The 57671-nt window shown below is 39.2% G+C and carries 48 protein-coding genes (1 of these 48 running past the window's edge); 43 read left to right on the top strand and 5 right to left on the bottom strand.

The window, feature by feature from the left end; genetic code table 11:
* From bsdcttw_RS17205 to bsdcttw_RS17195, 3 genes are all read left to right on the top strand, one after another.
* Nucleotides 1–543, top strand: partial view of a 2-oxoacid:acceptor oxidoreductase subunit alpha gene (locus bsdcttw_RS17205; protein WP_185256060.1) — the end only. It extends 1116 nt beyond the left edge of the window; the window shows 543 of its 1659 coding nt (coding positions 1117–1659); its start codon lies off the left edge, out of view; it ends in the stop codon at nt 541–543.
* A 4-nt stretch (nt 544–547) separates the two neighbouring features.
* The gene (locus bsdcttw_RS17200) at nt 548–1390 is read left to right on the top strand and encodes a 2-oxoacid:ferredoxin oxidoreductase subunit beta (protein ID WP_185256059.1); all 843 of its coding nucleotides are present in this window, start codon (nt 548–550) and stop codon (nt 1388–1390) included.
* A gap of 107 nt (nt 1391–1497) precedes the next feature.
* Entirely contained in the window at nt 1498–2052 is a 555-nt protein-coding gene (locus bsdcttw_RS17195; protein WP_185256058.1) for a rubrerythrin family protein, read from the top strand.
* A gap of 102 nt (nt 2053–2154) precedes the next feature.
* Here bsdcttw_RS17195 and bsdcttw_RS17190 read toward each other — a convergent pair whose 3' ends face one another.
* The gene (locus tag bsdcttw_RS17190) at nt 2155–3111 is read right to left on the bottom strand and encodes a S8 family peptidase (RefSeq protein ID WP_185259855.1); all 957 of its coding nucleotides are present in this window, start codon (nt 3109–3111) and stop codon (nt 2155–2157) included.
* Nucleotides 3112–3507: 396 nt separating this feature from the next.
* Here bsdcttw_RS17190 and mltG point away from each other — a divergent pair, with 396 nt between their 5' ends.
* From mltG to bsdcttw_RS17095, 19 genes are all read left to right on the top strand, one after another.
* On the top strand, nt 3508–4866 hold the full coding sequence (gene mltG / locus bsdcttw_RS17185; protein ID WP_185256057.1) for an endolytic transglycosylase MltG: 1359 nt from the start codon (nt 3508–3510) through the stop codon (nt 4864–4866).
* 57 nt (nt 4867–4923) lie between these two features.
* Nucleotides 4924–5103 carry a hypothetical protein gene (locus tag bsdcttw_RS17180; RefSeq protein WP_185256056.1) on the top strand — a complete coding sequence of 60 codons (180 nt, stop codon included), beginning with the start codon at nt 4924–4926 and terminating at the stop codon, nt 5101–5103.
* Nucleotides 5104–5279: 176 nt separating this feature from the next.
* A complete protein-coding gene (locus bsdcttw_RS17175; RefSeq protein ID WP_225903691.1) occupies nt 5280–5693 on the top strand; it encodes an Hsp20/alpha crystallin family protein in 414 nt (137 codons plus the stop codon).
* Nucleotides 5694–5866: 173 nt separating this feature from the next.
* A complete protein-coding gene (locus bsdcttw_RS17170; protein WP_185256055.1) occupies nt 5867–7633 on the top strand; it encodes a methyl-accepting chemotaxis protein in 1767 nt (588 codons plus the stop codon).
* 139 nt (nt 7634–7772) lie between these two features.
* Nucleotides 7773–9992 carry a collagen-like protein gene (locus bsdcttw_RS25080; RefSeq protein ID WP_185259853.1) on the top strand — a complete coding sequence of 740 codons (2220 nt, stop codon included), beginning with the start codon at nt 7773–7775 and terminating at the stop codon, nt 9990–9992.
* Nucleotides 9993–10398: 406 nt separating this feature from the next.
* A complete protein-coding gene (locus tag bsdcttw_RS17160; RefSeq protein ID WP_330602235.1) occupies nt 10399–11598 on the top strand; it encodes an exosporium glycoprotein BclB-related protein in 1200 nt (399 codons plus the stop codon).
* 240 nt (nt 11599–11838) lie between these two features.
* The gene (gene uxuA / locus bsdcttw_RS17155) at nt 11839–12906 is read left to right on the top strand and encodes a mannonate dehydratase (protein WP_185256053.1); all 1068 of its coding nucleotides are present in this window, start codon (nt 11839–11841) and stop codon (nt 12904–12906) included.
* Between the two features lie 30 nt (nt 12907–12936).
* Nucleotides 12937–14544 (top strand): mannitol dehydrogenase family protein, encoded by a 1608-nt coding sequence (locus bsdcttw_RS17150; protein WP_185256052.1) that lies wholly within the window; start codon nt 12937–12939, stop codon nt 14542–14544.
* An 8-nt stretch (nt 14545–14552) separates the two neighbouring features.
* A complete protein-coding gene (locus tag bsdcttw_RS17145) occupies nt 14553–15245 on the top strand; it encodes a GntR family transcriptional regulator (RefSeq protein ID WP_185256051.1) in 693 nt (230 codons plus the stop codon).
* Between the two features lie 45 nt (nt 15246–15290).
* Nucleotides 15291–15809 carry a peptide-methionine (S)-S-oxide reductase MsrA gene (msrA, locus tag bsdcttw_RS17140; RefSeq protein WP_185256050.1) on the top strand — a complete coding sequence of 173 codons (519 nt, stop codon included), beginning with the start codon at nt 15291–15293 and terminating at the stop codon, nt 15807–15809.
* Nucleotides 15810–15965: 156 nt separating this feature from the next.
* Nucleotides 15966–16604: a DUF3793 family protein gene (locus bsdcttw_RS17135; RefSeq protein ID WP_185256049.1), complete on the top strand. Its 639-nt coding sequence runs from the start codon at nt 15966–15968 to the stop codon at nt 16602–16604.
* 84 nt (nt 16605–16688) lie between these two features.
* The gene (locus bsdcttw_RS17130; protein ID WP_185256048.1) at nt 16689–17447 is read left to right on the top strand and encodes a tRNA threonylcarbamoyladenosine dehydratase; all 759 of its coding nucleotides are present in this window, start codon (nt 16689–16691) and stop codon (nt 17445–17447) included.
* A 193-nt stretch (nt 17448–17640) separates the two neighbouring features.
* Entirely contained in the window at nt 17641–20574 is a 2934-nt protein-coding gene (locus bsdcttw_RS17125; protein ID WP_185256047.1) for an EAL domain-containing protein, read from the top strand.
* 168 nt (nt 20575–20742) lie between these two features.
* Complete coding sequence (locus tag bsdcttw_RS17120) at nt 20743–20937, top strand: CDIF630_02480 family spore surface protein (RefSeq protein WP_185256046.1); 195 nt, start codon at nt 20743–20745, stop codon at nt 20935–20937.
* Nucleotides 20938–20958: 21 nt separating this feature from the next.
* Nucleotides 20959–24501, top strand: a complete 3543-nt coding sequence (nifJ, locus tag bsdcttw_RS17115; protein ID WP_185256045.1) for a pyruvate:ferredoxin (flavodoxin) oxidoreductase — start codon at nt 20959–20961, stop codon at nt 24499–24501.
* A 329-nt stretch (nt 24502–24830) separates the two neighbouring features.
* Complete coding sequence (locus bsdcttw_RS17110) at nt 24831–25646, top strand: methionine ABC transporter ATP-binding protein (RefSeq protein ID WP_185256044.1); 816 nt, start codon at nt 24831–24833, stop codon at nt 25644–25646.
* Between the two features lie 68 nt (nt 25647–25714).
* On the top strand, nt 25715–26362 hold the full coding sequence (locus tag bsdcttw_RS17105) for a methionine ABC transporter permease (protein ID WP_185259852.1): 648 nt from the start codon (nt 25715–25717) through the stop codon (nt 26360–26362).
* A 1-nt stretch (nt 26363) separates the two neighbouring features.
* Entirely contained in the window at nt 26364–27278 is a 915-nt protein-coding gene (locus bsdcttw_RS17100) for a MetQ/NlpA family ABC transporter substrate-binding protein (RefSeq protein WP_185256043.1), read from the top strand.
* A gap of 190 nt (nt 27279–27468) precedes the next feature.
* A complete protein-coding gene (locus bsdcttw_RS17095) occupies nt 27469–29166 on the top strand; it encodes a methyl-accepting chemotaxis protein (RefSeq protein ID WP_185256042.1) in 1698 nt (565 codons plus the stop codon).
* Between the two features lie 116 nt (nt 29167–29282).
* On the opposite strand, the gene asnB is transcribed toward bsdcttw_RS17095, so the two are convergent.
* Nucleotides 29283–31136, bottom strand: a complete 1854-nt coding sequence (gene asnB / locus bsdcttw_RS17090; protein WP_185256041.1) for an asparagine synthase (glutamine-hydrolyzing) — start codon at nt 31134–31136, stop codon at nt 29283–29285.
* Between the two features lie 171 nt (nt 31137–31307).
* Between asnB and bsdcttw_RS17085 the strand changes: the two genes are divergently transcribed.
* Nucleotides 31308–33101 (top strand): methyl-accepting chemotaxis protein, encoded by a 1794-nt coding sequence (locus tag bsdcttw_RS17085; RefSeq protein WP_185256040.1) that lies wholly within the window; start codon nt 31308–31310, stop codon nt 33099–33101.
* Between the two features lie 179 nt (nt 33102–33280).
* Here the strand turns inward: bsdcttw_RS17085 and arcC are convergent, their stop codons facing one another.
* Nucleotides 33281–34213 (bottom strand): carbamate kinase, encoded by a 933-nt coding sequence (gene arcC, locus bsdcttw_RS17080; protein WP_185256039.1) that lies wholly within the window; start codon nt 34211–34213, stop codon nt 33281–33283.
* 416 nt (nt 34214–34629) lie between these two features.
* Here arcC and bsdcttw_RS17075 point away from each other — a divergent pair, with 416 nt between their 5' ends.
* From bsdcttw_RS17075 to bsdcttw_RS17020, 12 genes are all read left to right on the top strand, one after another.
* On the top strand, nt 34630–36006 hold the full coding sequence (locus bsdcttw_RS17075) for a beta/alpha barrel domain-containing protein (RefSeq protein ID WP_185256038.1): 1377 nt from the start codon (nt 34630–34632) through the stop codon (nt 36004–36006).
* A 186-nt stretch (nt 36007–36192) separates the two neighbouring features.
* Nucleotides 36193–37353: an isocitrate/isopropylmalate family dehydrogenase gene (locus tag bsdcttw_RS17070; RefSeq protein WP_185256037.1), complete on the top strand. Its 1161-nt coding sequence runs from the start codon at nt 36193–36195 to the stop codon at nt 37351–37353.
* Between the two features lie 10 nt (nt 37354–37363).
* On the top strand, nt 37364–38032 hold the full coding sequence (locus bsdcttw_RS17065) for a GntR family transcriptional regulator (protein WP_185256036.1): 669 nt from the start codon (nt 37364–37366) through the stop codon (nt 38030–38032).
* A 230-nt stretch (nt 38033–38262) separates the two neighbouring features.
* Nucleotides 38263–39459: a substrate-binding domain-containing protein gene (locus tag bsdcttw_RS17060; RefSeq protein WP_185256035.1), complete on the top strand. Its 1197-nt coding sequence runs from the start codon at nt 38263–38265 to the stop codon at nt 39457–39459.
* 93 nt (nt 39460–39552) lie between these two features.
* Nucleotides 39553–41109, top strand: coding sequence for a multiple monosaccharide ABC transporter ATP-binding protein (gene mmsA, locus bsdcttw_RS17055; RefSeq protein ID WP_185256034.1), 1557 nt, complete (start codon nt 39553–39555; stop codon nt 41107–41109).
* On the top strand, nt 41106–42275 hold the full coding sequence (locus tag bsdcttw_RS17050; protein WP_185256033.1) for a sugar ABC transporter permease: 1170 nt from the start codon (nt 41106–41108) through the stop codon (nt 42273–42275). The genes mmsA and bsdcttw_RS17050 overlap by 4 nt, the downstream gene beginning before the upstream one ends.
* A 20-nt stretch (nt 42276–42295) precedes the next feature.
* Nucleotides 42296–42550, top strand: a complete 255-nt coding sequence (locus bsdcttw_RS17045) for a hypothetical protein (RefSeq protein ID WP_185256032.1) — start codon at nt 42296–42298, stop codon at nt 42548–42550.
* A 176-nt stretch (nt 42551–42726) separates the two neighbouring features.
* Nucleotides 42727–43716 (top strand): sugar ABC transporter substrate-binding protein, encoded by a 990-nt coding sequence (locus tag bsdcttw_RS17040; protein WP_185256031.1) that lies wholly within the window; start codon nt 42727–42729, stop codon nt 43714–43716.
* Nucleotides 43717–43743: 27 nt separating this feature from the next.
* Entirely contained in the window at nt 43744–45273 is a 1530-nt protein-coding gene (locus tag bsdcttw_RS17035; RefSeq protein ID WP_185256030.1) for a sensor histidine kinase, read from the top strand.
* Nucleotides 45248–46915: a response regulator gene (locus bsdcttw_RS17030; RefSeq protein ID WP_185256029.1), complete on the top strand. Its 1668-nt coding sequence runs from the start codon at nt 45248–45250 to the stop codon at nt 46913–46915. Before bsdcttw_RS17035 ends, bsdcttw_RS17030 begins: the two co-directional genes overlap by 26 nt.
* On the top strand, nt 46845–47909 hold the full coding sequence (locus tag bsdcttw_RS17025; protein ID WP_185256028.1) for a sugar ABC transporter substrate-binding protein: 1065 nt from the start codon (nt 46845–46847) through the stop codon (nt 47907–47909). The genes bsdcttw_RS17030 and bsdcttw_RS17025 overlap by 71 nt, the downstream gene beginning before the upstream one ends.
* A 99-nt stretch (nt 47910–48008) precedes the next feature.
* Nucleotides 48009–48608, top strand: a complete 600-nt coding sequence (locus tag bsdcttw_RS17020; RefSeq protein WP_185256027.1) for a hypothetical protein — start codon at nt 48009–48011, stop codon at nt 48606–48608.
* A 246-nt stretch (nt 48609–48854) separates the two neighbouring features.
* Here the strand turns inward: bsdcttw_RS17020 and bsdcttw_RS17015 are convergent, their stop codons facing one another.
* Complete coding sequence (locus tag bsdcttw_RS17015) at nt 48855–50780, bottom strand: ABC-F family ATP-binding cassette domain-containing protein (RefSeq protein WP_185256026.1); 1926 nt, start codon at nt 50778–50780, stop codon at nt 48855–48857.
* A gap of 290 nt (nt 50781–51070) precedes the next feature.
* Here bsdcttw_RS17015 and bsdcttw_RS17010 point away from each other — a divergent pair, with 290 nt between their 5' ends.
* The 6 genes from bsdcttw_RS17010 to bsdcttw_RS16985 all read left to right on the top strand — a co-directional run bounded on the left by bsdcttw_RS17010 (nt 51071) and on the right by bsdcttw_RS16985 (nt 56321).
* Entirely contained in the window at nt 51071–51766 is a 696-nt protein-coding gene (locus bsdcttw_RS17010) for a redox-sensing transcriptional repressor Rex (protein ID WP_185256025.1), read from the top strand.
* 39 nt (nt 51767–51805) lie between these two features.
* Nucleotides 51806–52420, top strand: coding sequence for a hypothetical protein (locus tag bsdcttw_RS17005; protein WP_185256024.1), 615 nt, complete (start codon nt 51806–51808; stop codon nt 52418–52420).
* A gap of 16 nt (nt 52421–52436) precedes the next feature.
* A complete protein-coding gene (gene acpS / locus bsdcttw_RS17000) occupies nt 52437–52802 on the top strand; it encodes a holo-ACP synthase (RefSeq protein ID WP_185256023.1) in 366 nt (121 codons plus the stop codon).
* Between the two features lie 38 nt (nt 52803–52840).
* A complete protein-coding gene (locus tag bsdcttw_RS16995) occupies nt 52841–54538 on the top strand; it encodes an NAD(P)H-hydrate epimerase (RefSeq protein ID WP_185256022.1) in 1698 nt (565 codons plus the stop codon).
* Nucleotides 54539–54650: 112 nt separating this feature from the next.
* On the top strand, nt 54651–55847 hold the full coding sequence (alr, locus tag bsdcttw_RS16990; protein WP_185256021.1) for an alanine racemase: 1197 nt from the start codon (nt 54651–54653) through the stop codon (nt 55845–55847).
* Between the two features lie 111 nt (nt 55848–55958).
* Nucleotides 55959–56321, top strand: a complete 363-nt coding sequence (locus tag bsdcttw_RS16985) for a type II toxin-antitoxin system PemK/MazF family toxin (protein WP_185259851.1) — start codon at nt 55959–55961, stop codon at nt 56319–56321.
* A 101-nt stretch (nt 56322–56422) separates the two neighbouring features.
* On the opposite strand, the gene bsdcttw_RS16980 is transcribed toward bsdcttw_RS16985, so the two are convergent.
* Nucleotides 56423–56812 (bottom strand): SHOCT domain-containing protein, encoded by a 390-nt coding sequence (locus bsdcttw_RS16980; protein ID WP_185256020.1) that lies wholly within the window; start codon nt 56810–56812, stop codon nt 56423–56425.
* Between the two features lie 270 nt (nt 56813–57082).
* Here bsdcttw_RS16980 and bsdcttw_RS16975 point away from each other — a divergent pair, with 270 nt between their 5' ends.
* Together bsdcttw_RS16975 and bsdcttw_RS16970 are read left to right on the top strand one after the other, a co-directional pair.
* A complete protein-coding gene (locus tag bsdcttw_RS16975; RefSeq protein WP_185256019.1) occupies nt 57083–57220 on the top strand; it encodes a hypothetical protein in 138 nt (45 codons plus the stop codon).
* A 24-nt stretch (nt 57221–57244) separates the two neighbouring features.
* Nucleotides 57245–57547 carry a hypothetical protein gene (locus bsdcttw_RS16970; RefSeq protein ID WP_207726425.1) on the top strand — a complete coding sequence of 101 codons (303 nt, stop codon included), beginning with the start codon at nt 57245–57247 and terminating at the stop codon, nt 57545–57547.
* Nucleotides 57548–57671: the final 124 nt, after the last annotated feature.

Here is a 57671-nt window from a genome sequence, read left to right as displayed (position 1 = left end):
GCTGAGGGAGAGTATTTAAGATATAGAATAACGGAGGATGGAATTTCTCCAAGATTAATTCCCGGTATATCAGACCATCTGGTTGCGGCAGACAGTGATGAGCATGATGAGAGAGGCTTTATCACAGAATCTGCTGAAGTTCGTAATGCCATGATGGATAAGAGAATGAGAAAACTTGTAAGATTAAAGGAAGAATTACAGGAACCGGAATTTATAGGTGAAGAAGATTGTAAAGTCCTGTTATTAGGCTGGGGCTCCGTCTACGGTCCTATAAAAGATGCAATCGTTTCTTTAAATAAATTGGGTAACGGCAGTTTTGGTGCATTAGTCTTTGGAGATATCTATCCCTTGCCTACAAAGAAGCTGAAAGAGTATGCAAAGGGCAGAACCCTCATAAACGTAGAACAGAATGCGACCGGTCAGCTTGCTTCTTTAATAAGAGAAGAGGCTTGCATTGATTGTGACAGGAGTATATTAAAATATGATGGCAGGCAGATTTCCGGTGAAGAGATAGTAAAACAGGTTTTGGAAGGAGGTTTTTAACTGTATGGGTAAATTTGAAACTTATGAGACGGCATGGTGCCCCGGCTGTGGCAACTTTGCCATATTGAACAGTTTAAAAACAGCCCTGGAAGAGCTTGGGAAAGAACCCAAAGATGTATTAATGGTAGCCGGAATCGGTCAGGCTGCAAAGACACCTCAGTATATCAGTGCTAATAGTTTTTGCGGATTGCATGGAAGAGCACTGCCTGCTGCTGTGGCAGCCAAGATAGCTAATGATAAACTGACGGTAATTGTAGACTCCGGGGACGGTGATTCCTATGGTGAGGGCGGAAACCATTTTATTCATAATATCAGAAGAAATGTGAACATTACACATTTTGTCCATGATAATCAAATATATGGCTTAACAAAAGGTCAGGCATCTCCCACCAGTAAGGAGGGGCATGTTACTCCCGTTCAGACCAGCGGCAATATCAATGTTCCCCTAAATCCTATGCTAATGGCAATTGCTGCCGGAGCAGGTTTTGTTGCAAGAGGTTTTAGTGGTGATGCAAAACAGCTGGTGACATTAATGAAGGAAGCCATTATGTATCCCGGCTATGCATTTGTAGATATTATGCAGCCTTGTATCAGCTTTAATAAGATTAATACCTTTTCCTATTACAAGAATGCTGTCAGACCTGTAGGTGATGATTATGACCCGACAGATAAGAAAGCAGCCATGATGATGGCGATGGAAGAGGATTGGATTCCCACAGGAATACTTTATAAGGAAGATAAGCTGGATTTCCATAGAAGGCATAAATTATTAAAAGAAGGCAAAACTCTAATTGGGCAGGATCAAAATAAGATTGCTCTTGAAAATTTGATTGAAAGTTTTATTTGAGAACCATATTAAATAACAAGTAAGCTTTGGAGATTACCAGATAATTCGTGCGAATAATCTGGTAACCTCCGGCTGAATATAAAATCATATCTTATAGGAGGTTAGAGATGGCTGTTAAAAATGCAATGACAAGTGATTTTCTACATTCTGCTTACGGCGGAGAGAGCATGGCTCATATGAGGTATCTCACATGGGGAACCATGGCTGAAAAGGAAGGATTTCCAAACATAGCGAAATTATTTGAAGCAATCGCCTATGCGGAAAGGGTACATGCCGGTAACCATTTCAAAGAAATCGGCGGGGACACTGCTGATGCTACCGTAGTAGCGGGAGCAGTATTTGGAACAGGTAAGACCGTTGATAATCTTCAGGGGGCTATAAACGGAGAACTTCATGAAGTTGAACAAATGTATCCGGTTTATCTGAATGCTGCAGAATTCCAGGACGAAAAAGGAGCACAGAGATCTTTCCATTTTGCACTGGAAGCAGAAAAAATCCATGCAGAACTGTTTAAACAGGCACAGGATGCTGCAAAGGGTAAGCAGGACATAAAACTGGAAGCAGTATATGTCTGTCCTATCTGCGGACATACTATTTTAGATGGTGCGCCGGATAACTGTCCTGTATGTGGTGCTAAAAAAGAAATGTACAAGAAATTCTAAAGACATTCAAAGAAGCTTTGGTGCTGTGGCATCAAAGCTTCTTTTTTGGTAGACAAAGTCTACAAGACTTCTTTTCATTGCAGAAAGTCTACAAGACTTCTTTCATTGCAGAAGTCTTGGGATGTTAAGGAGTCCCCAGCCTTGTTTGGACCAGGGATAGCCAAGATCTATAGCACAGTCACGTAACTTTAACTTTACATCTTTGTTACTTAGAGAAGGATAGAGGGATAGTAGTAGAGCAATCGCTCCGGTAACAATAGGTGTAGCCATAGAAGTACCGCTCTTTACTGCATACATGAGATTGGTATAATCATTTTTGGGATTATTTAAAACATTATAGCGGTACCTTTGATAGTTTTTCATAGTTCCGCAGGAAACAATATTAGATCCCGGGGCTACGATATCCGGCTTCTTAACACAGGAAGCGGTAGGCCCTCTGCCGGAATAGTCCATGGTTTTATTTCCAAAGAGCTCCACCGTTATCCTATCATCAGAAGAACCGACGGTTATAACCTTTCTGCTAATTCCGGGAGTTGATATGGACATTGGACTCGGACCGTTATTACCCGCTGCTACCACAACCACGATTCCCGCATCCCATACAGCATTAACACCTTTGACAAGAAGAGAATTTTCATCGGTATTATCCTTGGTGGTTGTGCCTACTGATATGTTAACCACACGAATATTGTATTTGTTCTTATTATCAATAATCCATTGAAGGCCGGCCAGAACATCGGATATGTTTCCATCACCCTTTTGGTCTAGGACCTTGATGCCAATAAGGTCACATTTAGGTGCCACACCGCAGTATCTGCCATTGGAAAGAAAGCCGTTACCACCTATAATTCCGGATACATGGCTTCCATGCCCATTGTCATCATATGGCTCAATTCTTCCGTGAATCAGGTCATGAAAAGATTTTATACGATTCTTTCCTTCCGTAAAATCCTTATGCATGCAAATTCCCGTATCTACTACGGCAACCCCAATATTTTCTCCCATAATGTTTCTATCATGAGCCCATTTCAGTTCTATAATATCTGAAACACGATTCATTTGCGCTGTTATATGAGTATCCAATTCGTAGCTCCATAACTGATTATCTGACTGAATACTTTCTAATTTATCCGGCTCCACCTCTATAACATAGGAGTCGATCATTGGCAATTTATATTTCAGCTTTCCCATAGAAGCAACTTCGTTGTAGTTATTTTCGTAGTCACTGCAGCGGACAATAATTTGTACCTTTTCTTTTTGATTCATATGGCAGCATTTCTTTCCTTCTCAGTCATACTAATTTTATGAGGGCTCTTCTTGTCTTTATGCGAAATATCAATGAAAAACATTGCATTTTCCGGAAAAGGGTATAAAATATAAGTTGGTTTGGTGAAAACAGGAAATACACTGATGCAAGGAAGAAATGTGTCTACAAGGAAGAAATGAGGTAATAAAATGAAAGAGGTAAAAAAACTAATTGGATTACTTGTCTTAACCGCGGTGTTTATTACCGGGGTTGCAGGTGGGATACCGGTGAGAGGAGATTCCCTTGATACTGCATTGACTAATCAAACACAAGGTGATACATCAACGGCATCTGATGCAGCTGATAATTCAACTGCTGTTGTAAGCAAGCCGGTAAAGCAATATGGTATTCTTGTAACAGATAAAGCCGGAAAAGTTACCTTAAAGGATTTTAGTGGTGATACGGACGGAAGAGTGGAGGCTACCGATACAGGGAATATTATGATACCCCTAAAAAAGGTAACTGCACTGATGCCTGATTTAAAATATGTGTTTGACACAAAAACCAAAAAAGTATCGGTAAGAAGCTTTACAACAAAAAAGAAGTTGGTATTTACTATTGGCAGCAGTACTTACTTTTACTATTCCAGTGCAAGTGCAAAGGGAGTAAAGAAACTGATGCCTTATTCTGCATATGTATCGAAAGACAGTAAGTCAGTAATGGTACATATGTCGGTTCTTAAATGGCTGTTTTCATCATCTGATGGAGTGAAATATTATACGGCAGCTACTATGCAGGCAAAAGGCTATGACACCACCGTATTCAGTGGAATAATTGTATATAATCCTTATCAAAATATAAGTAATCTGATGCTTGCTTCCCAGGTATCTAACATAGGAAGAACAGTTAAAGTAACAATTCCGGAAGGGTATTCACTTCCGCAGACATTTGCTCTTCTAGTGAAAAAAGGAGTCTGCGTCTCCCAAGATCTACTGTATAAAGCTATGAATGAATATGATTTTACGGTTAACTATCCGTTAGTCAGTGCTATTGAACCAAATCCCAACCGCTGCTACCTCCTGGAAGGTTATTTGTATCCTGATACTTACGAATTTAACAGGCTCAGTAAGGGAGAAGATGCTATCGGTAAGTTTCTGCGCAACGGAAAAGTTAGAATAACAGATGCTGACAAACAAAAAGCGGCAGCTTTGGGATATTCCATAGATCAGATTCTCACCATTGCTTCCATCATTGAAAAAGAGGGAAATAAGCAGGACATCATGAATAATATATCCTCTGTAATTTATAACAGATTAAACAAGAATATGAAATTACAGATGGATTCCACCATTAACTATGTTGAATGGTATGTAAAACCTTTTATTGACGGAGATATTAACCGCTATAACAGTTACTACAATACCTATAAATGTGCGGCACTTCCTGCCGGCCCAATCTGTAATCCCGGAAGGAAGGCAATTGATGCAGCGCTAAATCCTCCGCAGACTGAATATCTTTATTTCCATAGTGATAAAGGTAATTACTTTTTTAGCAGTACTCTGAATTGATCATAAACAAATCGGAACTTACTGAGTTAGTAGTTCAATAGAATTAATGGAGAATAAATGAATAAAAAAAATTTAATTAGAAATGGTGTTTCAGCAGTTACTTTTGGAGCTTGTTATGCTTTGATTTCATATCTATTTGATAAAACAGTAGATGTTGCTGAAATCGTTGTATCTACTGTCGTATATTTTGTAATTATGAGTCTTCTATATCTCATTACACCTAAGCTAAGAAAATAATTGGTCATTTATCAACTATTTGTTGTAACATTCTATTTAATAAATTTTTTATGAATTGTTCATGCTTTGTTTATTGATTATTTGTTATATACGATGTATAACAAATAATGTAGATAGAACAAATAAACAAAGGACCGACATAAGGAAAGGCCCTGATTTTAAAAGGAGTGATTTTTATGTTAAGACCTATGTTATATGAACAAATCAAACCAGCTTTATTCAGCAGTCAGTTTAACAATTTCTTTGATGATGTTTTCCGTCGTTTTGACAGAGGCAGTACAGATGTATTGGATAAGGGAGATCATTATCTTTTACAGGCGGAGCTTCCGGGCTTTCAAAAAGAAGATATTAGTGTTAATCTTGAAAATGATACATTGATTATAAAAGCCAATCATCAGGAAGAAGTGAACGAAGAGGAAGGAAATTATATTAGAAGAGAAAGAAATACCAGTTCCTTTCAAAGAGTTTTTTCAGTAGCAGGTGTTGATAAAGATAATATAAGTGCTATATATAATAATGGTATTCTGGAGGTAACCCTTCCGAAAACTGATGCTGCAAAAGAGAGTTGCCGATCAATAGAAATAAAGTAATAGCTTAAATAAATATCAGTAATAAAAGGAACGGTCTGATTTTCTTCAGAGAATTGCTTGAAGAAAATCAGACCGTTCCTTTTTACATTAACTTTACAAAACAGCAACATAAGATTTACAACCTATTGTTAGATTAAATTTGAATAACAAAAAGGGGCTAAGATGGAGGCTGTATGAAGAAGATAGCAAAAGAGAAGAAGCAGAAGAGAGCTATTAAGCAAATAAGCAGAATTATAAGTATAAAGGATAGAATTGATAAGATCTATGAATTGCCCATTGGTAAAAGGTTTCGAATTACTTTTGGTTATATTGGCATAGTAGTTTTAATTATGGTTACAGTCTCACTGATAAATATAATATCATTAAGAAATAAAATAAATGAATTTCATTTTCAAATATATACAACAGAAGAAAAGGTTATAAAAGCGCAAATATCCATGAAAAACATTGAAAATAATATTTACCGAAGTTATATAACCAAAAACAAAGACTTATGCAGTAAGTATATTGAAGAGTCAGAGCAGGAATATGATTTACTGAATTCTTATATCAAGGATTTATCATCCATTCCTGTTTTACAGAAAGGAAAGAATAAAGAAACGATTAAGACCTTACAACTAGAAATGGATAAAGCAAGCCGTTACAGAAAAGTAATACTACAGAGCTCACAAGAATTCAAACAGGATGAAATATATAGTACCTATAAAAATGATTATGTGCCAATACATAGCCATATGTTACAGGAGTTTGAGGAATTAGAGAAGTTTACTACATCTTATGGTCTGCAGTTTATGAAGAATACTAATGTTAAAGTTGCAGTGAGCATTAGTTTATTTGTGCTGTTGTTTATAGCTGGAATGTTTAGCTGCATTCAGATTCTGAAAAGAACAATAAAGAGTATCGTTTCTCCGGTTGATAGTATTATGACAGTTATGAAAGAAATTGCGGTTGGCAATCTAGATGTTGAACTTCAGATGAATTCAAAGGATGAGATGGGGGTTTTATGTCAAGGAATTATGATAACAATTGACAAATTAAATAACTACATAAATAACATAACCTACGTCGTAAAAGAACTTGAGGAAAAGAATCTGACTGTTCAAGTAGATCTGGAATATGAAGGTGATTTTAAACCTATTAGAATATCCCTTGAGAATACTATACAGTCCTTAAAGCAAGTTATCGAAACTATATCAGTGACAGCAAAAGAGATAACAATCGGTTCTGCACAGATTGCTATGACGGCAAAAACAGTAGCAGACGGCAGTATAGATCAAAATAATAAAATTAATCGAATAATGACAGAGATAGACAGAATTGTTGATATGATCAATGTAAATACGGATCAAACCAGACAAGTAAAGGAATTAACAGAATATGCAGTAAAAGCAGCTAAGGAAGGGGATAACAGCATGATGGAGGTATTGGAAGCAATGGGAAATATTAACTCTCATGCAGAAGAAATCTCACAAATAATTGCAGTTATTGAGCAAATTGCGGAACAGACTAATCTTTTAGCGCTTAATGCTGCCATAGAAGCTGCAAGAGCAGGAGAAAATGGAAAAGGATTTGGTGTAGTTGCATCCGAGATTGGAAAATTAGCCGCAAAATGCAGTCAGGCGGTTCAATCCACCTCTGGATTAATTAATAGTACTGTAAATGCAATCGGATTAGGAATTAAGCAAGCGGATAATACAGCCGGAAATTTTATTAAGATTGTAAAGTTAGCGGAGGAAACGAATAAGGTAATGGAAAATTTGTCATCTAATACCGGTATTATTCAAGAGGAATTAGAAAATACACATTTATTTTTAAGAGATATTACACCGATTATAGAAAAAAATTCTGCAGCCGCGCAAGAAAGTGCTGCGATGAGTGAAGAATTCATAATTCAGGCAGATAAGCTTGAAAAGTATTTAAATGAGTATTCTATCGCATAAATTTTTATTCTAAATTAAAAAAGAAATTACATACACAAAACAGCGTAACTATCATATTTATATGATAGGAAGCAAAAAGAGCTTCCCTTATATTATTGTGCAGGTATTATATCCTGAATTCATGAAAGGAGCTTTTTGCATGAACGCTGGTTTTAATTCATCAGACTCTGGAAAAGCAGGTAAACATCAAAAAGATGATAAATCTACCGTTTCAGCAACCAGTTATAACGGTGGATGGAATACAGGCCGTCCTGGTGATTTCGGTGGATCAAATTCCCCTTGTCCGCCTAATCCTGGCCCGCCGCCCTGCCCACCGCCCTGCCCACCTGGCCCTCCCGGACCTCCCGGCCCTCCTGGACCTCCTGGACAACAAGGACAACAAGGACCACAAGGTCCGATAGGCCCGATGGGTCCTAGAGGTCCTGCAGGTCCAGCAGGCCCTCCCGGACTGCAAGGTCCCGCAGGAGCAACCGGAGCAACCGGATCAACTGGTCCCGCAGGAGCACCCGGTGAAATTGGCCCTACTGGTCCGCAAGGAGAGCAAGGACCAATAGGTTTAACAGGAGCTACAGGAGCTACTGGAGCAATAGGTCCACAAGGATTGCAGGGAGACCCAGGTCCTGCAGGTCCGCAAGGAGAGCCGGGTCCGGCAGGAGTGCAAGGTCCTGCAGGAGCAACAGGACCTCAGGGACCGCAAGGAGAACAAGGTCCTGCAGGTCCGCAAGGAGAAACAGGAGCCACTGGCCCGCAAGGTCCAGCAGGAGCCACAGGTCCCGCAGGCCCGCAAGGAGAACAGGGGCCAGCTGGATTACAAGGAGAAACCGGAGCCACAGGTCCTCAAGGTCCAATTGGTCCGCAAGGTCCGGTAGGTCCTACAGGAAATACAGGAGCCACAGGCCCACAAGGTCCGGCAGGAGCCACAGGCCCCGCAGGTCCCCAGGGAGAGCAGGGTCCGACAGGTTTACAGGGTGAAACAGGGGCTACAGGCCCACAGGGTCCGGCAGGTCCACAAGGTCCACAAGGTCCCGCAGGCCCCACAGGAAACACAGGAGCCACAGGCCCGCAAGGTCCGGCAGGTCCGCAAGGAGAACAGGGTCCGGCAGGTCCGCAAGGCGTTGCAGGAGCAACCGGAGCCACAGGTCCACAAGGTGTTGCAGGTCCACAAGGCCCAGCAGGAGCTCAGGGTGAACCAGGCCCAGCAGGTCCACAGGGTGAACCAGGTCCGGCAGGCCCACAAGGTGTTGCAGGAGCCACAGGCCCGGCAGGTCCGCAAGGAGAACAAGGTCCGGCAGGCCCGCAAGGTGAAACCGGAGCCACAGGTCCACAAGGTGTTGCAGGAGCCACAGGCCCGGCAGGTCCGCAAGGAGAACAAGGTCCGGCAGGCCCGCAAGGTGAAACAGGAGCCACAGGACCGCAAGGACCAGCAGGAGCCACAGGCCCGGCAGGTCCGCAAGGAGAACAAGGTCCGGCAGGCCCGCAAGGTGAAACCGGAGCCACAGGACCGCAAGGTCCGGCAGGAGCCACAGGCCCGGCAGGTCCGCAAGGAGAACAAGGTCCGGCAGGCCCGCAAGGTGAAACCGGAGCCACAGGTCCGCAAGGCGTTGCAGGAGCCACAGGCCCGACAGGTCCGCAAGGAGAACAAGGTCCGGCAGGCCCACAAGGTGAAACCGGAGCCACAGGTCCTCAAGGTCCGGCAGGAGCCACAGGTCCACAAGGAGCTACAGGAGCTACAGGAGCTACGGGAGCAACTGGAGCCACAGGCCCACAAGGAGCCACAGGAGCCACAGGAGCAACAGGAGCCACAGGTCCACAAGGACCAGCAGGAGCTACAGGGGCAACAGGTCCACAAGGACCAGTAGGAGACACAGGAGCAACAGGAGCAACTGGAGCCACAGGAGCCACAGGACCACAAGGACCAGCAGGAGCTACCGGAGCCACAGGTCCAGCTGGAGTCAATTCTTATATTTTCCGTTATAGCACAAATTCTGACAGAACGATAGCTGGTGGTGCTGAATTTGTATTTGATACAGGTAATGTACCAAGTTCACCCAATGGAATTTTATTACCGAATGATACAGATACCGTACTGACTGAGGCAGGCGCCTATCTAATAATGTTCGAAGCAAACGTGTTGGGAACTCTCACATCTGTATCCATTAATCTGAATGGAACTCCCGTTCCGGGAGGAACAACAGGTGATACAGCTACTACAATTAGAGTAGAAATTACTGCTATCGTAGAGGTAACAACCGTACCAGCTACTATCACAGTTACCAACGACTCTTTTATTTCCATCACTTTCCCTGATCTTGCACCAGGCAGCGTAGTAGCAGCCCTTACTATTTTAAAATTATCATAATTAAATGAAAATAAGGCGCCCGGTTAAGGACGCCTTATTTTATGCTAAATTAAATCTTTGTATATTACATATATGAGAGCGCAAATAATGTAGATTTATAGTAACACATCAGTGTATTTGTCATATATTTAAAGTAGGATTTCAAAATCCTATTTCAATGGAGAGGAGTTTTTGCATGAATAGTAGAGATTCGTCAAAAAGCAAATCCTTAACTGATAGCCAAGACAACATGATTGTTAGTGCTGCAAATCTATATGGATGGAATCCCGGAAGGCCTAATGGCTGTAATCCGGATCCATGCAGGCCGCCGTGCCCGCCGCCATGCCCGCCGCCATGCCCGCCGCCGTGCCCGCCCGGACCTCCTGGACCTCCTGGACCTCCTGGCCCTCCTGGACCTAGAGGACCTATGGGACCGCAAGGACCTCAAGGGCCGATTGGACCGCAGGGACCAATTGGAGCTACAGGTCCACAAGGACCAGCAGGAGCCACAGGAGCAACTGGAGCAACTGGACCTAGAGGAGCCACCGGAGCAACAGGAGCAACCGGACCGCAAGGACCAGCAGGAGCCACAGGAGCAACCGGAGCCACAGGAGCTAGAGGAGCCACAGGAGCAACCGGAGCCACAGGACCGCAAGGACCAACAGGACCGACAGGACCAACAGGACCAGCAGGGCCAACCGGAGCCACAGGAGCAACTGGAGCCACCGGAGCCACCGGAGCAACCGGAGCCACAGGAGCTAGAGGAGCCACAGGAGCCACCGGAGCCACTGGTCCCCAAGGACCCACAGGGCCAACCGGAGCAACAGGACCAGCAGGGCCAACCGGAGCAACTGGAGCCACCGGAGCCACAGGAGCAACAGGACCTCAAGGGCCGGCAGGAGCCACCGGAGCAACCGGAGCCACTGGAGCAACAGGACCTCAAGGGCCGGCAGGAGCAACCGGAGCCACAGGAGCCACAGGTCCTCAGGGACCGGCAGGAGCAACCGGAGCCACAGGTCCTCAGGGACCGGCAGGAGCAACTGGAGCAACCGGAGCAACTGGAGCAACCGGAGCAACTGGAGCCACCGGAGCCACCGGGCCAGCAGGAGCACCTGGATCTACAACTATTATACCTTATGCATCTGGTAATATTGTAACGTTAACAACAATACTGGGTGGTTTGGTTGGTACCACGGCAGCAGTTGGTTTTGGTAGTTCAGCTACAGGTATTCAGATCATTGGCGGAATAATAGATACTACCAATATTAATAACTTTGCATTTTCAATGCCAAGAGATGGCATAATAAGATCTTTGGCAGCATACTTTAGCGTGGATGCAGGTATCAGTCTTATTGGTACCACTGTTCAGATTACTGCACAGTTATACAGCGCCTCTTCTTTCAATAATCAGTTCACAGCCATACCTGGTGCGGTAGTAGATTTGACTCCAGCCCTTACCGGTGTGATCTCGATTGGCGACAGAGTCAGCGGAATTACTACAGGTCTTGCTATCCCTGTAGCAGCTGAAACCAGATTGTTATTGATATTCTCAGTAGCTGTAATAACCGGTGCCGGAATTGCTACCACTCTTGTTGGTTATGCAAGTGCCGGACTTGGTATTGAATAAAGATTAACCGAGTATTAATGCTAATCACAATAAGCGATTGCTTAATATTTCTTAAGTAACCGTGAATTAATAATAATTTTATAGCCTCCTAATTAATGTTGAAGGGATATCTTGTTGCAGAGATATCCCTTTTGCTATTTGTATTCTTAGGTCAGAAATATTTTGATGTTCTAGGAATTGACAAGAAGTTCAAAGTAAAATATACTAGTATACAAGTTAAAAATATAGGAGGTAATTATTATGGATATGACTTTACGTTGGTTTGGCAGTAGATATGATTCTGTTACCTTGGAGCAGATCAGGCAGATTCCAGGGGTGGAAGGTGTTATCACTACATTATATGATATTCCTGCCGGAGAAGTCTGGCCGAAAGAACGGATTCAAAAGCTTCAAAAGGAAATTAGTGAATGGGGATTGGGTATAAAAGGAATTGAGAGTGTAAATATTCATGATGCTATAAAGATAGGTAATAAAGAAAGGGATTATTATATTAATAATTACATACAGACATTAAGAAACCTTGGAGAGAGCGGCATAACTATGATATGTTATAATTTTATGCCTGTATTTGATTGGACCCGCTCCGATCTAGCTAAAAAAAGAGAGGATGGTTCAACGGTATTATCCTATGATCAGGAACTGATTGATACAATTGAACCAGTAAAAATGTTTGCAGCAATTGATAAGAAAAGCAATGGTTTTATACTTCCGGGCTGGGAGCCGGAGAGGCTTGAAAAAGTAAAAGATTTATTTGAACAGTATAAAGATGTTGACAGTGAGAAACTTTTTCATAATTTGGTTTATTTTTTACAAGCAATACAACCGGTATGCGAAAAGTATGGAATTAAAATGGCTATACATCCTGATGATCCTGCCTGGCCTGTATTTCAATTGCCTCGGATTGTAACAGGCAAGGAATCTATCCTTCGTATTCTTAAAGCAGTTGACAGTGAATTTAATGGTCTGACTTTATGCACCGGTTCTCTTGGCTCCAACAGGAATAATGATATCTGTGAGATAATTAATGCGACACGCGGTAGAATACATTTTGCTCATTTAAGAAACATAAAGCATCTTGCACCAGGTAAATTTGATGAGGCAGCTCATTTATCAAGAGATGGTTCTCTTGATATGTATGCTATTGTAAAAGCATTAAATGAAGCCGGGTTTCATGGTCCGGTACGCCCTGACCATGGAAGAAGTATCTGGGGCGAGGTTTCTATGCCGGGGTATGGTTTATATGACAGAGCACTAGGGGCCTGTTATTTGAACGGATTAATTGAGGCTGTTCAGAAACAGGGAGTATAGGATAGACATCGGATAGGAGGAGATAAAGAAATGAAACTTTCTCTGGAAGGGCTAAAAGACGAGAAAAAATGGGTAACAGAAGGCTACGAACTGCCGCATTTTAATATTGATAGGATGCGTCAGGAAACATTGGAAACACCGGAATGGATTCACTTTGGCGGTGGAAATATATTTAGAGCCTTTCCGGCATATATTTGTCAAAAATTATTAAATGATGGAATACAAAAGACAGGTATTATCGTGGCGGAAGGCTTTGATTATGAAATTATTGAAAAAATATATGATAGGTATAATAATTTAAGTATATTAGCTACATTGCAGCCTGATGGCAACATTGAAAAAGCAATTATATCCAGTGTGGCAGAAGCTCTTTGTATGGATACGGGGAATACGCAACACTGGTCTAGATTAATAAATATATTTCAGGCTCCAAGTCTGAAGATAGCATCTTTTACAATAACAGAAAAAGGATATAGCCTTACTGACCAGGAACAACAATATACAAAAGAAGTACTTCATGATTTCGAGCAAGGGCCTGACCAGGTTAGAAGTTATATGGGTAAGCTGACTGCTCTTTGTTATGAAAGATTTAAAACAGGTGAATTGCCGCTTACGCTTATCAGTATGGATAACTGCTCTCACAATGGAACGAAATTAAAGGCAGCAGTACTTCTGATTGCAGAAAAGTGGGTGGAGAGCGGCAGAGTTGATTTCAGGTTTTTAGAGTATGTCAAGCATAAGATAACCTATCCCTGGACTATGATCGACAAGATTACACCTCGACCGGCTAAGGAAGTGGAGGAGCATTTGCTTGCTACAGGTCTTGAGGATATAGGTGTCTGTACTACAAGCAGAAATACTTACTGTGCACCCTTTGTCAATGCAGAGGAACCTCAGTATCTTGTAATAGAAGATGATTTTGCTGCTGAAAGACCCAAACTTGAAAAGGAAGGTGTTATATTTACAACAAAGGAAACTGTAGATCAAGTAGAAAAAATGAAGGTTTGCACATGTCTAAATCCGCTCCACACAGCACTTGCAATATTCGGCTGCCTATTAGGTTATGAGAAAATAAGTGATGAAATGCAGGATCAGGAGCTGAAAAAGCTTGTTTATAAGCTGGGATATGAAGAAGGCTTGCCAGTGGTACATAATCCTGGTATTATTAAGCCGGAGCATTTCCTGGAGGAAGTACTGACAAAACGATTACCGAACCCTTTTATTCCGGATACACCGCAAAGGATAGCCTGTGATACTTCGTTAAAGTTAAGTATACGTTTTGGGGAAACGATAAAGGCTTACTTAAGGAAAGAAAGCAAACCATCGCTTACAATTATTCCTTTAGTGCTTGCTGGCTGGTGCCGGTACTTAATGGGTATAGACGACAGCGGAAATCCCTTTGCTTTAAGTCCTGATCCCGCATTGGCTTCACTTACTCCGATGTTTAGAGATATCAAGCTTGGAATGGAAAGTGATGTCCATAGCAGATTGCAGCAGTTATTAAGCAGAGAGGATATTTTCGGTCTAAATCTTTATGAAGCAGGCCTTGGGGAGCAGGTAGAAGGTTATTTTATTGAAATGACAAAAGGAACTCATGCCGTTTACAATACCTTAGTAAAATATCTTGGACAGGAATGAAATAACGTATGGAAATACTGAAAAGATTAACAAAAGAAACTGCCAGTGAGTACGCACTCAGAGTTATACAGCATAATATTATTTCCCTGGAGTTGCTTCCGGGAAGCCTGGTTAGTGAAAATGAACTGGCAAAAGAACTTGGAATTAGCAGAACGCCGGTAAGAGAAGCACTTATTGCATTAAATAAGATAAAATTAGTTGAGATATACCCCCAAAGAGGAAGTTATATTTCACTGATTAATCATGAGCTGGTAGAAGAAGCGAGATGTATACGCCTGATATTAGAGACCGCTATTGTAGAAGAAGCCTGTGACCGTGCAGGTGAAAAAGAGATAATGGAATTAGAAGAAAACTTAAAGCTGCAGGAAGTGTATCAGGATAGTGCCAATGAAAATAAACTGCTTACACTGGATAATGAGTTTCATGAGATTTTCTTTAAGATATGCAGGAAAGAATTCACCTATCATTTGCTAAATGGTATGATGACACATTTTGACAGAGTAAGAAGACTTAGCTTGACAGTCGTAAAGGATTCTAAGATTCTCTCAGATCACAGAGCTTTAGCTGAAGCGATTAAGTCACATGACAAACAGGCTGCAAGGGCAGTTATCACAAAGCATCTTTCACGTTATGAACTGGATGAAGAAGCATTAAGAAAGAATTATGGTGAATATTTTAAAAAGGAATCTACTGTGATATAATAATTAGATAATATACTAAATTGATAATAAGGATGGTAATTAGTAATGTCTAATATATCTGAAAAAGAAATTTACCTTGCCGGCGGATGTTTTTGGGGAACTGAAAAATATATATCTGGTATTCAGGGAGTACGGAGCACCAGTGTAGGCTACGCCAACGGAAATACAGAGAATCCCACTTACCAGGAGGTATGCCATAATAATACCGGACATGCTGAAACGGTGCATGTGGTTTATGATCCGGAAAAAATTGATTTAGCATTTATTTTAGAATTATATTATGATGTCATTAATCCTGTTTCTGTCAATAAGCAGGGTGAAGATGAAGGCAGCCAGTATCGTACTGGTATATATTATATAGCGGAAGAGGATTTACCTGTGATAAAGGGTTCTATCGAACAATTACAAAAAAAATACGACAAGCCCATAGCTATTGAAGTACTGCCTTTGAAAAACTACTATCTGGCAGAAGAATATCATCAGAAATATCTTGATAAGAACCCAACCGGATACTGTCATATCAGACCGGATAAATTCGAGAAGGCTAAAATGGCAGTGAAATAAGCTCATAAAATTCACAAAATTACAGATTCTATCCTAAAAATATGTTGAAAGGCATGTATTGATAATTGTTCTCAAAAAGCTTGTTGACCCAGACAGCTGTTGCAGAATACAATTATATGAGAACGATTATCAGATGCTGGCCTGTGGGAGAACTGTATGAGTGAAGATATTTTTTTAATAGGAGAGAACAAAACCTCTTCTTATGTTGCATTTACACTGGCTAACAGTTGTATGCCTACTCTTGTGAAACAAAAACCATCCAGTCTTGTCGGTTTCCGTAAACGGTATATTGACAGCAGAGATAATTTCTTTAAAGTACTTATGGACGAATGTGAGGATTTTGACTGTTGTTTTCGGGTACTTTGTGAGGCAAATGATGAACTATTTGTTATAATCTATAATCAGGGCCTGCTCAACGACATCATATACCAAAATAGAGAGAATCCATTACTTTTTGAACATGGGTATTTGTCAGATAACAGCAGCCTGGATGCTGCAATTGAACTTCTGGAAGGCAGATACAGTCGCTATCAGCAGAATAAGAATCTTGGCCTTGAGAATGGATTTCCCCATGAAATAGGAATCTTTCTTGGATATCCTGCAGGTGATGTGAAGGAGTATATCAGAAATAACGGTAAGAACTATATTCTCTGCGGTTATTGGAAGGTTTATCATAACCCGGAAGAGGCCAGGAGAACTTTTGAGTTATACACTTTTATCAGAAAAACAGCGGTGAGTCTGTTTTTCGCAGGAAGGCCATTAACAGAGATTTATATTACTCTGCAGAGGGTTTGAAAGGCAATTGACAGCTAAGGGGTTTAATGTTATCATAATCCAGGTCGTAGGAAAGTATAAGTGATTTGCAGAACGGAGCAGAAAATGTTAAACCAATTTTCAAGAACAGAACTTCTATTTAGTCATGATGGGATGGATAAGCTAAATAACGCCAGAGTTGCGATTTTTGGAATCGGCGGTGTGGGCGGCTATACGGCAGAAGCACTTGCCAGAAGCGGTGTAGGCACCTTTGACTTATTTGATGATGATAAAGTATGCCTGACCAATATTAACCGCCAGATTATCGCTACCAGGAAAACAGTGGGAAAATATAAGGTTGAGGTAATGAAAGAAAGAATACTGGATATTAATCCAAATGCAGTGGTTCATACTCATCAGACCTTTTATACTCCTGAGGTTGCGGATCAGTATGATTTTAGCGAATATACTTATGTTGTTGATGCAATCGATACCGTAACCGGTAAGATTGAGCTTGTATTAAGAGCCGGGAAGAGTAATGTACCCATAATAAGCTGTATGGGAGCCGGTAATAAACTGGATCCAACCATGTTTGAAGTAACTGATATTTATAAAACCAGTGTTTGTCCTTTAGCGAAGGTTATGAGAAAAGAACTGAAGGTTCGTGGAGTCAAAAAACTTAAGGTAGTATATTCCAAAGAACCTGCCAGAAAACCTCTGGAGGATATGGGAATAAGCTGCAGAACCAATTGTATCTGTCCTCCGGGTGCTCAGAGAAAATGTACGGAGAGAAGGCAGATTCCGGGAAGCAATGCTTTTGTTCCATCTGTTGCAGGGCTTATTATTGCAGGAGAAGTAATTAAGGATATAACAGGAGTACGATGAAAATATAACTACAGCAGGCGGATAGCTTACTGTAGTTTTTTTACATATAAATTGTGTATATTTTATATAATAATTGTTCAATTGTAACAAAAGAAGTTGCTCCAGAAGAAAATTACTGTAAACTATAGCAGAATTTGTCTATATGTGTTATAATCAGGTCATTACAGTATATGGAATAGATAGAGGGGAATTTATGCATAAGAGAAAGAGAAGGGTAGGAGTTCTAACCTGTATACTGACATTGTTTGTCATTTATCTTGTATACAGCAGTGTAACGGCATATTCTGCTTCCGATGATAAGGGGAAAAACATATTATTTATAAGTTCTTACAATGAAAATTTTCCAAGCGTTCCTGAGGAGATAAAAGGAATCCGTACTGCACTGCCGGAAGAAGAGTATAACGTAGATTATGAGTATATGGATTCAAAGCGCTTTGTTACAGAACAGAGCCGGAAATTATTTCATGATCTTCTAGAGTATAAGATGAAGCATATACCTGCCTATGACGGTATCATTGTAGGCGACGATTATGCGCTGCAGTTTGTTATGGACTACCAAAAGGAAATGTTTAACGGTATTCCAATCGTATTTCTGGGTGTTAATGATCCAAATCGTGTAAAAGCAGCAGAAGAAAAGGATAACATAACCGGTATTGTGGAAGAACTTTCACTTTCTGACAATATCAAATTAGGTCTTAAGCTTAATAAAAAGGCCAAAAAGGTAGTTGCCATTGTGGATGGCACGCTGACAGGTGTTGGAGACGAAAAACAGTTTTATGCCCTAAAAGAGGATTTTCCTGATTTAGTATTTGATGATATTAATTTATCAAAATGCACCTTTGAGCAGGCTGGGGAGCAGGTCAGCAAGTTGGGCAAGGATACTATTCTCATATATCTAAGTATGTATACGGATAAAGACGGTTCTATTATGTCTATACCGGAAGCTTCTGTATTGTTAAGCAGTAAAGCTAAGATTCCAATTCTTCGTTCAGAAGTCGGAGGAATCGGAAATGGAATACTTGGCGGTAAAATGTTATCATATTATAATTCCAGTTTAAAAGCAGCCGAGCTTCTAAAGGAAACTTTTGAGGGCACCAGTGCGGATGCTATCCCGATTATCTACGAAAGTCCCAATTATTATGTCTTTGATTATAATGTCTTAAAGAAATTCAATATATCCATACATAGCTTGCCGTCAGGGTCTAAGATAGAAGGGCGCAAGATTACCTTTATAGAAGAGCACCCATTGCTGACCGCCAATTTTATTCTGATTGTTTCCCTATCTGCTATTATTATCGTGTTACTAAGCATGGATAACATAAGAAGAAGAAAAATGGACAGGGCACTCCAGGAAAGTCATGAAGAGCTGGTTCAAACTTATGAAGAACTGACAGCGTCAGAAGAAGAGCTGAGAGTACAATATGAACTTTCCCAGCAATATACGGAAGAAATGGAGATTCTAAACCAAAAGTACAGTATTGCTGTAGAAAGCACAGAGAGTGCTGTGTGGGAATATGATGTTACGTTAAGGACTCTTACAATTTCTGAGGGCTTTTTAAACACCATCAATCCATCGATTTCAGAAATGAAAAATATTGATACCCTTCTTGAGATGTTATTATGTGAGGAGCAAAGAGATACGGTTTTGACGGAATATAATCGGTATCTAAAAGGGGAGATTGATAAGATTTACGTGGAGCTTTCACTTTATAACTATAATAATAAAAAACAATGGGTAATGCTCAGCGGAAAAGGAGTTCATGATTTAAAAGGTACGGTAATGTCATTAAACGGTTTAATTATTGATATTACAAGGCTAAAGGAGCAGGATGAATATATTAAATATCTGGCTGCCAATGATTATCTGACGAACCTTCCTAATCGCATGAGCTTTATGGATAAAATGACTGCAGAGCTGGCTGCTGGTTCCTGTGGTGCGATACTTCTTCTGGATATTGATAACTTTAAGATTATCAATGATACAATGGGACATTTGTACGGGGATAAGCTGCTTATGGTGATTGCTGAGAAATTAAGTGCTTTGAAGGATGAGAGAGTATCAGTTTACCGATTTGGCGGTGATGAGTTCTTAATTGTTATAACCGGTGCTCAAGAGGAAGAATCGGTGGGGCATTATGTTACGAAGATAAGAGAACTTTTTTCAGAACCTGTAAGACTTATGGGGAAAGAGAATTTAATAAAATTCAGTATCGGTATTACAGTTTACCCCAAGGATAGCAATGAAGATGAAAGGCTTCTTATTAACGCTGACACAGCTATGTACTATGTGAAAGCCAACGGTAAAGACAATCATATGTTTTATAGTGACGGAATATTAGAAGATATCAGAAGCAAAGCTGAGATTGAAGATATTCTAAGAGATGCACTTGCCCATGATGGATTAAGGCTGGTATATCAACCCCAGGTAAATGTCTTTACAGGAAAAATTGATGAATTTGAAGCACTGCTGCGCCTAAAGGATAGAAACTTATCTCCGGCCAAGTTCATTGAAGTAGCAGAGATGAGCGGTTTGATTATTGACATCGGCAGATGGGTCACAAGGGAGGCTATCCGGCAGATGGCAGAGTGGCGGGATAAGGGATATCCTCTAAAGACAGTGGCAATTAATTTTTCCGGTAAACAATTAAGTGATACAGAGTATGTTAATTTTTTAAGTAATACCATAAAAGAATATAACATAGACCCTAAGTATGTGGAAATCGAGATTACAGAAAGCATACTGGTAGAAGAGACAATCAATACACAGACATTCTTAAACAGCCTAAAAGAACTGGGACTTCGAATAGCTATGGATGATTTTGGTACAGGTTATTCCTCCATTAATTATCTGACTTTTATACCAGTTAATAAAATTAAGCTGGATAAGTCCCTATGTGAGAAATTTATTAACCTGGATAACAGCAGTGTCATGAGCAGTCTGATTGGGTTGATGCATAGCCTGAACCTTATTATAACAGCTGAGGGCATTGAAGAGACTTACCAATATCAGCGGTTAAGAGAAGGCGGCTGTGACCTCATCCAAGGCTATCTCTTTAGCAAACCTCTTTCCGGAACGGAAATTGAAAATGTTTACAATCATAATTTTATCAAAGACAAGAATATTTAGTTCTAATTAAAAAACGAGAAAGAATGGAGCTGCCACGAGTTTTTGTGGCAGCTTTTGCTGTATAGGGATACAGAAGGATTCTTATTAAGAATAATTGGTTATCTTTGTATATTTTAATCCCTTTTGGTTAATTTATAATTGTAACAAAATATGTACAAGGAGAACGATATGCAGCAGAAGAAAGAAAATGCCTTAGACTCATACCATAATAAACGACTTGATAAAGTGGATGCAACAAACAACGAGAAAACGGCAGCCTGGGCTAATGAGGAAAAGTGTGAAGATGACAGTAAAGTGTCCATACCTTCCGCCTATGAAGTAGAAAAAGCAAAGAACTGGGTAGATAACGGAAGCCAGTTATAAAGATACCAGAAAGGAGATAAAATGTCTAAAATATCAATGACACTGGATGGTAATACTGCAGCGGCTTATGCAGCGTATGCTTTTACCGATGTAGCAGCAATTTATCCCATAACCCCATCTTCTAATATGGCAGAGGTTACCGATGACTGGGCAGCTAAGGGAAGAAAGAATATTTTTGGTCAGAATGTAAATGTAGTAGAAATGCAATCAGAAGCCGGAGCCGCCGGAGCCTTCCACGGTTCTTTGCAAGCCGGAGCCCTGACTACCACCTTTACAGCATCACAAGGGCTATTACTTATGATACCCAATATGTATAAAACAGCTGGTGAATTATTACCGGGTGTTTTTCATGTCAGCGCAAGAGCAATTGCAGCCCATGCACTGAGTATTTTCGGCGACCATCAGGATGTTATGGCTGTCAGACAGACAGGCTGTGCGATGTTAGCAAGCGGCTCTGTTCAGGAAGTAATTGATCTGGCACCTGTGGCACATCTTTCAGCACTAAAGGGAAGATTGCCCTTTGTTCATTTTTTTGATGGATTTCGAACATCACATGAGATACAAAAAGTAGAAGCATTGGAATATGAAGATTACGCTTCACTTTTGGACTGGGAAGCCCTGAAGGAATTCAGAAACAGAGCATTATCCCCTAATCATCCTGTAACCAGAGGTACGGCTCAGAATCCGGATATTTACTTCCAGGGAAGGGAATCCAGTAACAGTTTTTATGACAGGCTGATTCCTGTAGTAGAAGAGTACCTGCAAAAAACGGGAGAGCTAACGGGCCGCAAATACGGGTTATTTGATTACTATGGTGCGGAAGATGCCAAATATATTATCATAGCTATGGGTTCTGTAACGCAGACAATAGAAGAAACCATTGATTATCACAACAAGAACGGTGAAAAGTACGGACTTGTAAAGGTACATCTTTATAGACCTTTTAGTATGAAACACCTGCTTGACTGTATTCCAAAGTCCGTTGAAAAGATTGCGGTGCTGGACAGAACCAAGGAACCAGGTGCACTCTACGAACCACTTTATATGGATGTATGTGCTAGTTACTCTGATATGAAGGAAAAACCTCTTATTGTCGGCGGACGATTTGGTTTAGGTTCTAAAGATACCGGACCGGCCGATATTACAGCCGTCTATGAGAACCTGAAACAGCAAAATCCAAAAGATCATTTTACCATTGGTATAACAGATGATGTTACTGAAACTTCACTTGGCTTTGTCAAGAAGTTTTATGCGGAACCAGAGGGAAGAAAATCCTGTAAATTCTGGGGGCTTGGCTCAGATGGTACGGTAGGTGCTAATAAGCAGGCTATTATGATTATCGGAAATTCTACCGATTATAATGTACAGGCTTACTTTGATTATGACTCCAAGAAGTCCGGTGGCATAACCATGTCCCATTTAAGATTTGGTAAACTGCCCATAAAGTCTACTTATCTGGTAGACCATGCGGATTATGTGGCATGTCATAATCAGTCCTATATTAATAAATATGATATGTTAGCGGATTTAAAACCCGGTGGCATCTTTGTCTTAAACTGCCGCTGGTCAGAAAAAGAGCTGGAAGAAATGCTGCCTGCCAGAGTGAAGAAGGAATTGGCTGAAAAGCAGGTGCGCTTCTATACCATTGACGCAGTAAGTATTGCTTCGGAAATTGGACTTGGTAACCGTATTAATATGATAATGCAGGGAGCTTTCTTTAAACTTGTAGATATTATTCCGGAAGAAGTGTTCGTAAAGAAGTTAAAAGACGCAGCTGCCTACTCTTACAGTAAAAAAGGTGAGCAGGTTGTAGCAATGAATCATGCCGCAATTGATAAAGGCGTACAGGGTATACACGAGATAAAGGTTCCGGAGAATTGGAAGAATGCATCGGAGGAAAGTGAGGAGTCCGAGAAAGAACCGGTATTTGTTCAGAAAATCATGAGACCCATGCAGGAACTAAAGGGAAATGCCTTACCCGTCAGTGCATTTAATGGAAGAGAGGATGGTACTTTTCCCAATGGTTCCACTGCCTTTGAAAAGCGTGGGATTGCGGTTAATGTACCCCAATGGATTGATGAAAACTGTATCCAATGTAATCAATGTTCCTTAATCTGCCCACATTCGGTCATAAGACCATTTCTGATGACCGAAGAGGAGATGGCAGGTGCTCCGAAAGAGTATACTGCTATTAAAGCCGCTGGTAAGGGCTTTGAAAATTATAAATTCCGTATTCAGATAAGTCCTATGGACTGCACCGGCTGCGGGAACTGTGCAGATATTTGTCCTGCCAAGGAGAAAGCGCTGGTCATGAAACCCATAGATACGCAGGTTGAAGATCAAGTGCCCAATTGGATATATGCATTTTATAAAGTAGGTCACAAAAATGATCTTCCCTTAGGAAACAGTGTAAAAGATAGCCAGTTTAAGCAGCCTTTGATTGAATTTTCAGGAGCATGTGCAGGCTGCGGCGAAACACCTTATATAAAACTAATAACACAGCTCTTTGGAGACAGAATGATGATTGCCAATGCAACCGGCTGTTCTTCTATCTGGGGAGCCTCAGCTCCAAGTACTGCCTACACAGCGAATAAGGAAGGAAGAGGACCGGCTTGGGCGAATTCACTCTTTGAGGATAATGCGGAATATGGCTTTGGTATGTATCTGGGTAATAAACAGATTCGAAATAAACTAGAGTGCCTGATGAAAGAATTGATAGAGGCTGGTTTAGAAGATACTCTAAAAGAACTGTTAAGTGACTGGATTCACTACAAAGAAGATGGTGAACTCAGCAGGACCGTCAGCGAAAAACTGGTAAAAGCCTTGTCTGAATACAAGACTGCTGATAAGGAAAATGAAAAGCTGATAAATGAAATCCTGGAGAAAAAGGATTATCTTGTAAAGCGCTCCCATTGGATTCTGGGTGGCGACGGCTGGGCATACGATATTGATTATGGTGGTCTGGATCAGGTAATGTCTTCCGGAGAAGATATCAACGTTCTGGTATTTGATACAGAAGTTTATTCCAATACCGGAGGACAGGCATCAAAATCTACCCCAATAGCCGCAGTGGCTAAATTTGCAGCTTCCGGTAAAAGGTCCGGTAAGAAAGACTTGGGAAGAATGATGATGACTTACGGAAATGTATATGTTGCCCAGGTAGGTATTCATGCGGATAACAACCAGCTGATCAAAGCCATCAGAGAAGCGGAGAGTTATAAAGGACCTTCTATTATAATTGCTTATTCCCCTTGTATCAGTCATGGCTTAAAAGTGGGTATGGGTAAAAGCATGGAAACTATCAAAGAAGCGGTAAAAGCAGGCTATTGGCATCTGTACCGTTACAATCCGGAGCTTAAGAAAGAGGGAAAAAATCCGTTTATACTGGATTCCAAGGCACCGACCGGTAATTTTAAAGATTTCCTGATGGGTCAAGTGCGTTATAGTTCTCTAGCCAATGCTTATCCAAAAGCAGCAGAAGAATTATTTGAAAAAGCGGAAGAACATGCAAAAGAGCGTTATCAGACCTACCGTACCCTTGCCGATCTGAATGTTAATTCCTAGTAAGTTATAGTAGTATTGTTGTTAAACCGCATAATTTGTCCTAATATACTTGATTAAATGGAGCTCTGTCACTTCCAGCATGTAAAGGATTGGAGGTACAGAGCTTTTTTTACAAGGATATTTTAATCAAATTGCTTGTATAAAAATCACAGTAAAACTTGACAGAGTATGCGCTCATATAGTATAACTGCTTATGTTATTGCATATTGATACAAAAAATTTGATAGATGAAAATAAAGTGGTTGACAAATCATTAGAAAGGTAGTATAAATTATTCATACAAATCATATCAAAAAAGTATGAAATAAAATTATGACATAGGTGAAGGTATGATTGAGGTAAAGCAATTAACAAAGGAATTTCGGATTGCCGGGGATAAGAACCTTACAGTACTTAAAGATATTAACCTGGTAATAGAACAAGGGGATATCTTTGGTATCATCGGAATGAGCGGAGCTGGAAAAAGTACATTTATAAGGTGCTTGAATCTGCTTGAAAGACCGACCGGGGGAAGTATCCTGATTGACGGAGTTGATATTACCATGAAAAAAGGAAGGGATTTACTTGCTCTTCGAAAAAGTATTGGTATGATATTCCAGAACTTTAACCTGTTAATGCAGAAAAACGTAAGCAGAAACATTGCCTTTGGACTTGAAATAACAAAGGTAGCTGATTTTGTAATCCCAGGTATTGATAAGGAAGATTACAAAGAGTTAGGATTTTTTCAAAAGAGAAAGCTTAAGAAAAAAGAAATCCAAAGACGTGTAGATGAACTGTTAAGGCTGGTTGATCTTGAGGATAAGAAATACGAATATCCTTCTAAGTTAAGCGGCGGGCAGCGTCAGAGAGTGGCCATTGCAAGGGCCTTGGCTACGAGTCCTTCCATCCTCTTATGTGATGAAGCAACTTCTGCTCTAGACAGCAGAACGACGGATTCCATACTAAAACTGTTAAAAAAGATTAATGAAGAGACCGGTGTTACTATTGTTATGATTACCCACGAAATGAATGTGGTGCAAAAAATCTGTAACAAAGTAGCTGTTCTAGACAAATCAGAGATTGTAGCTTCCGGCTATACAGAAGATGTCTTTGGTGATACTTCATCTGAAATCGTTGCACAGTTATTAGGGGGAGGAGAAGTATAATGTACACACATATTATTTTAACAGGACTGACAGCTACACTGAAAAGCTTATATTCTGATTACGGAACTATGATCGGACAGGGAATTCTAGAAACACTCTATATGACCTTTGCCTCTGTTGCCGCAGCCTACATAATGGGTATTCCCATAGGAATCCTGGCTGAAGTAACCAGAAAGGGCGGTATACGTCCCGTTCCTGCACTGAATGGAGTTCTTGGCTTTATTATTAATATAGGCAGGTCCATTCCTTTTATAATATTATTGGTAGCGGTTATGCCGATTACCAGAGCAGTTGCCGGAACTACCATAGGTCCTAAAGCAGCAACAGTACCTCTTATCATCGCTGCAACCCCCTTTGTTGCCAGAATGGTTGAGAGTTCTCTAAGAGAGGTAGATGCCGGTGTTATTGAAGCAGCCAGGGCGATGGGAGCCAATACACTTCAGATAATTTATAAGGTACTGCTTCCGGAAGCGCTTCCTTCCCTTATAATGGGAGCCTCCCTTACTACTATAACTTTAGTTGGCTATACAGCCATGGCAGGTGCAGTAGGAGGCAGAGGATTAGGAGATATTGCATTAAGATTTGGTTACTACAGATATGAAGCAGATGTAATGATAGTAACAATTATCCTGCTTGTTATTATGGTTCAGATTATTCAAAGCTTGGGCCATTTTATATCAAAGAAAATTGATAAAAGAGGAAAAGGAGAGAATTAGTATGAAAAAAGTGAAAAGACTTGCAGCATCCGTGTTAAGCTTATTATTGGTGGGGACTTTATTTACAGGATGCGGTACCAAGAATTCTACAGGATCTTCTGAGAATCAGGCAGCAGAGCCTACTACAGAAGCAACAACAGAACCTACAAAAGATGCTTCCTCTACGGATCAAAAGGAATTAACAGAAATTGTGGTTGGAGCTACTGTTGAACCCCATGCAACGATTCTGAATTCCGATGCTGTTAAGAATTCCTTGGCAGAACAGGGCTATTCTATCAAAGTAGTAGAATATACCGACTATATCCAGCCCAATGTAGCTACAGAAGACGGAAGTCTGGATGCGAACTTCTTCCAGCATGTTCCTTATCTGGATGATTACAATTCCAAGAATGGAACAAATTTAAAGGCAGTTGCAAATGTTCACTTTGAACCCCTTGGAATCTATCCGGGAAAGACAAAGACTCTGGATGCATTGGCAGACGGAGCACAGATTGCTGTACCCAATGATACCACCAATGAAGCAAGAGCTTTGTTATTATTAGAAAAAGCCGGTCTTATCAAATTAAAAGAGAATGTCGGACTGGATGCAACCATTAAAGATATTACCGAGAATCCCAAGAAACTTAAAATTGTTGAAATTGAAGCAGCTCAGACTGCTAAAGTATTACAGGATGTGGATCTTGCAGTAATCAATGGAAATTATGCTTTAACTGAAGGTCTTTCTGCTTCAAAAGATGGTCTACTAGTTGAAGATGCAACTTCTGATGCTGCCAAGACTTATGCAAATGTAATTGTTGTTAAAGACGGCAATGAAAATTCTGACAAAACAAAAGCTTTAATCAAAGCAGTTACTTCTGAAGAAACAAAGAAATTTATTGAAGAAAAATGGCAGGGTGCTGTAGTACCGGTATTTTAATAAAATAAAAACACAAGTATAATTATTATCGAATTTACCAGAATAATGCAAAATGCAGCTGAACCAAATCGGATTCAGCTGCATTTTGTATTTTATTGATTGCGTTGCTCTGAGTGCAATAGTATAATGGAGAAGACTTAATTAAAAAGTGATGAAAGGAAAAGCGTTAATACAAAAACGCAGACAATGTATGAAAATTAAGCATAAAATTTCATTTGTAGCAGCGGCAATTTTAATTATATTTATCGCAATAGTTGGTATATTTTTTCGGTTTACAGTTGAAAGTGTAGTTCTGGATGAAATTCATGAAAGACTTGTGAATAATTCGGCTACCGGGCTGCTTCTTCTGGATAGTGAGGTACCGGGACAATGGCATTTAGACGGAGATAAACTATATAAAGGTGATATTTTAATGAATGATAACACGGAGGTATTAGATAAGCTATCTGAAGATACCGGTGTAATGTTTACTTTATTTGCAGGAGATACCAGAGCAGCAACCACGATCAAGGACAGCAGTGGGAAGAGAATATCCGGAACAAAAGCTTCCGATAAAGTAATACAGACAGTAATCCAGAACAATAAAATTTATTCCGGTAAAGCGGTTGTATTAAAGAAGAAGGCGTACACTTATTATACCCCTATATTGGATGAGAATAATAAGGTTATCGGCATGTGGTTTAGCGGTCTTTATATGCAGAATATCGACAAAGAACTGGTTCATAGCTCATACTATATTATTGGTATCTTAGGAATAATGCTATTGGCAGGATTTGTCGTTTCATATATTTTAGGGCATATCATTGCAAAAGGTTTTATAAAGATCAGAGAGAGCATGACTAAAATTGCAGGAGGAGACCTGACTGGTATCTTTTCTGATAAGCAGATGCTGCGTAAGGATGAGTCCGGTGATATTAACCGTTCCTTTACCATGATGCAGCAGAACATATTAAAGATAATTGAGGACATAAATACTGAGAGCGGAAAAATCAAGGACTCCATTGATAATATGGTGCACAGCTCCAATGATGTTTATGATGATATTGAAAATATCTCAGCTACAACGGAAGAGCTCTCTGCCGGTATGGAAGAAACCGCTGCATCGGTGCAGGAAATCAGCAATACCACAGTGGATGTAGAAGGAGAGATTATTACCATTGCGAAGAAGTTGGAACATGGTCTTGTCGTTTCGGAGCAGATTAAGGGAAGAGCAGACGGCTTAAAACAATCAGCTCTTGGTTCTCAGCAGACAGCAGTTACTGCATACGATGCTGCTAACAAAAAACTTCGAAGTTCCATAGAAAAGACAAAGGCAATTGAAGAGATAAAATCCTTATCTCAGACCATCCTCTCCATTACCTCTCAGACCAACCTTCTGGCTCTTAATGCTTCCATAGAATCCGCCAGAGCCGGTGAAGCCGGTAAGGGGTTTGCTGTTGTTGCGGAACAGATCCGTATATTAGCAGAAGACTCCAAGTCAGCTGTATCAAAGATTGAATCCATTACCTCCTTAGTGGCAGAAGCAGTGGAAGAGTTGGTATCAGATTCTCAGAATATTTTAAGCTTTGTAGATAATCAGGTTATAAAAGATTATGAGAATACCGTTCATATCGGAGAGCAATATGACAAAGATGCTACTACAGTGGAAGAAATGGTTTCTGAGATTAAAGATTCTACCGAGAAGCTGAAAGAATCCATAGTATATATAAAGCATGCCATTGATGAGGTGGCCCTTGCTGCCAATGAGGGAGCAAAAGGAGCTTCCGATATTGCAGAAAAATCCTCCTCCATAGCGGAAAAGACTTCAGAAGTGTTAGAACAATCTAAAAACAATGAGAAGAGTGCGGATAGCCTGAATAAGTTAATCGGCTTCTTTAAAATTAAATAACGATAATAGGAAAGGGCTATTGTATCTTAGTCTCGGGAGCATAATTTATCATGCTGCCAAGGCATTTGATACAACAGCCCTATCTGATAAAGTCATTTCTTTGAGTTGATTAGAAATCAGATAGCAAGCTCTATTTTATATTTATCCAGCCAATAGTTAATCTGTAATAAATAAGCTATCATCTGGGGGCCTGCCATTAACTGGCCAAACCATGGCTTTCCGTAATCAGAGGGAGTTGAAAGAAAATCAGCTACTTTTTTCTGGTCAACTAACCTGTTAAGGGGAGAGGAAGAATCTTTTAATACTGTTTGAAGACGAGTGGAGAGAATATTCTCATACTGTGGATTATAGGTCTTGGGGTATGGACTCTTTCTGCGGTAGAGAACCTCATCCGGTAACAGGCCTTTAGCTGCTTCACGCAGCAGGTGTTTTACCACACCATCCTTGCACTTAATATCCCAGGGAACATTCCAGACATAATCAAGTATTCTATGGTCTGCCAGAGGAACCCTCGCTTCCAGCCCGGAGAACATACTGGTTCTGTCCATACGGTCCAAAAGAGTAGCCATAAACCACTTAATATTAAGATAAGCAATTTCTCTTCGTCTGCCTTCCTCTTTATTTTCAGAATACAGCTTTGGTGTTTCTGCTACAGAAGTCTCATAGGTTCTGTCAATGTACTCTTTTAAATGAATGGAATCCAAAAGGTCATCTTTTAAGAGCTGCTGTCTTGGTTCTATATTTCTGGACCAGGGGAATGCATGAGCTTCAAAGGCTTCTTTGCTGTGAAACCACGGGTAACCACCAAAGATTTCATCGGCACATTCACCGGTCAGCGTTACCTTATTGAATTTTTTTACCTCGCTGCAAAAATACAGAAGAGATGAGTCCACATCAGCCATACCGGGCAGGTCTTTGGCATCGACTGCATTATAAAGAGCATCCGCAAGTTTAATATTATCACATTCTAAGTAGGTGTGATTGGTATTGAAATGCTTTACCAATAAATCTACATAAGGACGGTCCCTGGAAGGCTGAAAATCATTAGCTTTAAAATATTCATCATTTCCGGCAAAATCAAAAGAGAAGGTATTTAACCTTTCTCCCCGTTTGGCAAGTTCACTGGCACAAACTGCTGTTACAATACTGCTGTCAACACCGCCGGACAGGAAAGTACAGATGGGAATATCAGATATCATCTGCCTAACGATAGAGTCCTTGAGCAAAAAGGCAGTTTTTTCAATTGTTTCCTCGTAAGAGTCCGTATGAGGTCTGCTTACAAGTTTCCAATATTGGATGCTTTTCATGCCATCCCTTGTATATACATTATAGTAACCAGGAAGAACTTCCTTGCAGTCTTTAAAGACTCCGTTTCCGTAAGTTCTGGCTGGCCCTATGCCAAATACTTCACATAGGCCATCTCTGTCGATGACAGGTCTTATTCCGGGGTATTCAAAAAGAACCTTCAGCTCAGAACCAAAGATACAGGTTGAATCCGTCAGTGTATAAAACAAAGGCTTTATTCCCAGCCGGTCCCGGAAGATGCTTAAGGTCTCCTGATAAGAATCCCAGATAGCAAACGCAAAAATACCATTTAATTCTTTTACGAATTCATTGCCATATTCTATTATTCCCACAAGAATTACTTCCGTATCACTGGTGGTCATAAAACGCCAGCCTTTCAGTTCCAAATCCTGTCTCAGTTCACTGGTGTTGTAGAGCTCACCGTTATAGATAATTGAATATAAGCGATTCCCAATCTTTCTGCTCATCGGCTGTTTGCCATTTGCCAGATCGATAATAGAGAGCCTGGCATGGGCAAAACCGATATGTTCATCCAGCATATATCCATCTTCATCAGGGCCTCTGTGCTTAATACTGTTTTTCATATTAACCAGAGTATTCTGCCATTTGCTGCTCTTACTGTTGTAATTCTCTTTAAAACTGCAAAAACCTGCTATACCGCACAATTTTGCCACCATCCTTGATTATATTATTCATTCTATGCATTAAAAAAAAGTGTGATACTTTGCCATATTGTTTTTCTAAATCAGTTGATTTATAATGGTGAGAGAAATATAAGTTAAATTTAGGAATTATGATGATTTTTAGCATATAATAATTGTTTAAGGAGGATAATTATGAAAGGTACCGTTGTTTCATCCTGGGTAGAGTCCTGCAGGAAATTGTATGGTAATGAAGTAGTAAATAATGCGCTGAAGAATTATAATCTGTCAAATGAGCATATATTTACACCCTTTGAAGATGTTGAAGATAGGGTAGCAAGAGGAATTGTTGATCATATCGGAAATCAAATGGGCAAGACAACAAAAGAAATTTGGAATACCATGGGTGAAGAGAATATTAAGACCTTTAGCAAGCTTTATCCCGGATTCTTTCGACATGACTCTGCTTATCAGTTCTTAAAATCCATGAACGATGTTCATGTTATTGTTATGAAGCGGTTTCGCGGTGCCAAACCTCCTATTCTCGATGTAGTTCCAATCTCTTCTCACGAAATACTATTTACCTATCGCTCCAAAAGAGGAATGGTAGATTATCTAATCGGACTGACCTATGGCGCAATCAAGCATTTCAATGAAAAAGCAGATATTGGAATTATCTATCAGAAGGAAGAAGAAACCCAGTTAAAACTGACATTTGAAAAAGAAATACAATCTACAAAAAAATACCGTATAAACAAACTTTTATCCTTTGGATTTATAAAAAATACCTCTGTAAAAGAATCGATTGTAAATACATTGGCAGTAGCGGCTGCTTCCCTGATTCTGTCACAAAACATAACCAATACCGTAATCTTAGCTGCAGTGGCATTCTTGTTTTCTTTCTTTTCCAGCAGCCTTTTAAACCGGCCGAAGAAGATGATTATGAGGGAATTAAAGTATCTAAGTGAACGTAAATTTGTAGAATCCATTACCCTAAAGTCCGGTGATGAATATGAAGCTTATATGGATCAGATTAATGAAATTAAGAGAAATATCCAGAAGGACTTTATCGGATTTAACGCTATTGTAGATGAACTCTATACCTTTAATAAGTCGGTTTCTGAAATTGCAGGTACTATGAAGAATACTTCGGATGATATAACCACTGTCCTTGACCAGGTAGCAGAAGCAGCTATAACGCAGGCAGAAGATACTACAAAAGCGATTACCATATTAGATGGCAGTGTACAAAATGTCACCAATATCTCTAATGAGGGTCAGACAAATAAGAGCCAGATCGAAGAGGCGGTTACCGGTATTGAGGAAAGCTTTGTGAATGTACAGGCTACAGCGGCACAGATAACTAATGTGCTGTACAGCTTTAGTGAAATCAAAAAAGAAAGCACCGATTTAAAGAACAATGCGGATGCTATCACCCAAATCGTGCTAATGGTAGCTTCTATTGCTAAGCAGATTAATCTCCTTGCTTTGAATGCATCAATTGAAGCAGCAAGAGCAGGAGAAGCCGGTAAGGGATTTACTGTGGTAGCAGAAGAGGTAAGAAAGCTTTCCGAGGAGACAAATCAGGCAGTGAAGCAGATTAATGACAGTCTAACAAACTTTGCAGCCAGTATCGGTGTTGTGGTAGAAGGGATTGATACCGGTTATTCTGTCCTGGAAAATGAGAATACGAAACTGACAGAAGCCGTTATGAAGTCCAGCCAGATGAACCAGAATCTGAAAGTGGTTTCTGAATACCTGATTAAAAATTCCGCTGAGCTAAAATCCGAGGCAGATAATATCACAGTACTATTCGATGGCATTCAGAATCTTGCTGCTATTGCAGAAGAAAATTCCGCATCAACACAGGAAGCTAATTCCAACGTTACTGTATATGTAGAGCAGATAAAGAAGCTTACAGAACAGATTTCGGTATTTGACACTATGATAAAGAATTTCCAGGAAGATTTAAGTAACTATATCATCTAAGTAGTTAAAAGATTACAGTAACCTGTATAATGCAGAAAGAGCGAATGTGCTTTAGAACCAGCCTTTTTGCTTTGTACAGATTGCCGTTATACTCAGAATAAATCAGCTGAAAAAAGCCTTCCCGTCAAAGAGATTACTCTTAGGCAGGAAGGCTTTTGAAATTCATTAAGCTGCTGTTTTTAACGAATAAAATGTGTACCTGTTTTGCCGCGTACTGCGTCTAAAGCTTTATCAATATTGCCGACAATCGCTTCACGGTTTTCTCCGCTTTCTATGAACTTGACAGAGGCTTCGATTTTAGGAAGAATAGAACCGGCCTCAAATGAATTATTACGAATATATTCTTGAGCCTCAGAAACTGTCAGTGTATCGATAGGGCGTTCATTCGAACTTCCAAAACCTAAACATACTTTATCAACACCGGTCAGAAATAAAAGTAACTGGGCATCAACGGCTTCAGCCAGTAATTCGCTGGTAGCATCCTTTTCTATTACTGCACTTGCTCCTTTTAGTACCGTACCCTGCTCTAATACAGGAATACCCCCGCCGCCTGCTGCGATTACTACCTGACCTGCGGCTAGGAGAGCATTAACGGAATCAATCTCATAAATTTCAAGGGGCTTCGGAGAAGCTATAATTCTTCGGTAGCCTTTTTCTGTTTTTACTACATGATTGCCTTTTTTGCTTTCATTTTCCGCTTCTTCTTCGGACATATATCTTCCGATTACTTTTGAGGGGTTGGCAAAGGCTTCATCAAAGGGATCCACCTTTACTTGAGTTATGACAGTGACAACTGGTTTATAGAGACCTCTGTTTAATATTTCTGTACGAAGTATATTCTGAAGGTCATATCCCATGTAACCCTGGCTTAAAGAACTGCATACGGACATTGGAGCCACTGTGTAGTGGTTATCCATTCTTGAAAATTCTGTCATAGCCGTATGTAACATCCCAACCTGGGGGCCATTACTGTGTGTGATAACAATATCGTAATTTTCTTCAATTAAATCTGCAATTGCTTTTGCTGCCTTCTTAACTGCTTTCTGCTGTTCAGGAAATGTTTCACCAAAAGCATTTCTGCCAAGGGCAATAACTATTCTCTTCTTTGGCATAATAACTCCTTTCTTTGAGCTGATGCAAAATAAGATTTTGCAAATAAGATTCTGCAAAGTATGACTTGTCTTACTTTGTGCTAGTCCTCATTTTTCAGCTGCCTCCTACCTTACGAAATAGATATGTTTATTATATTATACCTGATAAAAAAAGAAAAGGTAAACAAACATAATAAATCTTATAATGAATGATAATAAATTTCAAGTAATGATTTCTTGCGTTTCCGTTGAAAATATGATAGTTTATTAAGGTAACGTGATGATACAACATCAAATTGCATTGCAAAATTTGTTCTTGACAACACAAGTATAATTGTATACAATAAGGCAGATTAATATAAATGGTCAGTAGTTGTGCAAGCTAGACGGCTGACAATCTTATACATAAAACAAGAAAAAGAATGAGGAGCGAAGCGATGGAAAACAGGAAAGTATTTATGAACCGTCACAATAACCTGCTTCAGCTGGAAGAGCATTTGTATACGCTGGTTGATGTAGAGCAGCCAAATGTTTTCAGAAATTTATTTCCCTATGATGAAGTCCCCAAGATAGCCTTCAATGACAGAATAGTGCCGCATAATTTTCCGGAAGAGATATGGATTACAGATACTACATTTCGTGACGGACAGCAATCGAGAGCTCCTTATTCTACTGAACAGATCGTAACAATATATGACCATCTTCACAAGTTAGGCGGACCCAAGGGTATTATCAGACAAAGCGAATTTTTCTTATACAGCAAGAAAGACCGGGATGCTGTATACAAGTGTATGGAAAAGGGGTATCAGTTTCCAGAGGTTACTTCCTGGATAAGAGCAAGTAAGAAGGATTTTCAGCTGGTAAAGGATATTGGAATGAAGGAAACCGGAATTTTGGTCAGCTGCTCCGATTATCATATCTTTTATAAGATGAAGATGACCAGAAGAGAAGCTATGAACCATTATCTGAATATTGTTCAGGAATGTCTTGAAACAGGAGTGGCACCAAGATGCCATCTGGAAGATATTACCCGCTCGGATATCCATGGCTTTGTTATTCCTTTTTGCATGGAGCTTATGAAATTAGGAGAGCGTTATAAGATACCGGTAAAGGTAAGAGCTTGTGATACCATGGGATATGGAGTTAATTTCTCAGGTGCGGTTATTCCAAGAAGCGTTCAGGGTATAATTTATGGCCTTGTAACCCATGCCGGCATTCCTCCGCAGCTATTGGAATGGCATGGACATAATGATTTCTATAAAGCAGTTACCAATTCCACTACGGCTTGGTTGTATGGTGCCTGCGGAGTAAACTGTTCTTTGTTTGGAATCGGTGAACGTACCGGTAACACACCTTTAGAGGCTATGGTATTTGAATATGGCCAGTTAAAAGGAACCCTTGACGGCATGGATACTACGGTAATCACTGAACTTGCAGATTATTTTGCCAAGGAAATCGGATATAAGATACCGCCCAGAACTCCTTTCGTAGGAAAGAACTTTAATGTTACAAGAGCAGGAATTCATGCCGATGGACTATTGAAAAATGAAGAGATTTATAATATATTTGATACTGAGAAATTCTTGAACAGGCCGGTGTTAGTAGCGGTATCCAATACCTCCGGTCTTGCAGGAATTGCTCATTGGATTAACAGCTATTTTAAGTTAAAGGGCAGCGAGGCTGTTGATAAAAATGACTCCCTGGTACTTAAAGTAAAGGATTGGGTGGATAAAGAATATGACGGCGGACGCGTTACTGTAATAACAGACGATGAGCTCATTGCAGTTATCAACGATGTGAGGGAAACAATATAATATTTGGTTATAAGTACCGAAGGTGATTAGCTGGAAAAAGGCAAGATAATTGTTAGCAGATGTAGTGAAGATGAAAAACGGAATCGAAACGAATACTAAAAGAGAAGATATGCATCGTTATGATATTCATCAGCATGCATACAGGAATATCAAGTAAATGATTTGATGTTCACGAAAGGAGTTAAGATGACAGGATACATAGAGGCAGCAAAAGAAAAATTCGGAAAACTTTTGGAAGAGCAGTTAGCACGTGTAGAGGCAATGAAAGGTCAGGCCGGTTTTGTTAATTATAAAGAACTAAAGGAGATCGTAATCGGAGTTTGCGGTGGGGACGGAATCGGACCAGCTATAACAGGCCAGGCACAGAGAGTATTGGAATTCCTTTTGGAAAAGGACGTTCAAGACGGAAAAGTCTCATTTAAGACCATAGAAGGGCTTACGATTGAACATAGAGCGGAAACCTTAAAAGCGATTCCGGAAGATGTATTAGCAGAGCTGAAAACCTGCAATGTTATATTAAAGGGACCCACTACTACCCCCAGAAAAGGTGACCCGTGGCCTAATGTGGAAAGTGCCAATGTTGCGATGAGAAAAGAACTGGATTTATTTGCTAATATGCGTCCTGTTCGTATACCGGAGCAGGGAATTGACTGGACCTTTTTCCGTGAGAATACAGAAGGTGCCTATGCTGTCGGCAGTAAAGGATTTCCTGTAACTGAGGATTTGGGGGTTGATTTTACTTTTGTAACCAGCCAGGGTACTGAAAGAATTATCCGTGCTGCCTTTGAATATGCAAAAGCAAACGGAAAGACAAGAGTGACAGCAGTAACCAAGGCGAATATCATTAAAACAACCGATGGTAAGTTCTTAGATATTTTTAAAGATATATCAAAGGAGTATCCTGAGATTGAGGCAGATGACTGGTATATAGATATTATGACAGCCAAACTGGTAGATGAGAAGAGAAGAAGAGATTTTCAGGTACTGGTACTTCCTAATCTTTACGGTGATATTCTTACCGACGAAGCTGCTGAGTTCCAGGGAGGTGTCGGAACAGCAGGAAGTGCCAATATCGGTAAACAGTATGCTATGTTTGAAGCCATTCACGGTTCAGCACCCAGAATGGTGGATGAAGGAAGAGAAATCTATGCAGACCCCTGCAGTGTTATTCGCGCAGGTGCAATGCTTTTATCACATATCGGCTATCAGGAAGAAGCAGATAAACTCTATAAAGCACTTGATATTTGTACTGTATCGGAAAGAAAGTTAGTTATTACAGGAAGAAATACCGGAGCTACCAGTGCTGAGTTTGCTGATTATCTGATGGAGACCATTAAAAAGCTTTAGGAGGAATTTTGTGGGCGAAAAAGATGTTCATAACGAAAACACGGATAAATATTCCCTTCGAGGCAGGGTATTTACTAAGATCAGAGAGGATATCCTGGCGGGCAGATATAAACAAAATGATGAGTTAAAAGAAGCCTCTATCGGACAGGAGCTGGGAGTCAGCAGAACACCGGTAAGAGAAGCCTTAAGACAGCTTGAATTGGAGGGGCTTGTCAATATCATACCCAATAAGGGAGCCTATGTGAATGAGATTTCAGAGAAGGACATCCATGACATCTATATTATCCGCTCCTATCTGGAAGGTCTGTGTGCCAAGTGGGCTTGTGAATACATAACCCAGGAGCAGATTGATGAACTGGAAGAGGTTGTTTATCTTTCAGAATTTCACGCTAAGAAAGAGCACCATGAACAGATAGTGGAGTTGGACAATAAATTCCATCAATTGATATATGAGGCATCCAACAGTAAAATATTAAACCATATCCTATCGGATTTTCACCATTATGTGCAGAGAATTCGAAAGATAACACTTGCATCTGATTTAAGAGCAGCAAATTCCAATAAGGAACATAATGCTATCTTAGATGCAATTCGCCAGAGAGACGGTGAGAAAGCAGAGATGCTGGCTCATGAACATATTATGAGTACAATTAGAAATATAAGTGAAAGAGGATTGTAGACTACAAAAGTCTGCCAAAAAAGTCTGCTGATGCAGGCTTTTTTTGTTGCCTGCACTGCTGTAGCATAAATCAAATAGTATAATATTGGCCTGTGCTAGAAATACAATCAATAAATTGCTACTCTTCATAGGAATATAAAAAGTGTAACAAAAATGACCAGACAGAAATAAAGCAAGTGCTAATTTCCTTTTGTTATAATAAGGTTGTAAAAAAAAACAGGAGGTATTATATGAGAAGAAAAGTATTGGGAATCTTATTAATTGCTGCAATGTTATTATCATTTGGAGGTTGCAGTTCTAATAAGAACGTATCAGCACCGGCAAACAATCAGGGGAGTACAACCGGAAAAACCGAGGATTCCGGTACAAAGGACACCTCAACCGATAAGAAGGATTTTAAAGTAGGTATTTCCATGCCGACGAAATCTCTGGAACGCTGGAATAGAGATGGTTCTTACCTGAAACAGCAGTTTGAGGCTCTAGGTTATAAAGCAGAGCTTACTTATTCTGATAACGACAGTGACCAACAAGTTAATGATATCCAGAACTTAATAGCAGACGGTGTAAATCTTCTGGTAGTAGCTGCTATAGACGGTGAATCTTTATCAACCGTTTTACAGGAAGCAAAAGACCAAAAGATACCCGTAATCTCTTATGATCGTTTAATAATGAATACAGATGCCATTTCCTATTATGTGTCTTTTGATAATTACACAGTTGGTAAATTACAGGGACAGTACATAATCGATACACTGGATTTGGCCAATGCAGGTGACAAAAAGTATAATATGGAAATCACTGCAGGTGACCCTGCGGATAATAATGCGAAATTCTTCTATAATGGCGCATTGGATGTTTTAAAACCTTTCATTGATAAAGGAACTATCGTAATTCCTTCCGGACAGAAAGAGTTTGAAAAAGTAGCAACTGCTTCCTGGGATACTGCAACTGCACTAGATCGTATGCAAAACATTTTAGCTTCTTATTATGCAAACGGAACACAGCTTGATATCGCTTTATGCTCCAATGATTCCACCGCACTTGGTGTAGCACAGGCTATTGAATCAGATTATGCCGGAAAAAATTGGCCTTTAATCACCGGACAGGACGGCGATGTTGCGAATTTGAAGAACTTACTGGATGGCAAGCAAGCTATGACAGTATATAAGGCAGTAGCGAATGAAGCGGTAGTAACCGTAGCACTGGCTCAGGAAATCCTTTCTGGTAATACTCCAAATGATTCCCTGTTATCTAAAATTAACGCTAAATGTACCTACGATACAAGCTCTTATAATAACGGATCAGGAACAATCCCTTCTTATTTATTGGTGCCTGATGTAGTAACAAAGGATAACTACAAAGAGAAGCTGGTAGATACAGGATATTACAAAGTAGGTGATGACGGTTATCTGGCGGCTGCACAATAAGAAATCTGCCACAGATAGTATATATATGGGTGGGAGCTGTTCTCACCCATATATTATGTAACAGAATTTGCCTTTGAAAGAAGGAGGTTTCAATTGACAGATTATATTCTTGAGATGAAAAATATTGTAAAAGAATTTCCTGGCGTGAGAGCCTTAAGCAACGTGGAATTACAGGTTGAACGGGGAGAAATACATGCGCTGGTAGGGGAAAACGGTGCCGGGAAATCCACTTTAATGAATATACTAAGCGGTATTTATCCTTATGGCTCCTATACGGGAGATATTATCTATAACAAGGAAGAATGCCGGTTTAATGCCCTAAAAGACAGTGAGGACAAGGGAATTGTTATAATCCATCAGGAGTTAGCACTGATACCTACACTAAGCATTGCTGAGAATATGTTCTTAGGAAATGAGAGAAAAGGCAGAGTCGGAATCAACTGGGATGAGACCTTTCAGCAAGCTGAAAGGCATATGAGAAGAGTAGGTTTAAAGGAATCACCGGAAACCCTTATTAAAGACATCGGAACCGGGAAGCAGCAGCTCATTGAAATAGCAAAAGCACTGTCCAAAGATGTTAAGCTATTAATTTTGGATGAGCCAACCTCTTCTTTAAATGAAGAAGATACAAAAATGCTGCTGGATTTATTACTGGAATTTAAGAAACAGGGAATGACCTCAATTATCATATCCCATAAGTTAAATGAGGTAGCTTATGCAGCGGATAATATTACAGTGCTGCGGGATGGTGCAACAATAGAAACAATCAGTAATGCAAGCCACAATATTGATGAAGGAAGAATTATCAAAGGGATGGTTGGCAGGGAACTAAAGGATCGTTTTCCGGCAAGAGAGCGTACTGTGAAAGCGGAAACTGCTCTGGAAGTAAGAAACTGGACGGTATACCATCCTGTATACGAAGAAAAGGTTATCTGCGATCACATTGATTTTAACATAAAAAAGGGAGAGATTATCGGTTTTGCAGGACTGCAGGGAGCCGGACGCACCGAACTTGCTATGAGTATTTTTGGCCGCAGCTATGGACAGAAAATAACCGGAACATTGCTGTTAGATAGAAAAGAAGCAGTTTTACATAATGTAAAAGCAGCTATCGAGGCCGGAATTGCCTACGTAACCGAAGACCGCAAGGGAAATGGATTAATTCTTGCACAGCCAATTCGTGTAAATACTACTCTGTCAAAGGCATCAAAGGTTAGTAAAAGAGGAGTATTTGATGAAGACAAGGAAAAAGCAGTTGCAGAGGATTATAAGGTGAAGCTTAGAATTAAGTGCAGCAGCATAGAACAGCAGGCCGGCAATCTGTCAGGCGGAAACCAACAGAAAGTACTTTTAGCTAAATGGATGTTTGCTGACCCGGAGGTACTGATACTGGATGAACCGACCAGAGGAATTGATGTAGGAGCGAAATACGAAATCTATGGTATTATGAATCAGCTTGTAAAGGACGGGAAAAGCGTTATCATGATTTCCTCTGAAATGCCTGAATTGTTAGGTATGTGTGACAGAATTTATGTAATGAATGAAGGCAGGATTGCAGGTGAATTTTCGGCTGCAGAGGCTACACAGGAACGTATTATGTCCTGTATATTGCAAAGTGACAAAAAGAACCAGGAGGTCGGAAAAGTATGAATGTAAGGCTGAAGCAATTCCTTGTTAAATATACAATGGTTATAGTCTTAGTAATCGTTTTTTTATTGTTTAATTTCATCACGGGAGGAAGAATGACATATGCGCAGAACCTTTCGAATCTTCTGCTTCAAAATGCTTATGTTGTAATCATAGCCTGTGGAATGCTCTTATGCATCCTTACCGGTGGTAATATAGATTTATCGGTTGGAGCAATTGTTTGTCTTGTAGGAGCTTTTGCTGCAAAAATACTGATGTCAACGGATTTGAATGCATATCTGGTAATCATCTTAGGTTTGGGACTTTCTCTGCTTATTGGTATATGGCAGGGCTACTGGGTAGGTTATTCCAGGATACCACCCTTTATAACCACCCTGGCTGGAATGTTCGTATTCAGGGGAATCGGTCGTGTAATACTAGACAGTAAAACAATATCAATCAAGAATCAGCAGTTTTTGGATACCTTTACGGCATACCTTAAAATACCCGGACTGGATGATGGTAAAATAAAGTATTCTGCTATTATATTTGGTATTGCTGCCGTAATAATTTATTTTATTATAACCATTACAAGCAACCGTAAAAGAAAGAGGAAGGGCTATAAAGTGGAAAAAACATTGACAGTCTACAGTAAGGCTGTAATTATTAGTACCTGTATTCTTGTCTACTGCTGGAAACTTGCCGGTTATAAAGGAATCTCCGTTATGCTTTTATGGGTATTGGTCGTTGTATTTATCTATACTTATATTACAAATAAAACCGTATTCGGACGTTATTTTTATGCTGTAGGCGGTAATGAAAAAGCTACGAAACTTTCCGGTATCAATACCAACAAAATCTTTTTTACCGCATATGCACAAGTTGCCTTTCTGGCAGGACTTAGCGGACTGCTGGTTGCTGCCCGTATCGGTTCGGTAAACGGAGACAGCGGTAATCAATACGAAATGGATGCCATTGGCTCCTGTTTCATAGGCGGAGCATCTGCATATGGAGGCTCAGGTACCATAGGAGGAGCTGTAATAGGTGCCATCTTAATGGGTATAATTAATCAAGGTATGTCAATCTATGGTTTAAACTCCAACTGGCAATATGTCGTTAAAGGAGGAGTATTGCTTGTAGCTGTAATTTTTGATATAAAATTCAACCATAAGAATATGTCCAAGGCATAAGAATTGGAAGGAGGGTTAAAATGAAACAGAGTAAAACTGGTAACAGGACAATACTTTATTATCTGGTAGCTATCTATATCGGATATATGGGGTATCTGGTACTAAAGAACAGACTTTCAGGAGATGAGACCCTGCCCTTTCCCATTGCAATAGCTGCAGCTTTTATCCTGATAATAGGTGCAGTGGGGATTATCTGCTATGCAGCAATTCAAAATAGAAAAAGTGAGAAACAGAAAAAAATAGAACAATGTCAGGAAGAGGATACACTGGATTAATAAAGCAAAACGATGCGATTTGAAACAAATTGCATCGTTTCTTTGTAAATATTTTAGTTTAATGATATAATATAAAGGTATATTCTTGTAAAAATTGCGGTATTATGTATACTGCAAGATATCTGTCAGCAGCATTATTAACAGGGATAAGTTGTTAGAATGAAAGGTAGCAGAAATTGAAAAGAAAATTATGTGCATTACTATTGGTTATGGTTTGCCTGCTGCCAGTTTTAATTTTTTTACAATACGGACAGCGGAAATTTGCAGGAGCCGAGAAAGCTGATTTAGCGCAGACAAAGGAATATGAAAAGCATTATGTACTGATTGCAAAGGACAGGACAACTTCCTTCTGGCAATCGGTTTATGATAACGCAAGGGAAGAAGCGGAAGCGAATAATATATATCTGGAGCAGGCTGGCAGTAATCTTTCACAGGATTATACCATGGAGGACTATTTAAGAATCAGCATAGCATCCAAAGTTGATGGCATTATAGTCTGTCCTGATGGCTCAGATAATGTAAAAGAATTGATAAATGAAGCTGTAAAGAATAATATACCGGTGGTTACTGTTTTAAATGATGATATTAATACAAAGAGAGCCAGTTTCGTTGGTATCAATTCCTATGAATTGGGACAGGTTTATGGGGAGCAAATTGTAAAGAAGGTAAGCAATGATACCAGGAAAATCTATATTCTGTTTCACTCCATGGCTTCTAATTCAATGAATGATGTTATTTTTAACCAGATTAAGAAAAAACTGAATGAGAATTTTAAAGGAAGAGACTTTTTAATTCAGCCTTATTATATAACAGATAATAAAGAATTTGATTCGGAAGAAGCAATACGTGATCTTTTTATCAGCCAGGAAGATATTCCGGACATTCTGGTGTGTATGGAAGAAGTTGATACGGAGTGTGCCTGTCAGGCCATCGTAGATTATAATAAGGTGGGCGAAGTAACAATTATAGGGTCCTATTCTTCTGACATCATATTGGAAGGGATCAGGAAAGATCTGGCGGCCGTAACGGTAGCTGTTGATACAAAACAGCTTGGAAAACAAAGTGTTCAGGCACTGCTTGAATATGATCAAATGGGCTATGTAAACAATTTCTATAATGCAGATATCCATATCATCGACAAAAACAATGTGAATTCCTATCATTAGGGGCTGAATAAAGGGCAGGGATTGTGAATGATAAGACATATAATCTATAAATTCAGGCATTCCATAAGTACAAAACTATTTTCTGTGTTTATTTTTCTGGCAGTTATCATTTTTCTGACCAATATCAGTGTAAATGCCTATATCAGTAAGTCTCTGCAAAAGCTTGATACGGTGTATTCCTCCAATATTATTTCCAATAAACTGTCTGATAAGCTAATTGAAGTACAGTCAAATGTATATGAGTATTTGAATACAAAAAGTTCGGCATCTCTGGTCAGTTATTATAAAAGTGAGCAGGAATACCGTGGACTAATGGAAAGTCTGAATGACCAGCTTATAGATAACGAAATGTTAATGCTGGAGAAGAATATCAGAAACATGTCTGATACCTATTTAACTCTGACAGATGAGACTGTGAAGGAAAAAAGAGGACGTAATGTAGAAAAATATAAGAAGTCCTACGAAGATGCCAAAAAACTAAATCAATATATCCATTCCTTTATCAGCAATTTAAATACAGAACAATTGAAACAGAATTCCCAGAATTATCAGAAACTGATGGTTTCCCTTAACTACACGGAGGTTTTAAGTCTTGCTATTTTGATTATCATTGTAGTAATCAGTTTATGCCTGCTTGTTCTGATTCTTAAAAATATTATTAAGCCTCTGGTTCAGCTTGCCCATAATGCGAACGAGGTGGCACAGGGGAATTTTAACTCCGACTTTATTATGCCAAAATCAGAGGATGAGGTGGGATTATTATATAGTACTTTTGATACTATGCTAAAAAGTATAAAGCATTATATAGAACAGATAACGGAAGATATGGAGAATGAACAGCGGTTTAAGGAACAGCAGCTTTTGATGGAAAATCATTTAAAGGATGCACAGCTAAAATACCTGCAGGCTCAGATAAATCCTCATTTTCTTTTTAATTCACTAAATGCCGGGGCACAGCTTGCCATCTTGGAAGAGGCGGATCAGACGGGATTATTTCTGGAGAAAATGGCGGATTTTTTTCGATACAATGTCCGGAAAATGGAACAGGATACTACCTTAAAAGAAGAAATAGAGATTGTGGATAATTATATCTATATTATAAATGTCAGGATGACCGGAGATATACATTTTCGTAAAGAAGTCCCGGAAGGATTGACAGATGTTATGGTTCCCAGCATGATTTTACAGCCGGTGGTAGAAAATGCAGTAAAGCACGGCATATCAGGAATGGACAGTGACGGAGAGATTGTTTTAACAGTAACAGAGGAAGAAAAAAACATTACAATTACTATAAAAGACAATGGAATTGGAATGTCCATGGATAAAATAGAGGAGGTTTTATCCGATGGTCCGGTTTCTTCCGAAGCCGGTGATTCAACCGGTATTGGACTTAACAATGTACGGAACAGGCTTATGCTTTATTATGGAAGCGAGAATCTTATGACCATACAAAGTGATGGTATTAACAGAGGGACAGAGGTAAAGATTATTATACCTGGAAGAGGAAATACCAGGCAGGGGGGAGTAAATTATGTATCGAATTCTAATCGCAGATGATGAAGGAATTATGCTCGTTTCTCTCAGAACGATGATACAAAAGAATATTGATGAAGAGTGTGAGGTCTATACCGCCAAGACAGGAAGAGCCGTACTTGATATGGCTGAAAGCATCCGACCTGATATTATCTTTATGGATATACAGATGCCTGTGATGAGTGGAATTGAAGCAATGCAGGCTATAAGGAAGATAAATAAAACCGTTTTATTTATTGTAATCACGGCATACAATAAGTTTGATTATGCAAAAGATGCAATTGAAATCGGTGTTTTTGACTTTTTGACCAAGCCGATTAATAAAGAGAATTTCCTGGGAGTGATAAAGCGTGCCATGTCACAGGTGGATGCTGAAAGAAAGAATCAGCTTGCAAACCTGCGTATAAGAGAAAAGCTGGATACAGTAGTTCCCATAATAGAAAGCGGCTTCATTAATTATCTGATGCTCCAGGGAGGAGGAAATGAAAGCACCTATTATAATTATAAAGAACTTCTGGAAATTGACCAGGATTATGCTTTTATTATCTTAATCCAGTTTGGGGAAACCATTGAAAATGGGGTGCTTACTAATCCGGTAGGGATGAGCATGCGTTCCCAGAATTTTTACCCGGTTATGCGGCATATCATTAAGGAACATTTCACGTGTCTGGTAGGGGCTGTAATGGCAAATAAAGTGATTGTTATGGTTCCGGGCAGCATAGATGGACCGGAATATGATGAAAGAATAGAAAATATCAGACAGGCCAGAAACATGCTGCATGCACTTGAGAAGCAGATAGATGCCAAGTTCCGGATAGGAATCGGACAAAAATGCAAACTTTTGCAGTTAAGCCAGTCCTATCAGGAAGCATATCGGACATTGCAGGAGGGCGAGGGAAGAGTCGTCCATGTGGGTGATATGCATTTAAAGGGTGAATATGAAGGAGAGTATCCTGAAAGTGATGAACAACTTATGTTAAAATTAGTCCTGCAGGGAGATATCCAGGGAGCGAAGGAACAGGCAGCGGTTTTTTTTGACTGGATGGTGGATAATTATCCGGATTATATGGACAGCATTCGCTTAAAGGTACTGGAACTGGTTATGCGCGCAGAGCGGGAAGCCTTTCTGAATGGCGGTATTAATTACGGCTTTTTGTATCGGAATGAATATCTAAGTGAAGTTCAAGAGAGCAGCTCTTATGAAGAACTAAGTAATTGGTGGATTCGAAAAATTACAGACATTTCCAAACATATGGCAGAGAGAAAGAAAAACCAGTTGGAAGATATCGTTACGAAAGCAATCAGTTATATAAGTGATAACTATAGAAAAGATATCTCCTTAGAAACAGTTTCCAGGGAAGTTAATATAAATCCTTATTATTTCAGTAAAAAATTTAAAGAAGAAACAGGTGTTAATTTTATTGATTACCTGACAGATATACGCATCGGAAAAGCAAAGGAATTATTGAAAGAGGATAAGCTAAGCATTAAGGAAGTGTGCTTGGCATCAGGTTACAGCGACCCAAACTATTTCAGCCGAATATTTAAGAAGGTAGAAAATGTCACACCAAGTGAGTTCAGGGAGAGGTGTAAATATGTGCAGGAAAATCAGGTATTACCTGTGGATTATCATGCTTTTGGCGATAACCGTGACAGGCTGCAGTAAAAAGCAATCCGATAACAAAATAAATTTCGAAAATGATAAGGTTCTGCAGATCGGTTTTAGTTTTGATTCCTTTGTAATCGAGCGTTGGATAAGGGACAGAGATGCTTTTGTTATGACCGCGAAAGAGTTAGGAGCAGAGGTTAATGTTCAGGTGGCTAATGGAGATGTAGATACTCAGATATCACAGATTCGTTATTTCATTAAAAAGAAGATGGATGTTATTGTAATCCTCGCAACAGATGCGGATGCTCTGAAGGACGTAGTAAAGGAAGCAAAAGATGCTGGTATAAAGATTGTATCTTATGACAGGCTGATTCGAAATGCAGATACAGACCTCTATATATCTTTTGATAATGGACAGGTAGGAACAGAAATGGCAAAAGCACTTGTGAACTCCATACCGGAAGGGGGAAATATATACATCATCAGCGGCCCGTCCAGCGATAATAACGTGGATATGATAGATAAAGGATTCCTTAATATTATTAAAAGCAGTAATTTAAAAGTCGTTTATAAACAATCCTGTGCCAATTGGAGTGCAGAATTAGCTGCAGGATATGTGGAGGAAGCATTGGAGCAATATCCGGATGTGAAAGGAATTATGTGCGGAAACGATGATCTGGCAAGTCAAATATTTCTGGTGCTATCCGAAAAACGTTTGGCAGGAAAAGTATGTATTGTAGGACAGGATGCTGATCTTGCGGCTTGCCAGCGTATTGTGGAGGGAACCCAGACCATGACGGTTTATAAATCAGTGGAAGATTTAGCAAAGGCAGCCGCTTATTTGACAGTAGAATTGGGGCGTGGGGAAGATATTAAAAATGCAGGGATGAAGGAAGAGTATCAGGCTAAGGATACCATTAATGATGGTACTTATGATGTTCCCTACTATAAACTTGACTGCATACCAGTTACAGCAAAAAATATTGATAAGGTAATAATTGACAGCGGGTTTCATACCAGAGAGGATGTCTATCTGAATATGAATAATTAAGCGCCATAAAACATTAACAAGAGCTTAATTGTTGATAAAAGATTACACTATGACGTCTAAATCTAAGAGGTAACCAAAAGTTGACAGGAAGGCGGAGCTATGAGATTTTTTCGAAAAAATACCGTTAGTATAAAGAAAGTTGAAAAGGAGGATACCTTTCAGTATTTTATTGATTATAACCATCATAAGGAACCGGATGTACTGTGGTCGGATATCCTAACTGCCTTCACAGAAGAGAAGAGATGCCTGCTGGTGATTGATACAGACCGTTTATATGACAGAAGTTCCCCTAATATGGAAAATAAGATAAATATGCTGACAAATAATCTAGTGCTAAGGCAAATACCCTGGCATCAGATTGTTACAAAAAAAGAATCGGATTTAACTATTCTGGGGTTAAAAATTCAAAACCAACCTAAACGAATCTGTTATCAGGTGGGAGTGGCAGTAATACCGGAGAAAATAAAAGAACTCTTAGAACTGGTAAGAGATTACACAGTATTTATCTTTGTTTATGAGGGTAATTTTAGTAATGAAATGCTTATTGAACAGTTTATAGGTGCAAAGGGAGAATTGGATGAACTATCAGCAGGTGCATTAATAACATTATACAATGATAGATTTCTTAATCGTTTGGTAATCTCCAGCCATCCGGATAAAGCCGGACTGATAGATGAGACGCTTGCTGGTTTGATTTAAAAGATGCCCAGAGGAAAAAACAGAGATAAGACTTATAAAATGATTTTAAGGGGCTGTTGCAAAATAGTTATAATAAACTCAAAAACAGGACTGGGTGTATAATAATACATTTCGCGTAGACTGGCCGAGCTCTTCTTGTGAAGCGTAGCGTTTTGAACGAGCGAGGGAAAAGCAGCCAAATGTATTATTATACACCCAGTCCTATCAAAAGAGTAAATTAGCTATTTTGTAACAGCCCCTTTTCGACTATTCAGCTAATAATTCCCAATCGCTCATGAGCTTTTCCAATGTTTCTTCCACTGACTTTTTCTCTTTGGTCAGTTTAACCAGTTCATTCGAATTTGTGTAGATTTCCTCTTTGGCTAAAAGTGAGTCGATTTCGCTGTTTCGTAATTCAAATTTTTGGATTTGATCTTCCAGCTTCTTTAAATCATTTTGTCGCTTACGTATTCTTGACTGCTCTTCCTTCTGCTGTATCCAGTCCTGTTTCGTTTTGACGTCATCAACTGGCATGGTATTTTGATTGCCAGGGGCGGCATTGTTTCGGCTTAGAGTGACAGCCTGGAGGGCATCATGTTTTTCCAGATAATAATCATAATTACCAATATAATTAATTAAGGTATTGCAAGTAAGATCCATTATCCTTGTAGCAGTTTTATTAATAAAATAACGGTCATGGGATACATAGAGTACAGTACCGGTATAGCTGTTGACGGCATTTTCCAGAATTTCTTTGGAGGTAATATCAAGGTGGTTGGTAGGCTCATCCAATATCAGGAGGTTCGCTTCGGAAAGCATCAGCTTGGCTAAGGATACACGTCCCTTTTCACCGCCGCTGATATCCTTAATACGTTTAAAGACATCATCCCCGGTAAAAAGAAAGGCAGCCAGTATGTTTCGTATGGAAGTGTTATCCATATCGGGATAAGCGTCACTTAATTCTTCAAAAAGAGTTTTTTCTGAATCCAGCACCTGATGTTCCTGGTCGTAATAACCGATTTTCACCTTAGAACCGAGGATTACTATACCGGAATCAGCAGGCAGCAGTTCATTTATTATCTTAAGAAGAGTAGTTTTGCCTGTACCGTTATTGCCGATGATAGCAACCCTTTCACCTCGTTTAATCTCAAAGTTAAGATTTGAAAATAATTTAAGGCTGCCAAAGGATTTAGATAAATCTTCAATTCTTAACACATCATTTCCGCTTATTACATGTGGTTCCAGAGTTATGTTCATCTGAGGCTCATAAGTAACCGGTTTATCCAGCCTTTCGACTTTGTCCAGCATCTTTTCACGGCTTTCAGCTCTGCGAATGGATTTTTCACGGTTAAAAGAACGAAGCTTCGCTATGACCTCTTCCTGATGCTTGATTTCTTTTTGCTGGTTTAAGTAATGCTTCAACATAGCGTCTCGAAGGAGAGACTTTTTTTCGGCATACGCAGTATAGTTTCCTTCATAGGATACTGCCTTTCCCTGTTCCAATTCAACAACCTTTGTTACTACTTTGTCAAGAAAATACCGGTCATGGGCAATTACTACCACGGAACCGGGGTAATTTAAAAGAAAAGTTTCAAGCCAAGCAATTGATTCCATATCAAGATGGTTGGTAGGTTCATCCAGAAGAATCAAATCCGGCTTACTTAGAAGCAATTTACCCAGGGCAACCCGGGTTTTCTGCCCACCGGAAAGAGTGGTTACAGGTTTTGAAAACTCCTCTTCTAAAAAGCCCAGACCTTTTAAGATCCCAACGACTTCACTTTTATAGGAATAACCGTTGTTTAATTCAAATTCATGGGTAAGTCTGGTATAGCTGGAAAGCATTTGCTCTAGCTCGCTTCCGGAGGCATTCTTCATGGATGTCTCCAACTGCCGTATAGAATTTTCTTTTTCAATAATATCTTTTTTGACTGTCAGAATTTCATCATATATGGAGTTTTCAGAAGAGAGTCCCTGATGTTGCGCCAGATAACCTACAGTACTGCCTTTTGCAAAGATTATCTCACCCTCATCAGGGCTGAGTTCTCCCATAATTATTTTGAAAAGTGTTGTTTTTCCTGCTCCATTTATACCTATAACAGCGGCTTTTTCCCTTTCATTTACATGGAAAGAAACACTGTTTAATATCTGATCAGTTCCAAAGCTTTTGGAAATACTTTTACATGCTAAAATCATTTTCAATGCCTTTCTCTTTGGATTTCTACTAAAATGATAATGGAACACCTGAAAAAAGTCAAGCAGATGACAGGGAATCAGTATTTGACAAATAAAAATCATTCACATATAATATCTTATTAGGATGAGGATACTATAAGCTTTTTAACATTTACTAAAAACATCGAAATTCTGCGAAAGCTTTTTACAGAAAAGTATTCTATTAACATAAGAAAAATAACGGGTTAGTACCATTTTTAATGGTTTTTAACGTTATTTGTTTAACATATAAATTTGAAGGAGGGTTATAAGTGCAAGGGAAAGAAATATCATTGGCTGTAATACAACGTTTGCCCAGATATTACCGCTATTTAGGTGAATTACTGGAAAATGACGTTGTACGTATATCATCCAAGGAATTAAGTGAGAGGATGAATGTAACCGCTTCACAGATAAGACAGGATTTAAATAACTTCGGCGGATTCGGACAACAAGGCTATGGCTATAACGTAGAGTATTTGTATTCGGAGATAGGAAAGATACTCGGGCTTGACAGAAAATACAATGTTATTATTATAGGTGCCGGTAATTTGGGACAGGCATTGGCGAATTATACAGATTTTGAAAGACGAGGTTTTAATATTAAGGGAATTTTTGATGTGAATCCAAGGCTGGAGGGAATCTCTATTAGAGGTGTTGAAATTCAGATGATGGATAACCTCGCAGAGTTCGTAGGAAAGAACAAGATTCATATAGCAGCACTTACTATACCCAAAATAAAAGCACCTCAGACGGCAAAAGAAATCGTTGCACTTGGAATTAAAGCAATCTGGAATTTCGCACCGGTAGATTTAAATCTTCCTTCTGATGTAATTGTAGAAAATGTACATTTGGCAGAAAGCTTAATGCGTATTTCTTATACGCTAAAGGATCTGGAAGATAGAAATGAGAATAGTGAAACCTTAAAGACAGAAGAAAACGCGGTTCGTAAGGATGGTAAAGTTTAAGCCATATAGGAACTGCTTTAGAGCTAATGGGGAATATACATGAGAAAAAAAGAAGAAATTGACTTCGCAAAGATTTTTAAGGGAAAAAAAGTACCGATTGTAGTATTGGATGAAAGATGGCATCAGCTGTTTCCGGACTATGATAAGCCTAATCAGGTTAAGGTATTGGAAAGTAATCTGAATGAAGTAATAAAGCAGCAGGGGAAGCTGACAAATGATTTAAAGGATTTGAAAAAGCTAAAGAATCAGTTAATGGGCGAGATTATCACCCATATGGATGTGAGCGACACAAAGGAAGGCAAGATTAAGGAAAAGAAGCTGGACCAGAATCAGAGGTTAATCCGAGAGATAGGTGACAAGATAAAAGAGGCGGAAAACCAGCTTATTGACCTTCCTTATCAGATAAAAGAAGCCAATGAACAGCTGATTATAGAGAGTACTGCTATCTGTTACAAAAGACTGAGTGATAATACCGAAAAAATTACTGAAATCAATCAGTGGATAAAATCCATCAGAGAGCAGCTAAAGATTAAAATTCTCGAAAAGCAGGATATGGAAATGAAAAATACTGACATATATAACTATATGCATGATATGTTAGGGCCTGAGCTGCTGCAGGAATTGGATGAGGATATTAAAAAAGGTTTAAACTAGAGGAATATTATAATATATGATAATTGGCATTGGTACAGATTTAATAGAAATAAAGAGGGTTATAAAAGCCTGTGAGAAAGAATCTTTTCAAAAAAAGATCTATACAAAACAAGAAATCGAACTGGCAAGCAGAGATAAGGTAAAGTTTGCCGGGAATTTTGCTGTGAAAGAAGCAATCTCAAAAATGTTCGGTACAGGTTTCTATGGTGTGAGACCTTCAGATATTGAAGTATTAAGAGACCAGCTTGGTAAACCATATGTCAATCTGTATAATGGTGCCAAAGAATTAGCAGAAAAAATGGCTATAAAGAAAATACATGTAACCATAACCAATACCAGCGAATATGCAAGCGCATTTGTTGTAGGAGAAGGCCAGGACTAATAGATAAAAGGCGCATTTGAAAGGACATGGTTATTTATATGAAATATTTAGTCAGTTCATGCGAGATGAAGGAAATTGATGAAAGAACAATAGAAGGTATGGGGATACCTGCTATTGTTCTAATGGAGCATGCAGCCATGAAAGTGGCAGAAACAGTGGAAGCATATCTTAAAGAGCAGAAATGCGCCAATCAACGTATTCTTGTTTGTTGCGGTACCGGCAATAATGGTGCGGATGGAATAGCAGCAGCGAGAATTCTATATGGTAAAGGTTATGAGGTTACTATAAGCATAGTTGGTGATATGAAGAGCGCTTCTTCATTATTCCTGCAGCAAAAAGAAATCGCAGAGAATTTTAGCGTACCAATTATTAGCAAACTGGATTTTGCAGAATATACTATTGATGAAAATACGATTCTGATAGATGCCATATTCGGAATTGGTTTAAGCAGAGAAGTTACCGGTATCTATAAGGACATCATAAATAAGATAAATACTTCGGTGAAAAGAAAGGTGTTTTCGGTAGATGTACCTTCCGGGCTTTCAAGTGATAATGGGTTCCCACAGGGAGCAGCCGTTAAAGCAGATGTTACAATATCTTTTGGATACTCTAAGATTGGTCTGGTAATGTATCCTGGCTGTGAATATGCCGGCAAGGTAGAAATTGCGGACATCGGTTTTGCACCTTTAGGAAAGATAGGGATGAGTCTTAAATATCATACCTTCGAAAGGGAAGATCTTATTTTACTCCCTCCGCGCAAAGCTTATTCGAACAAAGGAAGTTATAAGAAGGTATTAGTTGTGGCAGGTTCAGCCACAATGTCAGGTGCGGCATTTTTCTCAGCGAAAGCGGCTTATATGACAGGAGCAGGACTAGTAAAGGTTATAACAAGTGAGAACAATCGTATCAGTCTTCAGACTTCTCTTCCGGAAGCGTTGTTATACACCTATAAAGAGGAAGAGCTGACACGAAACGCCCTAGACCTCCTAGCGGAAGAAATAAAATGGGCAGATGTCTGTGTCATCGGACCGGGAATCGGAAGAAGTGAAATTTCAGAAAAAATCTTAACTTTGATATTAGAAAATATCGAAGTTCCTCTCATAATAGATGGGGATGCCATCTGGCTTTTGGGACAAAAATTGAATTCCCTAATAGACAGCTCAAGGGAAAAGGTGAAGGAAGAAGATTTTTCTCCCGGTGAACCAGTGAATCACAACATCCTTGCAGAGCTGTCTGTAAGTAAGTCTGCGGATAAATCAATACAAAAATTTGCAGATAACACTAATGAGAATAAGATAGAGGAACGGATTGCTTCTCTTAAGGGAATCTTACCTGCTAAGACAATTTTAACACCTCATTTAAAAGAATTAAGTTATCTCCTTGGGGTTCCGGTAGAAGTAATTCAAAAAGAACTGCTGCATATGGCTGATAATTGTATAAAGGAAAATAATCTTATATTTACGATTAAAGATGCCAGAACAGTAGTAGCATCAAAAGAACATCAATACATTAATATGTCAGGCAATAACGGTATGGCAACAGGTGGTTCAGGAGATGTGCTGACTGGAATAATAGCAGGTTTAATAGCAGGCGGATTAACAGAATTTCTGGCTGCGGCTTTGGGAGTATACCTTCATGGACTTGCAGGAGACTATGCCTGTCGGGAATTAGGGGAATATTCGCTGATGGCTTCCGATATTATAAAATATCTTCCGGAAGCCATGAGTTTGGAATAAAAATTGACTGTTACTATAAAATATATCGCTGTAGATAGATAAAAAGCGAGTGAAAGAAAAACACTTTCGCATAAGATTTTAAGGCGCTCTGAGCGGCGGAATAGAGGTAAATATGACAGCTGGAAATATTGATTTGACTTCCATCGAAGAATTTCATTCAAAATATTATAGAGCTTCTGCCAATATAGATTTGGATGCTATTTGCAATAACATTGATAATACAAGAAAAATATTAGGTTACGAAACGAAATTGATGGTAATTCTAAAAGCGGATGGGTACGGACACGGTGCAGTACCCATAGCGAAAGCACTTCTTGATATGGCAGTAGACTGTTTTGGGATTGCCATTCTGGAAGAAGGAATTGAACTTAGAAAAGCCGGAATTGACAAACCGATTCTGGTTCTCGGATATACTCCGAAAGGACAATATAAAAAACTCGTAGAATATAATATAACACAGACAATATTTCAATATAATACGGCAAAGGACCTTTCAGAGGAAGCCTTAAGTCAAGGGAAAACAGCGAAAGTTCATATTAAAGTTGATACTGGTATGAGCAGAATCGGATTCTTTGATGATGAGGAAAGTATAGAAGAAATAAAAAAGATATCTGAGCTTAAAGGTATTGAAATAGAGGGGATATTCTCACATTTTGCATGCGCAGATGAGGAAGATAAGACATCTGCTAACAGCCAGTTAATGAGATTTCTTGCATTTACAAAAAAACTTGAAGAAGAAGGAATCCAAATACCGATTAAGCATATTGCAAACAGTGCTGCTATAATTGATATACCGGAAGCCAGACTGGATATGGTAAGAAGCGGTATTGCCACTTATGGGCTTTATCCTTCAGAGGAAGTTAAAAAAGACGTTTTAGCTCTAAAACCCGCTATGGAAATTAAATCCCATGTAAGCTATGTAAAAGAAGTGGAGTCCGGAGTTGGAGTTAGCTATGGAAGTACCTATGTGACAAAAGGAAAAACCAAAATAGCAACGATACCAGTAGGATATGGGGATGGATATCCAAGACAGCTCTCCTCTAAGGGAAGGGTGTTAATTCATGGTATGTCAGCACCTATTATCGGAAGAGTGTGTATGGACCAGTTTATGGTAGATGTAACTAACATTCCTGATGTCTGTCAGGGAGATACTGTGACCTTAATTGGAAGAGATAAAGAAGAGTTTATATCAGTAGAAGAAGTGGCAAATATGTCATATTCTTTTAATTATGAATTTATTTGTAATGTTGGCAAGCGAATACCGCGTATATATTATCGTAACAATAAAGTTTGGAACATAGGTATTTAATCAATTTCATTCAAACTCAGAAATAATCACAATTAGAGAATATTTTATGGAATACATAGGTCAGAATTGGGAAATAATAAGACTAAAGCCATAAAATGGAGTGTGAGAAAAGTGATTATAAAACGTGGAGATATTTTTTATGCGGATTTAAGACCAGTGATAGGCTCTGAACAAGGAGGAGTACGACCGGTTCTTATCATACAAAATGACACAGGAAACAAGCATAGTCCCACAGTAATATGTGCTGCGATAACCTCGAAAATGAATAAGGCAAAGCTCCCGACTCATGTGGAGATAGATGCAGATAAATATGGAATTATTAAAGACTCTGTCATTTTGCTGGAACAGGTAAGAACGATTGACAAATCTAGGTTAAAAGAAAAGGTGTGTCATCTAGATCAAGACGTGTTGAAAAAAATAAACCGGGCATTGATAATAAGTTTTGCTTTGGATACATACATCAAACCTGAATAAAAAACAAATAAGAGAAAAAAAGAAAAGTAAATAACCGCTCTGTATTATAAGGAATCAACCAATAGATATCCTAATATAATATGGAGCGGTTATTTTTGGTATCAAAGCTCATCAAGAATTTTCTTACGTTTTTCTTCGAATTCATCAAAAGTTATTAGATTCTTATCATAGAGGTTTTGTAATTCTTCCAGCCGGTCCTTAGCAGAAGGTGCAGCGGGTGTGGAATAGGTATATTTGGGTACCTCAGCAGTAAAGTTATTTGATTTATCCACATCATCAATAATGAATTCGTGAGAAGCCACACCTTTGTCAGTAAAAAAATTGATAGCATTCATAGCGGTAATAACGATTGCTATCAATGTCCATAATAATCCGAAAGCACCGAAGGTAGGTACCACTACAATAAAACCAATGAAACAAAAAATAATTCCTATGATAAAACCAAAAAGAGATTGACCTTTGCTTGGTTTTACACGAATACGCCTATTCATAAAATACGCCTCCTAAAAGTTGTATACCCATACAAAAATTACTAAGTATTTACATCAATTATACAATAGGAATATTTAAAAGGCCAGTTAAAATTAAGTTAGAAAATGCTAATCAACAATTAAGTTGATTATACAGTTCACGAAATGTATAATTAAGGAAGATATCGAAAGCATGAAAAGACTAGAACAGGCAAATGAGTTCTTAAATTAGTAATTATCACGATTTAATAACAGTGACATTATAAGAAGAGATTAAGGGGGGAAATGTATATGGCAACATTAGGAGTATTTTCATTAATCTATTTATTAATAGTTCTTGGTATTCTTGGACTTGTGATTTATGCCTTGATTCTTGCAATAATGGCTTTAAGAATCTATATAAGTAAAAATCAGAATTATAGGCAATAAATGATAAAGCTGGTATCTGCAGATATGGCAGGAGAAAAAAGCAATAACCCAATGGCTCCCGACCGGTATTTTCAGGAGCTTTTTTCTATGTTCTTTTACAGAATGAAGAAAACTAAAGTAATTAATGTGGAGACTTTTAAAATGGGTAAAAATCATAAAAGAATTAGTATGTTTTCAATAATAGCAGTTGCGATTACCACGTTTAATCTTGGTTATAGTTATTTAATCTCTAACAGATTAATTAGTGGTGTGGCTTTTTTAATATGCTTTGTTATGTTAATCATAGATATTTTTGCCTACTTTTGGAAAAACAATTCCGCAAAGTGATATTGGTTAATTTAGAAAATTAAACTATTCTATTAAAGAAAACCAATCAATGTGTAAGTGTATCAAAACAAGTCATTATTCCAGAACCTGATAGTACATCATTTACCTATAATTCATTTAAAAT

This window comes from Anaerocolumna chitinilytica (assembly GCF_014218355.1).
Taxonomy (GTDB): Bacteria; Bacillota; Clostridia; order Lachnospirales; family Lachnospiraceae; genus Anaerocolumna; species Anaerocolumna chitinilytica.
This window is presented reverse-complemented; position numbering and strand designations above follow the sequence as displayed.

Bases quoted from the DNA above. Each gene is read 5' to 3' on its own strand.
- alr (WP_185256021.1), top strand. From the start codon at position 54,651: ATGACAGCTGGAAATATTGATTTGACTTCCATCGAAGAATTTCATTCA.
- bsdcttw_RS17100 (WP_185256043.1), top strand. From the start codon at position 26,364: ATGAAAAAAGTGAAAAGACTTGCAGCATCCGTGTTAAGCTTATTATTG.
- bsdcttw_RS25080 (WP_185259853.1), top strand. From the start codon at position 7,773: ATGAACGCTGGTTTTAATTCATCAGACTCTGGAAAAGCAGGTAAACAT.
- bsdcttw_RS17030 (WP_185256029.1), top strand. From the start codon at position 45,248: ATGTATCGAATTCTAATCGCAGATGATGAAGGAATTATGCTCGTTTCT.
- bsdcttw_RS17110 (WP_185256044.1), top strand. From the start codon at position 24,831: ATGATTGAGGTAAAGCAATTAACAAAGGAATTTCGGATTGCCGGGGAT.
- bsdcttw_RS17015 (WP_185256026.1), bottom strand. From the start codon at position 50,780: ATGATTTTAGCATGTAAAAGTATTTCCAAAAGCTTTGGAACTGATCAG.
- bsdcttw_RS17195 (WP_185256058.1), top strand. From the start codon at position 1,498: ATGGCTGTTAAAAATGCAATGACAAGTGATTTTCTACATTCTGCTTAC.
- bsdcttw_RS16970 (WP_207726425.1), top strand. From the start codon at position 57,245: ATGGCAGGAGAAAAAAGCAATAACCCAATGGCTCCCGACCGGTATTTT.
- bsdcttw_RS17145 (WP_185256051.1), top strand. From the start codon at position 14,553: ATGGAAATACTGAAAAGATTAACAAAAGAAACTGCCAGTGAGTACGCA.
- bsdcttw_RS17125 (WP_185256047.1), top strand. From the start codon at position 17,641: ATGCATAAGAGAAAGAGAAGGGTAGGAGTTCTAACCTGTATACTGACA.
- nifJ (WP_185256045.1), top strand. From the start codon at position 20,959: ATGTCTAAAATATCAATGACACTGGATGGTAATACTGCAGCGGCTTAT.
- bsdcttw_RS17085 (WP_185256040.1), top strand. From the start codon at position 31,308: ATGAAAGGTACCGTTGTTTCATCCTGGGTAGAGTCCTGCAGGAAATTG.
- bsdcttw_RS17200 (WP_185256059.1), top strand. From the start codon at position 548: ATGGGTAAATTTGAAACTTATGAGACGGCATGGTGCCCCGGCTGTGGC.
- bsdcttw_RS16980 (WP_185256020.1), bottom strand. From the start codon at position 56,812: ATGAATAGGCGTATTCGTGTAAAACCAAGCAAAGGTCAATCTCTTTTT.
- acpS (WP_185256023.1), top strand. From the start codon at position 52,437: ATGATAATTGGCATTGGTACAGATTTAATAGAAATAAAGAGGGTTATA.
- bsdcttw_RS17190 (WP_185259855.1), bottom strand. From the start codon at position 3,111: ATGAATCGTGTTTCAGATATTATAGAACTGAAATGGGCTCATGATAGA.
- bsdcttw_RS17075 (WP_185256038.1), top strand. From the start codon at position 34,630: ATGGAAAACAGGAAAGTATTTATGAACCGTCACAATAACCTGCTTCAG.
- msrA (WP_185256050.1), top strand. From the start codon at position 15,291: ATGTCTAATATATCTGAAAAAGAAATTTACCTTGCCGGCGGATGTTTT.
- bsdcttw_RS17050 (WP_185256033.1), top strand. From the start codon at position 41,106: ATGAATGTAAGGCTGAAGCAATTCCTTGTTAAATATACAATGGTTATA.
- bsdcttw_RS17160 (WP_330602235.1), top strand. From the start codon at position 10,399: ATGGGACCGCAAGGACCTCAAGGGCCGATTGGACCGCAGGGACCAATT.
- bsdcttw_RS17095 (WP_185256042.1), top strand. From the start codon at position 27,469: ATGAAAATTAAGCATAAAATTTCATTTGTAGCAGCGGCAATTTTAATT.
- arcC (WP_185256039.1), bottom strand. From the start codon at position 34,213: ATGCCAAAGAAGAGAATAGTTATTGCCCTTGGCAGAAATGCTTTTGGT.
- uxuA (WP_185256053.1), top strand. From the start codon at position 11,839: ATGGATATGACTTTACGTTGGTTTGGCAGTAGATATGATTCTGTTACC.
- bsdcttw_RS17020 (WP_185256027.1), top strand. From the start codon at position 48,009: ATGAGATTTTTTCGAAAAAATACCGTTAGTATAAAGAAAGTTGAAAAG.
- bsdcttw_RS17005 (WP_185256024.1), top strand. From the start codon at position 51,806: ATGAGAAAAAAAGAAGAAATTGACTTCGCAAAGATTTTTAAGGGAAAA.
- bsdcttw_RS17170 (WP_185256055.1), top strand. From the start codon at position 5,867: ATGAAGAAGATAGCAAAAGAGAAGAAGCAGAAGAGAGCTATTAAGCAA.
- bsdcttw_RS17045 (WP_185256032.1), top strand. From the start codon at position 42,296: ATGAAACAGAGTAAAACTGGTAACAGGACAATACTTTATTATCTGGTA.
- bsdcttw_RS17035 (WP_185256030.1), top strand. From the start codon at position 43,744: ATGATAAGACATATAATCTATAAATTCAGGCATTCCATAAGTACAAAA.
- bsdcttw_RS17120 (WP_185256046.1), top strand. From the start codon at position 20,743: ATGCAGCAGAAGAAAGAAAATGCCTTAGACTCATACCATAATAAACGA.
- bsdcttw_RS17175 (WP_225903691.1), top strand. From the start codon at position 5,280: ATGTTAAGACCTATGTTATATGAACAAATCAAACCAGCTTTATTCAGC.
- bsdcttw_RS17025 (WP_185256028.1), top strand. From the start codon at position 46,845: ATGTGCAGGAAAATCAGGTATTACCTGTGGATTATCATGCTTTTGGCG.
- bsdcttw_RS16975 (WP_185256019.1), top strand. From the start codon at position 57,083: ATGGCAACATTAGGAGTATTTTCATTAATCTATTTATTAATAGTTCTT.
- bsdcttw_RS17150 (WP_185256052.1), top strand. From the start codon at position 12,937: ATGAAACTTTCTCTGGAAGGGCTAAAAGACGAGAAAAAATGGGTAACA.
- bsdcttw_RS17105 (WP_185259852.1), top strand. From the start codon at position 25,715: ATGATCGGACAGGGAATTCTAGAAACACTCTATATGACCTTTGCCTCT.
- mltG (WP_185256057.1), top strand. From the start codon at position 3,508: ATGAAAGAGGTAAAAAAACTAATTGGATTACTTGTCTTAACCGCGGTG.
- bsdcttw_RS17060 (WP_185256035.1), top strand. From the start codon at position 38,263: ATGAGAAGAAAAGTATTGGGAATCTTATTAATTGCTGCAATGTTATTA.
- bsdcttw_RS17135 (WP_185256049.1), top strand. From the start codon at position 15,966: ATGAGTGAAGATATTTTTTTAATAGGAGAGAACAAAACCTCTTCTTAT.
- bsdcttw_RS17130 (WP_185256048.1), top strand. From the start codon at position 16,689: ATGTTAAACCAATTTTCAAGAACAGAACTTCTATTTAGTCATGATGGG.
- bsdcttw_RS17070 (WP_185256037.1), top strand. From the start codon at position 36,193: ATGACAGGATACATAGAGGCAGCAAAAGAAAAATTCGGAAAACTTTTG.
- bsdcttw_RS17180 (WP_185256056.1), top strand. From the start codon at position 4,924: ATGAATAAAAAAAATTTAATTAGAAATGGTGTTTCAGCAGTTACTTTT.
- bsdcttw_RS16995 (WP_185256022.1), top strand. From the start codon at position 52,841: ATGAAATATTTAGTCAGTTCATGCGAGATGAAGGAAATTGATGAAAGA.